The sequence below is a fragment of the Pseudomonas fluorescens genome (genome assembly GCF_002837185.1).
Lineage (GTDB): Bacteria > Pseudomonadota > Gammaproteobacteria > Pseudomonadales > Pseudomonadaceae > Aquipseudomonas > Aquipseudomonas fluorescens_AM.
Window position 1 is genome coordinate 1 of sequence record NZ_KZ478020.1, and the last position, 57,013, is coordinate 57,013.

50 protein-coding genes and 2 pseudogenes are annotated in these 57,013 nt (G+C 61.4%); 23 read left to right on the forward strand and 29 right to left on the reverse strand.

What is annotated here, in order from left to right:
• The first annotated feature begins 439 nt into the window (after positions 1 to 439).
• From argS to CIB54_RS23370, 9 genes are all read left to right on the forward strand, one after another.
• Positions 440 to 2,176 (forward strand): arginine--tRNA ligase, encoded by a 1,737-nt coding sequence (gene argS, locus CIB54_RS23330; RefSeq protein ID WP_065950130.1) that lies wholly within the window; start codon positions 440 to 442, stop codon positions 2,174 to 2,176.
• Between the two features lies 1 nt (position 2,177).
• Positions 2,178 to 2,879: an SPOR domain-containing protein gene (locus CIB54_RS23335; protein WP_065885706.1), complete on the forward strand. Its 702-nt coding sequence runs from the start codon at positions 2,178 to 2,180 to the stop codon at positions 2,877 to 2,879.
• Positions 2,880 to 3,137: 258 nt separating this feature from the next.
• Positions 3,138 to 3,668 carry an ATP-dependent protease subunit HslV gene (gene hslV / locus CIB54_RS23340; protein WP_003171209.1) on the forward strand — a complete coding sequence of 177 codons (531 nt, stop codon included), beginning with the start codon at positions 3,138 to 3,140 and terminating at the stop codon, positions 3,666 to 3,668.
• A 37-nt stretch (positions 3,669 to 3,705) separates the two neighbouring features.
• Positions 3,706 to 5,043 carry an ATP-dependent protease ATPase subunit HslU gene (gene hslU, locus CIB54_RS23345; protein ID WP_065950129.1) on the forward strand — a complete coding sequence of 446 codons (1,338 nt, stop codon included), beginning with the start codon at positions 3,706 to 3,708 and terminating at the stop codon, positions 5,041 to 5,043.
• 79 nt (positions 5,044 to 5,122) lie between these two features.
• Positions 5,123 to 5,500 (forward strand): gamma-butyrobetaine hydroxylase family protein, encoded by a 378-nt coding sequence (locus CIB54_RS23350; RefSeq protein WP_065950128.1) that lies wholly within the window; start codon positions 5,123 to 5,125, stop codon positions 5,498 to 5,500.
• A 247-nt stretch (positions 5,501 to 5,747) separates the two neighbouring features.
• A complete protein-coding gene (gene phaC / locus CIB54_RS23355; RefSeq protein ID WP_101221095.1) occupies positions 5,748 to 7,427 on the forward strand; it encodes a class II poly(R)-hydroxyalkanoic acid synthase in 1,680 nt (559 codons plus the stop codon).
• 145 nt (positions 7,428 to 7,572) lie between these two features.
• Positions 7,573 to 8,418, forward strand: a complete 846-nt coding sequence (gene phaZ / locus CIB54_RS23360) for a poly(3-hydroxyalkanoate) depolymerase (RefSeq protein WP_065950126.1) — start codon at positions 7,573 to 7,575, stop codon at positions 8,416 to 8,418.
• An 89-nt stretch (positions 8,419 to 8,507) separates the two neighbouring features.
• Positions 8,508 to 10,190: a class II poly(R)-hydroxyalkanoic acid synthase gene (gene phaC, locus CIB54_RS23365; protein ID WP_065950125.1), complete on the forward strand. Its 1,683-nt coding sequence runs from the start codon at positions 8,508 to 8,510 to the stop codon at positions 10,188 to 10,190.
• 27 nt (positions 10,191 to 10,217) lie between these two features.
• On the forward strand, positions 10,218 to 10,838 hold the full coding sequence (locus CIB54_RS23370) for a TetR/AcrR family transcriptional regulator (protein WP_065950124.1): 621 nt from the start codon (positions 10,218 to 10,220) through the stop codon (positions 10,836 to 10,838).
• Positions 10,839 to 10,947: 109 nt separating this feature from the next.
• Here CIB54_RS23370 and CIB54_RS23375 read toward each other — a convergent pair whose 3' ends face one another.
• The 3 genes from CIB54_RS23375 to CIB54_RS23385 form a co-directional block, all read right to left on the reverse strand.
• Positions 10,948 to 11,856, reverse strand: coding sequence for a phasin family protein (locus CIB54_RS23375; protein ID WP_101221096.1), 909 nt, complete (start codon positions 11,854 to 11,856; stop codon positions 10,948 to 10,950).
• A 12-nt stretch (positions 11,857 to 11,868) separates the two neighbouring features.
• Complete coding sequence (locus CIB54_RS23380) at positions 11,869 to 12,291, reverse strand: phasin family protein (protein ID WP_101221097.1); 423 nt, start codon at positions 12,289 to 12,291, stop codon at positions 11,869 to 11,871.
• 104 nt (positions 12,292 to 12,395) lie between these two features.
• Complete coding sequence (locus CIB54_RS23385; RefSeq protein WP_065950121.1) at positions 12,396 to 12,671, reverse strand: polyhydroxyalkanoic acid system family protein; 276 nt, start codon at positions 12,669 to 12,671, stop codon at positions 12,396 to 12,398.
• A 144-nt stretch (positions 12,672 to 12,815) separates the two neighbouring features.
• Between CIB54_RS23385 and ubiE the strand changes: the two genes are divergently transcribed.
• The 12 genes and pseudogenes from ubiE to CIB54_RS23440 all read left to right on the forward strand — a co-directional run bounded on the left by ubiE (position 12,816) and on the right by CIB54_RS23440 (position 22,933).
• Positions 12,816 to 13,586: a bifunctional demethylmenaquinone methyltransferase/2-methoxy-6-polyprenyl-1,4-benzoquinol methylase UbiE gene (gene ubiE / locus CIB54_RS23390; protein ID WP_003171186.1), complete on the forward strand. Its 771-nt coding sequence runs from the start codon at positions 12,816 to 12,818 to the stop codon at positions 13,584 to 13,586.
• Positions 13,586 to 14,209: a ubiquinone biosynthesis accessory factor UbiJ gene (locus CIB54_RS23395; RefSeq protein ID WP_101221098.1), complete on the forward strand. Its 624-nt coding sequence runs from the start codon at positions 13,586 to 13,588 to the stop codon at positions 14,207 to 14,209. Before ubiE ends, CIB54_RS23395 begins: the two co-directional genes overlap by 1 nt.
• The gene (gene ubiB, locus CIB54_RS23400; RefSeq protein ID WP_065950119.1) at positions 14,206 to 15,810 is read left to right on the forward strand and encodes a ubiquinone biosynthesis regulatory protein kinase UbiB; all 1,605 of its coding nucleotides are present in this window, start codon (positions 14,206 to 14,208) and stop codon (positions 15,808 to 15,810) included. The genes CIB54_RS23395 and ubiB overlap by 4 nt, the downstream gene beginning before the upstream one ends.
• A 41-nt stretch (positions 15,811 to 15,851) precedes the next feature.
• The gene (gene hisI, locus CIB54_RS23405; RefSeq protein WP_057008528.1) at positions 15,852 to 16,244 is read left to right on the forward strand and encodes a phosphoribosyl-AMP cyclohydrolase; all 393 of its coding nucleotides are present in this window, start codon (positions 15,852 to 15,854) and stop codon (positions 16,242 to 16,244) included.
• A 2-nt stretch (positions 16,245 to 16,246) separates the two neighbouring features.
• Positions 16,247 to 16,579: a phosphoribosyl-ATP diphosphatase gene (locus CIB54_RS23410; protein WP_065950118.1), complete on the forward strand. Its 333-nt coding sequence runs from the start codon at positions 16,247 to 16,249 to the stop codon at positions 16,577 to 16,579.
• A gap of 25 nt (positions 16,580 to 16,604) precedes the next feature.
• Positions 16,605 to 16,883 carry a twin-arginine translocase TatA/TatE family subunit gene (locus CIB54_RS23415; protein ID WP_065885720.1) on the forward strand — a complete coding sequence of 93 codons (279 nt, stop codon included), beginning with the start codon at positions 16,605 to 16,607 and terminating at the stop codon, positions 16,881 to 16,883.
• Between the two features lie 10 nt (positions 16,884 to 16,893).
• Positions 16,894 to 17,298 carry a Sec-independent protein translocase protein TatB gene (tatB, locus tag CIB54_RS23420; protein WP_065950116.1) on the forward strand — a complete coding sequence of 135 codons (405 nt, stop codon included), beginning with the start codon at positions 16,894 to 16,896 and terminating at the stop codon, positions 17,296 to 17,298.
• Positions 17,295 to 18,086, forward strand: a complete 792-nt coding sequence (gene tatC / locus CIB54_RS23425; protein ID WP_065885722.1) for a twin-arginine translocase subunit TatC — start codon at positions 17,295 to 17,297, stop codon at positions 18,084 to 18,086. Before tatB ends, tatC begins: the two co-directional genes overlap by 4 nt.
• Entirely contained in the window at positions 18,083 to 18,790 is a 708-nt protein-coding gene (locus CIB54_RS23430) for a 16S rRNA (uracil(1498)-N(3))-methyltransferase (protein ID WP_065950115.1), read from the forward strand. Before tatC ends, CIB54_RS23430 begins: the two co-directional genes overlap by 4 nt.
• A gap of 184 nt (positions 18,791 to 18,974) precedes the next feature.
• Positions 18,975 to 20,033 (forward strand): annotated as a pseudogene (locus CIB54_RS28065) (methyl-accepting chemotaxis protein); the annotation flags it as partial.
• Between the two features lie 144 nt (positions 20,034 to 20,177).
• Entirely contained in the window at positions 20,178 to 20,891 is a 714-nt protein-coding gene (locus tag CIB54_RS28070) for a methyl-accepting chemotaxis protein (protein WP_420094171.1), read from the forward strand.
• Positions 20,892 to 21,025: 134 nt separating this feature from the next.
• The gene (locus CIB54_RS23440; RefSeq protein ID WP_101221100.1) at positions 21,026 to 22,933 is read left to right on the forward strand and encodes a methyl-accepting chemotaxis protein; all 1,908 of its coding nucleotides are present in this window, start codon (positions 21,026 to 21,028) and stop codon (positions 22,931 to 22,933) included.
• Between the two features lie 126 nt (positions 22,934 to 23,059).
• Here the strand turns inward: CIB54_RS23440 and CIB54_RS23445 are convergent, their stop codons facing one another.
• The 22 genes and pseudogenes from CIB54_RS23445 to hutC form a co-directional block, all read right to left on the reverse strand.
• On the reverse strand, positions 23,060 to 23,794 hold the full coding sequence (locus CIB54_RS23445) for an amino acid ABC transporter ATP-binding protein (protein ID WP_065950112.1): 735 nt from the start codon (positions 23,792 to 23,794) through the stop codon (positions 23,060 to 23,062).
• Complete coding sequence (locus CIB54_RS23450; protein WP_065950111.1) at positions 23,787 to 24,746, reverse strand: amino acid ABC transporter permease; 960 nt, start codon at positions 24,744 to 24,746, stop codon at positions 23,787 to 23,789. The genes CIB54_RS23445 and CIB54_RS23450 overlap by 8 nt, the downstream gene beginning before the upstream one ends.
• A 123-nt stretch (positions 24,747 to 24,869) precedes the next feature.
• Positions 24,870 to 25,667: a transporter substrate-binding domain-containing protein gene (locus CIB54_RS23455; RefSeq protein WP_065885769.1), complete on the reverse strand. Its 798-nt coding sequence runs from the start codon at positions 25,665 to 25,667 to the stop codon at positions 24,870 to 24,872.
• 218 nt (positions 25,668 to 25,885) lie between these two features.
• Positions 25,886 to 26,686 carry a transporter substrate-binding domain-containing protein gene (locus CIB54_RS23460; protein WP_065950110.1) on the reverse strand — a complete coding sequence of 267 codons (801 nt, stop codon included), beginning with the start codon at positions 26,684 to 26,686 and terminating at the stop codon, positions 25,886 to 25,888.
• A 184-nt stretch (positions 26,687 to 26,870) separates the two neighbouring features.
• Positions 26,871 to 29,443, reverse strand: a pseudogene (gene mdoH / locus CIB54_RS23465) (glucans biosynthesis glucosyltransferase MdoH); the annotation flags it as partial.
• Entirely contained in the window at positions 29,436 to 31,187 is a 1,752-nt protein-coding gene (locus tag CIB54_RS23470) for a glucan biosynthesis protein G (protein ID WP_065950185.1), read from the reverse strand. The gene CIB54_RS23470 and the pseudogene mdoH, both read right to left, overlap by 8 nt.
• A gap of 267 nt (positions 31,188 to 31,454) precedes the next feature.
• Positions 31,455 to 31,892, reverse strand: coding sequence for a D-aminoacyl-tRNA deacylase (gene dtd / locus CIB54_RS23475; RefSeq protein WP_065950108.1), 438 nt, complete (start codon positions 31,890 to 31,892; stop codon positions 31,455 to 31,457).
• Positions 31,889 to 32,860 (reverse strand): prolyl aminopeptidase, encoded by a 972-nt coding sequence (gene pip, locus CIB54_RS23480; protein WP_065950107.1) that lies wholly within the window; start codon positions 32,858 to 32,860, stop codon positions 31,889 to 31,891. Before pip ends, dtd begins: the two co-directional genes overlap by 4 nt.
• A 103-nt stretch (positions 32,861 to 32,963) precedes the next feature.
• Positions 32,964 to 33,893, reverse strand: a complete 930-nt coding sequence (locus CIB54_RS23485) for an alpha/beta hydrolase (protein WP_065950106.1) — start codon at positions 33,891 to 33,893, stop codon at positions 32,964 to 32,966.
• A gap of 146 nt (positions 33,894 to 34,039) precedes the next feature.
• Entirely contained in the window at positions 34,040 to 34,987 is a 948-nt protein-coding gene (locus CIB54_RS23490) for a choline ABC transporter substrate-binding protein (protein WP_101221102.1), read from the reverse strand.
• 231 nt (positions 34,988 to 35,218) lie between these two features.
• Positions 35,219 to 36,019, reverse strand: coding sequence for an N-formylglutamate deformylase (hutG, locus tag CIB54_RS23495; RefSeq protein ID WP_101221103.1), 801 nt, complete (start codon positions 36,017 to 36,019; stop codon positions 35,219 to 35,221).
• A gap of 27 nt (positions 36,020 to 36,046) precedes the next feature.
• Positions 36,047 to 37,252 (reverse strand): imidazolonepropionase, encoded by a 1,206-nt coding sequence (hutI, locus tag CIB54_RS23500; RefSeq protein WP_065950103.1) that lies wholly within the window; start codon positions 37,250 to 37,252, stop codon positions 36,047 to 36,049.
• Between the two features lie 15 nt (positions 37,253 to 37,267).
• Positions 37,268 to 38,677, reverse strand: coding sequence for an amino acid permease (locus CIB54_RS23505; RefSeq protein WP_101221104.1), 1,410 nt, complete (start codon positions 38,675 to 38,677; stop codon positions 37,268 to 37,270).
• Between the two features lie 161 nt (positions 38,678 to 38,838).
• A complete protein-coding gene (hutH, locus tag CIB54_RS23510; RefSeq protein ID WP_065950101.1) occupies positions 38,839 to 40,371 on the reverse strand; it encodes a histidine ammonia-lyase in 1,533 nt (510 codons plus the stop codon).
• A gap of 44 nt (positions 40,372 to 40,415) precedes the next feature.
• The gene (hutH, locus tag CIB54_RS23515; protein ID WP_101221105.1) at positions 40,416 to 41,924 is read right to left on the reverse strand and encodes a histidine ammonia-lyase; all 1,509 of its coding nucleotides are present in this window, start codon (positions 41,922 to 41,924) and stop codon (positions 40,416 to 40,418) included.
• A gap of 143 nt (positions 41,925 to 42,067) precedes the next feature.
• Entirely contained in the window at positions 42,068 to 42,892 is an 825-nt protein-coding gene (locus tag CIB54_RS23520) for a quaternary amine ABC transporter ATP-binding protein (RefSeq protein WP_057724461.1), read from the reverse strand.
• Positions 42,889 to 43,740, reverse strand: coding sequence for an ABC transporter permease (locus CIB54_RS23525; RefSeq protein ID WP_065885736.1), 852 nt, complete (start codon positions 43,738 to 43,740; stop codon positions 42,889 to 42,891). The genes CIB54_RS23520 and CIB54_RS23525 overlap by 4 nt, the downstream gene beginning before the upstream one ends.
• A gap of 71 nt (positions 43,741 to 43,811) precedes the next feature.
• On the reverse strand, positions 43,812 to 44,777 hold the full coding sequence (locus tag CIB54_RS23530) for an ABC transporter substrate-binding protein (RefSeq protein ID WP_065885737.1): 966 nt from the start codon (positions 44,775 to 44,777) through the stop codon (positions 43,812 to 43,814).
• Positions 44,778 to 44,845: 68 nt separating this feature from the next.
• Positions 44,846 to 46,291, reverse strand: coding sequence for a purine-cytosine permease family protein (locus CIB54_RS23535; RefSeq protein ID WP_065950099.1), 1,446 nt, complete (start codon positions 46,289 to 46,291; stop codon positions 44,846 to 44,848).
• Between the two features lie 155 nt (positions 46,292 to 46,446).
• Positions 46,447 to 48,132: a urocanate hydratase gene (gene hutU / locus CIB54_RS23540; protein WP_101221106.1), complete on the reverse strand. Its 1,686-nt coding sequence runs from the start codon at positions 48,130 to 48,132 to the stop codon at positions 46,447 to 46,449.
• 404 nt (positions 48,133 to 48,536) lie between these two features.
• Entirely contained in the window at positions 48,537 to 49,097 is a 561-nt protein-coding gene (locus tag CIB54_RS23545; protein WP_065950096.1) for a HutD/Ves family protein, read from the reverse strand.
• On the reverse strand, positions 49,094 to 49,804 hold the full coding sequence (gene hutC / locus CIB54_RS23550; protein ID WP_232790604.1) for a histidine utilization repressor: 711 nt from the start codon (positions 49,802 to 49,804) through the stop codon (positions 49,094 to 49,096). The genes CIB54_RS23545 and hutC overlap by 4 nt, the downstream gene beginning before the upstream one ends.
• A gap of 147 nt (positions 49,805 to 49,951) precedes the next feature.
• Between hutC and CIB54_RS23555 the strand changes: the two genes are divergently transcribed.
• Complete coding sequence (locus tag CIB54_RS23555) at positions 49,952 to 51,316, forward strand: formimidoylglutamate deiminase (protein WP_101221108.1); 1,365 nt, start codon at positions 49,952 to 49,954, stop codon at positions 51,314 to 51,316.
• Positions 51,317 to 51,445: 129 nt separating this feature from the next.
• Here the strand turns inward: CIB54_RS23555 and CIB54_RS23560 are convergent, their stop codons facing one another.
• From CIB54_RS23560 to CIB54_RS23575, 4 genes are all read right to left on the reverse strand, one after another.
• Complete coding sequence (locus CIB54_RS23560) at positions 51,446 to 52,015, reverse strand: lipocalin family protein (protein WP_065950093.1); 570 nt, start codon at positions 52,013 to 52,015, stop codon at positions 51,446 to 51,448.
• Between the two features lie 30 nt (positions 52,016 to 52,045).
• Positions 52,046 to 52,300 carry a lipoprotein gene (locus CIB54_RS23565; protein ID WP_033897714.1) on the reverse strand — a complete coding sequence of 85 codons (255 nt, stop codon included), beginning with the start codon at positions 52,298 to 52,300 and terminating at the stop codon, positions 52,046 to 52,048.
• 223 nt (positions 52,301 to 52,523) lie between these two features.
• Positions 52,524 to 53,531, reverse strand: coding sequence for a class 1 fructose-bisphosphatase (locus CIB54_RS23570; protein WP_065885744.1), 1,008 nt, complete (start codon positions 53,529 to 53,531; stop codon positions 52,524 to 52,526).
• A gap of 270 nt (positions 53,532 to 53,801) precedes the next feature.
• Positions 53,802 to 56,252: a glycogen/starch/alpha-glucan phosphorylase gene (locus tag CIB54_RS23575; protein ID WP_065950092.1), complete on the reverse strand. Its 2,451-nt coding sequence runs from the start codon at positions 56,250 to 56,252 to the stop codon at positions 53,802 to 53,804.
• Positions 56,253 to 56,480: 228 nt separating this feature from the next.
• Here CIB54_RS23575 and CIB54_RS23580 point away from each other — a divergent pair, with 228 nt between their 5' ends.
• Entirely contained in the window at positions 56,481 to 56,915 is a 435-nt protein-coding gene (locus CIB54_RS23580; RefSeq protein WP_065950091.1) for a YkgJ family cysteine cluster protein, read from the forward strand.
• Positions 56,916 to 57,013: the final 98 nt, after the last annotated feature.

The window sequence follows — 57,013 nt, forward strand, 5'->3', positions numbered from 1 at the left end:
GCCGGAGAGAGGGCACACCGAGCCTAGGCGAGGTGCCGAGTGGTGGGGCAAGAGCGTTTTGCTTACTTTTGCGCTTTCAAAAGTGAGCCGCCGTAAGGGCGGAAACCGATGGCGGCCGTTACCGCAGAAACGGATATGTACTCGTTCCAATCCAGCATTCTGGTCGGCCCAGAGGCCGCCATCGGGGGCAAGCCCCCTCCCACATCTGGACCTCGGAGCATCAGATAGATAAGCGTTGGCCGTGCGGCCGTCACAAGAGCAAGCGCCCTCGCCACAGCTGCGGTGTCGCACCAAAATTGTGTAGATACCTATGCCGCGATGAGGCCCGCAGGTCTACCAACCCTCTTGAACGGTTGGCAAGCCCGCCCTCGCCACGGATAATGCCCAGTTTTTCCACCTGCGCATCGCGCGCCGCCGCTTGCGGTCGAAAGAGAACACCATGAAAGACACCATTCGCCAGCTGATCCAACAAGCCCTCACCCAACTCGTCAACGAAGGCGTGTTGCCTGAAGGCCTGTCGCCGGCGATCCAGGTGGAGAACACCCGCGACAAGACCCACGGCGACTTCGCCAGCAACATCGCGATGATGCTGTCCAAGCCTGCGGGCATGAAGCCACGCGACCTGGCGGAAAAAATCATCGCCGCGCTGCCGGCCGACGCCAGTGTCACCAAAGCCGAAATCGCCGGCCCCGGCTTTATCAACTTCTTCCAGAACACCCAGGCCCTGGCCGCGCGCCTGGATGCCGCCCTGGCCGACGCGCACATCGGTGCACGCAAGGCTGGTGACAGCCAGCGCGTGGTCATCGACCTGTCGGCGCCAAACCTCGCCAAGGAGATGCACGTCGGCCACCTGCGCTCGACCATCATCGGCGACGGCGTGGCGCGGGTCCTGGAATTTCTCGGCGACACCGTCATCCGTCAGAACCACGTGGGCGACTGGGGCACCCAGTTCGGCATGCTGATGGCCTACCTGCAGGAAAACCCGATCACCAGCAACGAGCTGGCCGACCTGGAAAACTTCTACCGCGCGGCCAAGAAGCGCTTTGACGAATCCGAAGAATTTGCCGACCGTGCGCGCAGCCTGGTGGTCAAGCTGCAAGCGGGCGATAAGGAATGCCTGGAGCTGTGGGGGCGTTTCCGCGATATTTCCCTGTCCCACTGCCAGGAAATCTACGAGCTGCTCAACGTCAAGCTGACCATGGCCGACGTGATGGGCGAAAGTGCCTACAACGACGACCTGATCAATGTGGTCAACGACCTCAAGGCCGCGGGCCTGCTGGTCGAGAGCAACGGTGCGCAGTGCGTGTTCCTTGAGGAATTCAAGACCGCCGATGGCGAGCCGCTGCCGGTGATCATCGTCAAGGCCGATGGCGGTTACCTCTACGCCACCACCGACCTGGCCGCCGTGCGCTACCGCAGCGGCGTGCTCAAGGCCGATCGCGCGCTGTATTTCGTCGATCAGCGCCAGGCCCTGCACTTCCAGCAAGTGTTCGAAGTGGCGCGCCGTGCCGGCTTCGTCACCCATCCGATGCATATGGAGCACATGGGCTTCGGCACCATGAACGGCGCCGATGGCCGTCCGTTCAAGACCCGCGATGGCGGCACGGTGAAGCTGGTCGACTTGCTGACCGAAGCCCAGGAGCGCGCCTACAGCCTGGTCAAGGAAAAGAACCCGGAACTGGCCGAGGCCGACCTGCGCAATATCGCCCGCGTGGTAGGCATTGGCGCGGTGAAATACGCCGACCTGTCCAAGCATCGCACCAGCGACTACAGCTTCAACTTCGACCTGATGCTCAACTTCGAAGGCAACACCGCCCCATACCTGCTGTACGCCTACACCCGTGTGGCCGGCGTGTTCCGCAAACTGGGCAAGGACTTCAGCGAAGTCGAAGGCCGGATCGTGCTGGACGCACCCCACGAACAGGACCTGGCCGCCAAGCTCGCGCAGTTCGGCGAGGTGCTCAACAGCGTCGGCGAGAAAGGCACGCCGCATATCCTCTGCACCTACCTGTACGAAGTGGCCGGCCTGTTCTCCAGCTTCTACGAGAACTGCCCGATCCTCAGCGCCGACGATGAAGCCCAGAAGCAAAGTCGCCTGCGCCTTGCCGCACTGGCTGGACGGACCCTAAAGCAAGGCCTGGAGCTGTTGGGCCTGGAAACTCTGGAGCGCATGTAAGTTGGCAGCCAAGAAAAAACCTGCACCCAAGCGCGGCGCCAGCCGCTACCAGGCACCGGCCAAGCAGCCGATTCCAGGGTGGCTGTGGATGGCGATCGGCCTCACGGTCGGCGCATTCGTTGTATTCCTGATGAAGCTGGAGCCCGGCCAGGGCGATGACGTCAAGCGCGTCAAACAGGAGCAGCAGAAAGCCACGAAAATCGCCGAGGCCAACAAGACTGCGCCGAGCCCGACGGTTCCGGTGAAACCGAAGTACGATTTCTACACGCTGCTGCCGGAATCGGAAGTGATCGTGCCGCCCGACGCCGTGCCGGAGAAAACCCTGCCGACGCCGCAAGTGCCGACCACACCTGTAACGCCAGCGGAAGCGGCGAAGATCGACACCGCGCGCGCCCAGGCAGCATTGGCCGGCATTACCCCACCGCCAGCGCCTCCAGTGGCAGAGACCAAAGCGGCGCCGGTGACCAAGTTCTTCCTGCAGGCGGGCTCGTTCCCCAAACAGGCGGACGCGGACCGTGTACGCGCGCAGATCATTCTGCTGGGCCAGTCGGTGACGGTGGAATCCGGCACCGTGAAGGAAGCGACCTGGTATCGCGTGCTGGTAGGCCCGTTCAGCAACCGCGAACAGCTGACCGTGGCGCAGAAACAGTTGGCCGGGGCAGGCTTTAGCAACCTGCTGTTACAACAGCGCCAGAGCCGCTGATCTCGGCTCAACCGCAATTAAAATGTGGGAGGGGGCTTGCCCCCGATGACGGTAGACCAGTCCATATATTCAGCGACTGATACACCGCTATCGGGGGCAAGCCCCCTCCCACATTTGGTTTTGCGGTGTTCTTGAATAGGTGTCGGAGCCATAAACACCACTCGTCCGCGCTGCCGTCCTACGGTTGAAATCCCCTCCACCACCCCCATATCAGTTTCCATCAGGGCATTTTCGCCCCGCTGCGTGGAGACTCTCCCCTTGACCACCATCGTTTCAGTACGTCGCCACGGCAAAGTCGTCATGGGCGGCGACGGCCAGGTTTCCCTGGGCAATACCGTGATGAAAGGCAACGCCAAGAAAGTGCGTCGCCTGTACCACGGCCAGGTGCTTGCCGGGTTCGCCGGCGCTACCGCCGACGCCTTCACCCTCTTCGAACGTTTCGAAGGCCAGCTTGAGAAACACCAGGGCCACCTGGTACGCGCCGCCGTAGAGCTTGCCAAGGAATGGCGCACCGACCGCTCCCTCAGCCGCCTGGAAGCGATGCTCGCCGTCGCGAACAAAGACGCGTCCCTGATCATCACCGGCAACGGCGACGTGGTTGAGCCCGAACATGGCCTGATCGCCATGGGTTCCGGCGGTGGCTACGCCCAAGCGGCGGCCAGTGCGCTGCTGAAGAAAACCGACCTGTCGGCGCGTGAAATCGTCGAGACCGCCCTGGGTATCGCCGGCGATATCTGCGTGTTCACCAACCACAACCAGACCATTGAGGAGCAGGACCTCGCCGAATAAGCCCCAGGCTTATTCCCGCTTGAGGCCGCCAGACACTATGTCCATGACCCCCCGCGAAATCGTCCATGAACTCAATCGCCATATCATCGGCCAGGACGATGCAAAGCGCGCCGTCGCCATTGCGCTGCGTAACCGCTGGCGCCGGATGCAACTGCCCGAAGAACTGCGCGTTGAAGTCACGCCCAAGAACATCCTGATGATCGGCCCGACCGGCGTCGGTAAAACCGAAATCGCCCGGCGCCTGGCCAAGTTGGCCAATGCTCCATTCATCAAGGTGGAAGCGACCAAATTCACCGAAGTCGGCTATGTGGGCCGCGACGTCGAGTCGATCATCCGCGACCTGGCTGACGCCGCCTTGAAGATGCTGCGCGAACAGGAAGTGACCAAGGTCAGCCACCGCGCCGAAGATGCCGCTGAAGAGCGCATCCTCGATGCGCTGTTGCCTCCGGCGCGCATGGGCTTCAACGAAGACGCCGCACCGGCCTCGGATTCCAACACCCGCCAGCTGTTCCGCAAGCGCCTGCGTGAAGGCCAGTTGGACGACAAGGAAATCGAGATCGAAGTGGCCGAAGTGTCGGGCGTGGATATTTCCGCGCCGCCTGGCATGGAAGAAATGACCAGCCAGTTGCAGAACCTGTTCGCCAACATGGGCAAGGGCAAGAAGAAAAGCCGCAAGCTCAAGGTGAAGGAAGCCCTGAAGCTGGTGCGCGACGAAGAAGCCGGACGCCTGGTCAATGAGGAAGAACTCAAGGCCAAGGCCCTGGAAGCGGTCGAGCAGCACGGCATCGTGTTTATCGATGAGATCGACAAAGTGGCCAAGCGCGGCAACTCCGGCGGCGTCGATGTGTCCCGCGAGGGCGTCCAGCGTGACCTGCTGCCGCTGATCGAAGGCTGCACGGTCAACACCAAGCTGGGCATGGTCAAGACCGACCACATCCTGTTTATCGCTTCCGGTGCCTTCCATCTGAGCAAGCCAAGCGACCTGGTACCTGAGTTGCAAGGCCGCCTGCCGATCCGCGTGGAACTCAAGGCGCTGACCCCGGGCGACTTCGAGCGCATTCTCAGCGAGCCGCATGCCTCACTGACCGAACAGTACCGTGAATTGCTGAAAACCGAAGGCCTGGGCATCGAGTTCCAGCCGGACGGGATCAAGCGCCTGGCGGAGATTGCCTGGCAGGTCAACGAGAAGACCGAGAACATCGGTGCGCGTCGTCTGCACACCTTGCTTGAGCGCCTGCTCGAAGAGGTGTCCTTCAGTGCCGGCGACATGGCCGGTGCGCAGAATGGCGAAGCGATCAAGATCGACGCGAATTACGTCAACAGCCACCTGGGCGAATTGGCGCAGAACGAAGACTTGTCGCGGTACATTCTGTAAGCCGCAAGCTGTAAGCTACAAGCCGCAAGCTGAATACACTCAACTTGCAGCCTGTAGCTTGCAGCCCAAGGTGTCCCCCATGTCAAAATCCCCCACCGCTGTTAATTTGCACAAAATCTCCAACACCCTGGGCCTCACCTACGGCCCGGACGAAGCCTACCAACTGCCCGCCGAATTCCTGCGCGTGCACTCGCCTTCCGCCGAGGTCCAGGGTCACGGCAAACCTATCCTGCAATTCGGCAAGCTCAACGTCAGGTTGATCAAGCTGGAACCGGCCGGCCAGTACGCACTGAAACTGACCTTCGACGACGGCCATGACAGCGGATTGTTCACCTGGGATTACCTTTATCAACTGGCCGTGCGTCAGGACGCGCTGTGGGCCGATTACCTGGCCGAGCTGAAAGCTGCCGGAAAAACCCGCGATCCGAGTCAGTCGGTCGTGCGGCTGATGCTCTAGTCCAGGCTTCTTGCTCTTTAGAGGGCATTTTCTAATTCCATCTGCTTGAATGCCTTGTCTCGTGGTCAACGATTGGCCCGCTTGCGAAAAAAATTAAACTCGGGTAACCAATGGAGCTGGCAAGTTCCCTGCATTTGACGATGCGGTATCAACGGTCACCCGAGCGCAGTACCAGGCTGGTGTCGTGTATCGAAATGGGTGCGCAGCAATCGCCGGTACTCGTCTTTCGGACAATGGAGCGTCGTAGATGAGTAACAAGAATAACGATGACTTGAAACGGCAGGCCTCGGAAAACACCCTGGGGTTGAACCCGATCATCGCGTTACGCAAAAAGGACTTATTGGCCTCGGCGAAGATGGTGCTGACCCAAGCCATCAAGCAACCGTTACACAGCGTCAAACACGTGGCCCATTTCGGGGTGGAGCTCAAGAACGTCATGTTCGGCAAATCGGCGCTGGTGCCGGAAAGCGATGACCGTCGCTTCCATGACCCGGCCTGGAGCCAGAACCCACTCTACAAACGTTATCTGCAGACTTATCTGGCGTGGCGCAAGGAACTGCACGACTGGATCGGCGACAGCAATCTCTCGGAACAGGACATCAGTCGCGGCCACTTCGTGATCAACCTGATGACTGAAGCCATGGCGCCCACCAATAGCGCAGCCAACCCGGCGGCCGTCAAACGCTTCTTTGAAACCGGCGGCAAAAGCCTGCTCGATGGCCTGTCCCACCTGGCCAAGGACATGGTGCACAACGGCGGCATGCCCAGCCAGGTCAACATGGGCGCCTTTGAAGTGGGCAAGAGCCTGGGCACCACCGAAGGCGCCGTGGTATTTCGCAATGATGTGCTGGAGCTGATCCAGTACAAGCCCATCACCGAGCAGGTGCACGAGCGACCGCTGCTGGTGGTGCCGCCGCAGATCAATAAATTCTATGTATTTGACCTGAGCCCGGACAAGAGCCTGGCGCGCTTCTGCCTGCGCAATGGGCAGCAGACCTTTATCGTCAGCTGGCGCAACCCGACCAAGGCCCAGCGCGAGTGGGGCCTGTCGACCTATATCGAAGCGCTCAAGGAAGCCGTCGATGTGATCACGGCCATTACCGGCAGCAAGGACGTGAACATGCTGGGCGCCTGCTCCGGCGGCATCACCTGCACCGCGCTGCTGGGCCACTACGCGGCGCTGGGGGAGAAAAAAGTCAACGCCCTGACCCTGCTGGTGAGCGTGCTGGACACCACGCTGGACACCCAGGTGGCGCTGTTCGTCGATGAACAGACGCTCGAAGCGGCGAAGCGCCATTCCTATCAGGCCGGTGTACTGGAAGGCCGTGACATGGCCAAGGTGTTTGCGTGGATGCGGCCCAACGACCTGATCTGGAATTACTGGGTCAACAACTACCTGCTGGGCAACGAGCCGCCGGTGTTCGATATCCTGTTCTGGAACAACGACACCACGCGCCTGCCGGCCGCCTTCCATGGCGACCTGATCGAGCTGTTCAAGAACAACCCGCTGGTGCGCGCCAATGCCCTGGAAGTGTGCGGCACGCCCATTGATCTCAAACAGGTCACGGCCGATATCTATTCACTGGCCGGCACCAACGACCACATCACGCCCTGGCAGTCCTGTTACAAGTCCGCACAATTGTTTGGCGGCAAGGTGGAGTTCGTGCTGTCCAGCAGCGGGCATATCCAGAGCATCCTCAACCCGCCGGGCAACCCCAAGTCGCGTTACCAGACCAGTGAGGGCCTGGCGGGCACAGCACTGCAATGGCAGGAAAACGCAACCAAGCACACCGACTCGTGGTGGCTGCACTGGCAGGCATGGCAGAAGGAGCGGGCAGGCAAGTTGAAAAAAGCCCCGACAACATTAGGTAATAAAACCTACGCTGCGGCCGAAGCGGCACCGGGCACCTATGTACACGAACGCTAAATTGAAATGCGGTCAATGTGGGAGGGGGCTTGCCCCCGATAGCTGTGGATCAGCCAAAGATGTACCTCCTGATAAACCGCCATCGGGGGCAAGCCCCCTCCCACACTGACCTCACTCCGGCTGTAGTACTTCACAGGGCTTGAGCATGCCGCAACCGTTCATCTTCCGCACCATCGACCTGGATGGCCAAGCCATCCGCACGGCGGTACGACCGGGCAAGCCGCACTTGACGCCGCTGCTGATCTTCAACGGCATCGGCGCCAACCTGGAGCTGGTGTTTCCGTTCGTCCAGGCCCTGGACCCGGACCTGGAAGTGATCGCCTTCGATGTTCCAGGGGTGGGCGGCTCCTCCACGCCCAACCGGCCCTATCGCTTCCCCGGCCTGGCCAAGCTGACGGCGCGCATGCTCGATTACCTGGATTACGGCCAGGTGAATGCGGTGGGGGTGTCCTGGGGCGGCGCGCTGGCGCAGCAGTTTGCCTATGACTACCCCGAACGCTGCAAAAAATTGATCCTGGCGGCCACGGCGGCGGGCGCGGTGATGGTGCCGGGCAAGCCAAAAGTGTTGTGGCTGATGGCCAGCCCCAGACGCTATATCCAACCGTCCCACGTGGTGCGCATTGCGCCGATGATTTACGGCGGTTCGTTCCGCCGCGACGCCAAGCTGGCCGCCGAACATGCCAGCAAAGTGCGCTCGGCCGGCAAGCTGGGCTATTACTGGCAACTGTTCGCAGGGCTGGGCTGGACCAGCATCCACTGGCTGCACAAGATCCGCCAGCCGACCCTGGTCCTGGCCGGGGACGACGACCCGCTGATTCCGCTGATCAACATGCGCATGCTCGCCTGGCGCATCCCCAATGCGCAGCTGCATATCATCGATGATGGCCATTTATTCCTGATCACCCGGGCCGAAGCCGTGGCGCCGATCATCATGAAGTTTCTCGAAGAGGAGCGCCTGCGCGCCGTGATACATCCGCGACCGGCGGTGTGAAGGACCACACCGCCGCGCAACTTGCCAGGAACCGACTATGGTTCTGAATTGGCGTGCCTCTTGATGGCTTGACGAAGGAGTGTTGGCTCATGCGAGACAGACCCGTGACAAACCCGGCGCCCACCCCCGCTGCGTTCATCAACGCGCAAAACGCGATCACCGGCCTGCGCGGCCGAGACCTGCTGTCGACCCTGCGTACCGTGGCAGCCCACGGCCTGCGCAACCCGGTGCACACCGCACGCCACGCCCTGGCCCTGGGCGGCCAATTGGGCCGCGTGTTGCTGGGGGACACGGTGCACGAGCCCAACCCCAACGACAACCGCTTCACCGACCCCACCTGGACACTCAACCCGCTGTACCGGCGCAGCCTGCAAGCGTACTTGAGCTGGCAAAAACAGACGCGCAACTGGATTGATGACAGCACCCTCAGCGCGGACGACCGGGCACGCGCACAGTTCGCGTTCGCCCTGTTCAACGACGCCGTATCTCCATCCAACACGCTGCTCAACCCGCTGGCAATCAAGGAGTTGCTCAACTCCGGCGGCAACAGCGTGGTGCGCGGCGCGAGCCATTTGTTCGAAGACCTGCTGCACAACAATGGCCTGCCGCGCCAGGTCAGCAAGCATGCCTTCGAAGTGGGCAAGACCGTTGCCACCACTGCGGGCTCAGTGGTGTTTCGCAATGAGCTGCTGGAGCTGATCCAATACAAGCCCATGAGCGAAAAACAATACGCCAAGCCCTTGCTGGTGGTGCCGCCGCAAATCAACAAGTACTACATTTTCGACCTCAGCCCGGCTAACAGCTTTGTGCAATACGCGCTCAAGAACGGCCTGCAAACCTTCATGGTCAGTTGGCGCAACCCGGATGTGCGACATCGCGAATGGGGCCTGTCCACTTACGTTGCAGCCCTGGAGGAAGCCCTCAATGCCTGCCGGGCGATCACTGGCGCGCGCGAGGTCAACCTGATGGGCGCCTGCGCCGGCGGCCTGACCATCGCCGCGCTGCAAGGCCATCTGCAAGCCAAGCGCCAGTTACGGCGCATCGCCAGCGCCAGTTACCTGGTGAGCTTGCTCGACAGCCAGATCGACGGCCCGGCCACGTTGTTCGCCGATGAACAGACCCTTGAAGCCGCCAAGCGCCGCTCTTACCAACAAGGTGTGCTGGACGGTCGCGACATGGCCAGGGTGTTCGCCTGGATGCGCCCCAATGATCTGATCTGGAACTACTGGGTCAACAACTACCTGCTGGGCAAGGAACCGCCCGCCTTCGACATCCTGTACTGGAATAACGACAACACGCGCCTGCCCGCCGCGCTGCACGGCGACCTGTTGGATTTCTTCAAGCACAACCCGCTGAGCCATCCCGGAGGCCTGGAGGTGTGCGGCACCCCCATCGACTTGCAGAAGGTCACGGTCGACAGCTTCAGCGTGGCCGGCATCAACGACCACATCACGCCGTGGGACGCGGTGTATCGATCCACCCAGTTGCTGGGCGGCGAGCGGCGCTTCGTACTGTCCAACAGCGGGCATATCCAGAGCATCCTCAACCCGCCCGGCAACCCGAAGGCCAATTACGTCGAGAACCCCAAGCTGAGCGGCGACCCGCGTGCCTGGTACTACGACGCCAGCCACGTCGAAGGCAGTTGGTGGCCGCAGTGGCTGGAGTGGGTCCAGCAACGCTCGGGCGTGCAACGCGAAACCCTCACCGCCCTGGGCAACCAGAATTACCCACCGATGGAAGCGGCGCCAGGCACCTACGTGCGCGTGCGCTGAGCTCAAGAACCACACTAAGAAGGCTGGATGAAGACCCGCGACCGTATCCTTGAATGTGCCCTGCAGTTGTTCAACCACAAGGGCGAGCCGAATGTGTCGACCATGGAGGTGGCCAATGAAATGGGAATCAGCCCCGGCAACCTCTACTATCACTTTCATGGCAAAGAGCCGTTGGTGCTGGGGCTGTTCGAACGCTTTCAATGCGAATTGGCACCGCTGCTCGATCCGCCTGCCGATGCACAACTGGAAGCCGAGGATTATTGGCTGTTCCTGCACCTGATCGTCGAGCGCATGGCCCACTACCGGTTTCTGTTCCAGGACCTGTCCAACCTGGCCGGACGTCTGCCGAAGCTGGCCAAGGGGATTCGCAACCTGCTCACCGCGCTCAAGCGTACCCTGGCTTCATTGTTGGCACGGTTGAAGGCGGCGGGGCAACTGGTCAGTGATACCCAGGCGCTGGGGCAACTGGTGGAGCAGATCACCATGACGCTGCTGTTTTCCCTGGATTACCAGCGAATCCTGGATCGCAAGGGTGAGGTGCGGGTGGTGGTGTACCAGGTCATGATGCTGGTGGCGCCGCATCTACTGATGCCGGCACGGCAGGCAACCGAGAGGTTTGCACTGAAATATCTGGATGACCTGGATTGAAGTGTGGGAGCGGACAAGCCCGCTCCCACACTGGAAATGCAGCGTTTTCAGGATTTCCATAAAAAACGCCCGACCTTCGCAGGCCGGGCGCTTTTGTGTCCTGTAAAAATCAGGACTGACTGGATGGCGTCGGAGTGACCGGCGTTGCAGTCGAGGTCGCGGCCGTGTGCGACGGTGCGGACACCGAATTGGCTGTCGAAGCGGCCGGTGCTGCCGCCGTGGCTGGCTTGGCCGACGCAGCAGGCTTTGGCGCTGCTGGCTTTTTCGCTACCGCGGGCTTTTTGGCCGCTGCAGGTTTAGCCGCAGGCTTGGCTGCTGATTTCGCAGCGGCGGGTTTGGCAGCCGGTTTAGCCGCAGGTTTTGCGGCGGCTTTAGCGGCCACTGGCTTGGTGGCAGGCTTGGTGGCCGGTTTGGCGGCAGCGGTGTTGGCTGCTGGCTTGGCGGCGGATTTTGCAGCAGCTTTGGCGGGCGCCTTGGCCGCAGGTTTTGCCGCCGGTTTGGCGGCCGCTTTAACCACAGGCTTGGCCGCCGTTTTCGCGGCGGGTTTTGCTGCTGCGGTTTTAGCCGCAGGTTTGGCGGCCGGTTTTGCCGCAGGCTTGGCTGCAGCAGTCTTGGCCGGCGCCACTTTGGCGCCTGTGAGTTTTTCGATTTGCCTGGTCAGGGTATCGACCTTGCTGTGCAGCGTTTTCAGTTCCGCCTTGCTCGGCACGCCCAGTCGCGAAATGGCACTGTTGAGGCGTTTGTCGAAGGTTTCTTCCAACTTGTTCCAGGTGTCGGAAATGCTCGACTTGGCCGAGCCTGCGCTCGCCTTGGCCGCATCCACTTTTTTACCCACAGTGCTCTTGGTCAGCTTCTCGGCCTTCTCGCCGTCCTTGACCAGCGTCTCGAAGTACTTGCCGCCGTCACTGCTCACCTTCGAGTACACGCCTAAACCAGCAAGCCAGATCTTTCGGGAATATTTTTCAACTTCCCCGACCCACGAGCTGCCTTCTTTCTGAGTAGTTTTTTTAACAGCCATCCCGATGTCTCCTTAGTGTTTACGCGCGACACGTTCGAGCAATGCCGTCAGCTCTTCGAGCTTAGCAGAGAGTGTCTCCACGTCATGTTTAGACGCAATGCCGATTCGATTCAAGGCACTTGCAACACGCGAGTCAAACGCTTTTTCAACTTTATCCAGTTGAACTTCAACCCGGCGGCTGACACTCGAGACGTTACTCTTTACTTGATCAATCTGACTGTTAGCGGCATCAAGTTGTTCAATGGCAACTTTTTTGCTTTTACTTTCAATATGTTGACCGCTCTTAACCAGCTCATTGAAGTATTCTCCACCCTCGCTGCCGACCTTGGCGTAGGCACCAAGACCCGCCAGCCAGATCCTGCGGGCATAGCGTTTGACCTCACTCAGGGCAGTGGTCTGACTGTCGATTTTTTTCTGCAAAATAACGTTGGCCATGGTGCACCTCACATAGAACCGGGTGGAGGAACCGCCCGCCGGAGTTGGGGGCTTAGGCACAACGTAGGGGGAAAAATTAGAATCGGCACCCTAAGAGCGTCGAATCAGGCCAGCGCTTTATCCAGGGCTTTTTCGATTTCGGACTTGAGGGTACCGCTCATGGCCGACATCAACAGGCCCAGTTCCACATCGATACGCAATGCATCATCAAAGACCTGAACGGTGCCTTTAACGCCCGACCGCTTGAGGTTCAGCGTATCGCCGGACCACGACGACTCCACGCCATATTTATCCTTGAGTTTCTGCGCCAGCGTCTCGGCCTTTGCCCGTGCGGCTGCTTTACCCAGGGAATGCTCACGCTCAACGGTGATACGCGCCATTGCAATGACTCCTTTCTATAAGGGCTTGGAAACCTTCCATGCGGCAAAAGGTCTCGATAAGCACCTATCTTACCTTCAGCCTTGCCAAGACAAAGCAGGCCCCGGGGATTATCATGTCCCGCATTCTCTTTTGGTGACAGCGATATGACTGATCAGCGCAAAGGCAGCGATGCCGAACCCACCACTCACTTCGGCTTCAAGAACGTCCCGGAAAGCCAGAAAGCGGAAAAAGTCGCTGAGGTGTTCCACTCCGTAGCCGCCAAGTACGACTTGATGAACGACGTGCTCTCCGGTGGCATGCACCGCCTGTGGAAGCGTTTCACCATCGAACTGTCGGGCGTACGCACCGGCAATCGCGTGCTGGACATCGCTGGCGGCACGGGCGACCTGGCGGCCAAGTTTTCCAAGTTGGTAGGGCCTACCGGCCAAGTGGTACTGGCCGATATCAACGGCTCGATGCTCAAGGTCGGTCGCGACCGCCTGCTCGACAAGGGCGTGGCCGGCAACATCGAATTCGTCCAGGCCGACGCGGAAAAACTGCCGTTCCCGGACAACCACTTCGATTGCGTGACCATCGCCTTCGGCCTGCGCAATGTCACCCACAAGGAAGACGCAATCCGCTCGATGCTGCGCGTGCTCAAGCCGGGTGGCCGCCTGCTGGTGCTGGAATTCTCAAAGCCCACCAACGCACTGATGTCCAAGGTATACGACACCTATTCGTTCGCCTTCATGCCGTTGATGGGCAAGCTGATCACCAACGATGCCGAGAGCTACCGCTACCTGGCCGAATCGATCCGCATGCACCCCGACCAGGAAACCCTGAAGTCCATGATGGTGGAAGCCGGTTTCGACCGCGTGACCTACCACAACATGACCTCGGGCATCGTTGCCCTGCACCGCGGCATCAAGCCCTGATGTTGCTCGCAGGCCTTATCGCAAGCGTCGAGCACGGCCTCAACCGTGTCTTGCGCCTGGACAGCACCGCCCTGGCGCGGCTTGCGCACCTGACCGGCAAAGTCATCGCCGTCGATTGCCGCAGCCCCGCCTTGCAGCTGTTTATCCTGCCCAGCGATGAAGGCCTGCTGCTCGCGACGCAATGGGCCGCCGAGGCCGACTGCACCCTGCGTGCACCCGCCGCAAGCCTGTTGCACCTGGCGCTGAGCCGCAACAAGACCGCTATCCTGCACAGCCCCGAAGTGGCGCTGGAAGGCGACAGCGCGGTGCTGATGGACCTGGCCGCCGTGCTGCAGGACCTGGAGCTGGACTGGGAATACGAACTCTCGCGCTGGATCGGCCCCGTCGCCACTCAGCTGCTCAGCGGGCACCTGCGCAGCCGTTCGCGCTGGTATCAGCAAGGGTTCGCCAGCCTCAACCAGAACCTCGCCGAATACCTGAGCGAAGAATCGCGCACCCTGGTCGGGCAACGGGAAGCGCAAGCGCGCTTTCGTGAGCTCGACAAGGCCAAAATCGACCTGGAACGCCTCGAGGCCCGCTTCGAGCGCTTGAGCCGTTCCCTTGATCCAAGCGATAACGCATGAAGCTGCTCGCCGTCCGCCGTTTGTTTCGTATCCAGCGCGTCGTAATCCGCTACCGCCTCGATGACCTGCTGTTTGCCCTGCCCCTGCCATGGTTCCTGCTTGCGGTGCGCTATGTGCTGCCGTGGCGCTGGTTGCCGCGCAGAAAACTGGAACTGAGCCGAGGTGCCTGCCTGCGCCTGGCGTTGCAGGACCTGGGGCCGATCTTCATCAAGTTCGGGCAGATCTTATCGACGCGCCGCGACCTGCTGCCCGAAGACATCGCCGATGAGCTGATGCTGCTGCAGGACCGCGTGCCGCCGTTCGATTCGCAGTTGTCGATGAAGCTGATCGAAGAGCAATTGGGCAGGAAGATCAGCGAGGTGTTCAGCCGCTTCGATGTCGAGCCGCTGGCGTCGGCCTCGGTCGCGCAGGTGCATGCTGCGCAGCTCAAGAGCGGTGAAGAAGTGGTGGTGAAAGTCATCCGCCCGGGCCTCAAGCCGATCATCGGCCAGGACCTGGCGTGGCTGTTCATCCTGGCCCGCGCCGCCGAGCGTTTCTCTGCCGATGCGCGCCTGCTGCATCCGGTGGATGTGGTGGCCGACTACGAAAAAACCATCTACGACGAACTCGATCTGCTGCGCGAAGCCGCCAACGCCAGCCAGCTGCGCCGCAACTTCGAAGGCTCGCAGCTGCTGTACGTGCCGCAAGTGTACTGGGACTGGTGCCGCCCCAAAGTGCTGGTGATGGAGCGCATCTACGGTGTGCAAGTCACCGACCTCGCGACCCTGGCCGACCAGCGCACCGACATGAAGATGCTCGCCGAGCGCGGCGTGGAGATTTTCTTCACCCAGGTGTTCCGCGACAGTTTCTTCCACGCCGACATGCACCCGGGCAACATCTTCGTCAGCACCGTCAACCCGTGGAGCCCGCAGTACATTGCCATCGACTGCGGCATCGTCGGCAGCCTCACGCCGGAAGACCAGGACTACCTGGCGCGTAACCTGTTCGCCTTTTTCAAGCGTGATTATCGCCGCGTGGCGCAGTTGCACATTGATTCGGGCTGGGTGCCGGCGGAAACCAAGCTGAATGAATTCGAAGCGGCGATCCGCACCGTGTGCGAGCCGATCTTTGAAAAACCATTAAAAGATATTTCCTTCGGTCAGGTGCTGATGCGCCTGTTCCAGACCGCGCGGCGCTTCAATATGGAAGTGCAGCCGCAGTTGGTGCTGCTGCAAAAAACCCTGCTCAACATCGAAGGCCTGGGCCGCCAGCTGTACCCGGACCTCGATCTGTGGAACACCGCGCAGCCGTTCCTGGAGCGTTGGATGCGTGAGCGGATGAGCCCGAAGACCATGCTGGGCAACCTGCACAGCCAGATGGAACAGCTGCCGCACCTGGCCAATATGACCCGCGACTTGCTCGAGCGCATGTCCCAGCCTCATGCCAGGGACCCCGAGCCGCCATGGCGCAAGCGCAAGGACGACTGGTTCCTGCGCCTGCTCGGCGCCGCACACCTGGTGGGTGGGGTCATGCTGGCGATAGGCGGACCCTTGAATCAACTGGGCCACTGGCCGGCCGGAATCATGGTCGCCGTGGGCGTTTATCTGATCGTGCGTCGATAACCCATCCGGTTATACACTGTCGCAAATTGCCGGAGCCGAACATGAAAGACTGGCTGGACGAGATCAAGTGGGACAGTGACGGCCTGGTGCCGGCCATTGCCCAGGACTACAAGACCGGGCGCGTGCTGATGATGGCCTGGATGAACCGCGAGGCCCTGAGCCTGACCGCCGCTGAGCAGCGCGCCATCTACTGGTCACGTTCGCGTGGCAAACTGTGGCGCAAGGGCGAAGAGTCCGGGCATGTGCAGACGCTGCATGAGCTGCGCCTGGATTGTGATGGCGACGTGGTGATCCTCAAGGTCGAACAGATCGGCGGCATCGCCTGCCACACCGGCCGTCACAGTTGCTTCTATCGCGTGTTCGAGAACGGCGAATGGAAGGTGGTGGAACCGGTGCTCAAAGACCCGCACGCCATTTATTCGGCAGGACACTGAACATGAGCGATACCCTCAACCGCGTGGCCCAGGTGCTGGAAGAGCGCAAGAGCGCGGATGCCGACAGCTCCTATGTCGCCAGCCTGTATCACAAGGGTTTGAACAAGATCCTGGAAAAACTCGGCGAAGAATCCATCGAGACGATCATTGCCGCCAAGGATGCGCAGATCAGCGGCGATTGCAGCGATGTCATCTATGAGACCGCCGACTTGTGGTTCCATAGCCTGATCATGCTCGCCCAACTGGGGCAGCATCCACAGGCCGTGCTGGATGAACTGGACCGTCGCTTCGGTCTGTCGGGGCACGCCGAGAAGGCCGCACGCCCGTCCACCTGAATAACTTTTATCGAGGATTTGCAGCATGGGTATTTTTGACTGGAAACACTGGATCGTCATTCTGGTGGTCGTGGTACTGGTGTTCGGCACCAAGAAACTCAAGAACCTGGGTACCGATGTCGGCGAGTCGATCAAGGGCTTTCGTAAAGCCATGAACGACGACGAAAAGCCGGCCGAACCGACTGCAAACCCGGTTCCACCGGCCCAGCCTGTGCACCCGCAGGCCGCCCAGCCGATCACCGAGCGTCGTACCTTCGACGTGCAGGCTGAAAAAGTCGAAGAGCCGACCCGCAAAGACTCGTGAGCACTGACTAATGTTTGGTATCAGCTTCTCTGAACTGCTGCTCGTCGGCCTCGTGGCCCTGCTGGTATTGGGGCCCGAACGCCTGCCCGGCGCGGCACGCACGGCCGGCCTGTGGATCGGGCGCCTGAAACGCAGCTTCAACGCGATCAAACAGGAAGTTGAGCGGGAAATCGGTGCCGACGAGATCCGCCGGCAACTGCACAACGAACACATCCTGTCGTTGGAGCAGGAAACGCGCAAGATTCTGTCGCCCGTGCAGGAGCCCGCCAAACCGGTGGAACCTGTGGCCCAGAACAGTATCGCGCCTGCGCCTGAAGCTGCCCCCCCGGCACCGACCGCGCCAACCGAGCCTGCGCCGACGCCCGTTGCGTCGCCCGCGCCCCATGACCCTACATTGCCGCCGCGAGCCCCATGAGCGCTGATAAACCGGAAAACGACCAGCACATGCCGCTGGTCTCGCACCTCACCGAGCTGCGTACCCGCCTGCTGCGTTGCGTAGCGGCCATCTTCATCATCTTTGCCGGGCTGTTTGCCTTCACCCAGCAGATCTATACCTTCGTCTCCACGCCGCTGCGCCAGTACTTGCCGGCCGGCGCGACGATGATCGCCACCGACGTGTCGTCGCCGTTCCTGACGCCGTTGAAGCTGACCATGATGGTCTCGCTGTTCCTGGCGATCCCGGTCATCCTGCATCAGATCTGGGGCTTCATCGCGCCGGGGCTGTACAAGCATGAGAAGCGCATCGCCGTGCCGTTGCTGGTGTCGAGCATTCTGCTTTTCTATACCGGCATGGCCTTCGCCTACTTCCTGGTGTTTCCGCTGATCTTCAAATTCTTCGCCGCCGCCACCCCGGCCGGCGTGGAAATGATGACCGACATCACCAGCTACCTCGACTTCGTGATGACGCTGTTCTTCGCCTTTGGCGTAGCCTTCGAAATTCCGGTGGCGGTGGTGTTGCTGGTGTGGATCGGTGTGGTCAACGTGGCTTACCTGAAGAAGATCCGCCCCTATGTGATCATCGGCTGCTTCGTGGTCGGCATGATCCTTACCCCGCCGGATATCTTCTCCCAGACGTTGCTGGCTGTGCCGATGTGGATGCTGTTCGAGATCGGCATCCTGTTCAGCGGCTTGATCAGCAAGCGTGGCGAACACCCGGACGACCAGACTGCCGACGACGACCAGCCGCCAGCGACCCAGCCGTGAACCTGCTGCTGCTGGAAGACGCCGACTTTATCGCGGCCGACCGGGTGGTGCTGCGTGACCGGCGCCTGGTGCATATGCAGGAGGTCCACCGCGCCGTGGTGGGCGACAACCTGCGTGTGGGCCGCATTGGCGGGCTGATGGGTAATGCCCAACTGCTGCGCCTGGAAGCTGGGGAAGCCGAGCTGCACGTCAGCTTCGACCAGGCGCCGCCGAGCAAACTGCCGCTGACCCTGCTGCTGGCCCTGCCCCGCCCGAAGATGCTGCGTCGGGTGCTGCAAACGGTGGCCGCCATGGGCGTGCCGAAGGTCGTACTGATCAACAGCTACCGCGTGGAAAAAAGCTTCTGGCAAACCCCATTCCTGGAGCCTGAAGCGATTCGCGAGCAGCTCATCCTCGGCCTGGAACAGGCGCGGGACACGGTATTGCCCGAGATCATTATCGAGAAGCGCTTCAAGCCGTTCGTTGAAGATCGTCTGCCGGCCATGGTCGCGGGCACGCTTGGCCTGGTCGGCCACCCCGGCGATTACCCGCCCTGCCCCCGCGGCCTGGATGAACCGGTGACCCTGGCGATCGGGCCGGAAGGTGGCTGGATTCCCTATGAAGTCGAAATGCTGGCCAAGGCCGGCCTGCAGCCGGTGCAACTCGGCGCGCGCATCCTGCGCGTAGAGACCGCCGTGACCGCTCTGCTCGCCCGCTTGTTCTGACACCGATCCAGTGTGGGAGGGGGCTTGCCCCCGATGACAGAGTATCAGTCGGCACATTCAGTGGCTGATACACCGCTATCGGGGGCAAGCCCCTCCCACAGGTGTACTGCGTCGCTTCAGAATCTCATACACATGCCGATAAACCCGGAATAAGTCCAAGCCTTGTTCCAGGGGAGTTTGCAGCATGTATCGTTGGTTAGCCGAAAAGCTGGGGAATGTCAGCGTCAAAACCAAGCTGGGCGTCGGCTTCGGCCTGGTGTTGCTGCTTACCTTAATCATCACACTCACCGGCTGGGCCGGGCTTTCGGGCGTGATCAGCCGTGGCGACAAACTGGGCTACATCGCCAGTCTCAACGACTTGAGCAAGGACTTGCGCATAGCGCGCCTGGACTTTGAAATGCGCCGTGGCGAACAGGGCCCGGCGGCAGTCAATGGTTTTCTGGGCCAACTGGAAAGCGGCCTGAAAACTGCGCGGGCTCTGATTGAACAACCCGCCGACATCGCGTTGATCGATGACCAGCTCGCCGCCGTCGACCAGTACAAGCGCGCCTTCGACGCCATGGTCCAGGCGGGCGCCAATCGCGAAAACGCGCGCAGCAAGCTCGGCGATACAGCTGACAACGCGGTACTCAAAGTCCGTGAAGTGGAAACGAGCCTGCTCCAGGGCGACAGCGTCAGCCAGTTCAACAGCATCGTCGACCTGAGCAAGCTGATCCAGCAGGCGCGTTTCCAGGTTCGCGGCTACACCTATAGCGGCAAAGTCGAGGCCGAGCAGCCCGCGCTGGATGCCATCGATAATGCCCTGAAGAAAATCGCCGCGCTCAGCGGCCAGCTACCTGATCAATTTTCGACCAACCTGCAACAGGCCGGTGTTTCACTGCAAGCCTACCGCGCCGCCGTCAGTCAGTACCGCGACTCACAGGTGGCCAGCGCCGCTGCGCTGAAAATCATGAGCGACCAAGGCGACATTCTGCTGGACCGCAGCAACAAGCTCACCGCCTCGCAAACCGTGGTCCGCGACAGCGACGCTGCGCAAGCCAAACAGCTGTTGCTGCTGGCTACCCTGCTGGCCCTGTTGTTTGGCCTCGTCGCCGCCTGGGCCATCACCCGCCAGATCATCATTCCGCTCAATCAAACCCTCAAGGTCGCCGAGCGCGTGGCCTCGGGCGACCTGAGCCACAACCTGGAGTCCGCCCGCCAGGACGAATTGGGCCAACTGCAACGCGCCATGCAAAGCATGACCGTGGGCCTGCGCGAGTTGATTGGTGGCATCAGCGATGGCGTCACCCAGATCGCCAGCGCCGCCGAGCAACTGTCGGCGGTGACCGAACAGACCAGCGCCGGGGTCAACAGCCAGAAGATCGAGACCGACCAGCTGGCCACGGCCATGAACGAAATGGCCGCCACCGTGCAGGAAGTGGCGCGCAATGCCGAAGAAGCGTCGGAAGCCGCCGTGGCCGCCGATTTGCAGGCCCGCGAAGGCGACAAGGTGGTCGGTGAAGCCATCGCCCAGATCGAGCGCCTGGCCACCGAAGTCGGCAATTCGACGATCGCCATGGGCGATCTGAAGCGTGAAAGCGACAAGATCGGCAGCGTGCTTGACGTCATCAAGTCCGTGGCCCAGCAAACCAACCTGCTGGCGCTCAACGCAGCCATTGAAGCGGCGCGTGCCGGTGAAGCCGGGCGCGGCTTCGCCGTGGTGGCCGACGAAGTGCGCAGCCTGGCCCAGCGCACACAGAAGTCCACCGAAGAGATCGAGGAGCTGATCGTGGGCCTGCAAAACGGTACTCAGCAGGTGGCGACCATCATGGACAACAGTCGCGGCCTGACCGACAGCAGTGTCGAACTGACGCGCCGAGCCGGCAGCGCGTTGGAGAGCATCACGCGCACCGTTTCGACCATCCAGGCGATGAATTCGCAGATTGCCACGGCCGCCGAGCAGCAGAGCGCTGTCGCCGAAGAGATCAACCGTAGCGTGTTGAATGTGCGCGATGTCTCCGAGCAAACTTCTTCGGCCAGCGAAGAAACGGCGGCGTCCAGTGCTGAGCTCGCACGCCTGGGCATCTATTTGCAAACCCTGGTCGGACGCTTCCGCATCTGACCGGTCTGCGCGGCGGCCGATTGCGGCTGCCGCATCTTGTGAAATTTCCTACACAGTTATCAGCCCGCCCTCACTCCAATTCGAATTAGCGTTCATCTGTCGCGAAACGCTTTTTCTGAAATCGGAGGTGCGCCATGTTTTCTCGGCTGACCCGCATGCTGGTGAACGCCAGCGTACGCCTCAAGCTCGCGCTGAGTTTTGGCCAAGTGCTGATGCTCAGCTTCATCATTGCTGCAACGGGCTGGCAGGCCTTGAACGCCGTCCTCTATCGCTCCGACAGCCTGACGAGCCTGGGCGAGCTGGCCGTCTATGCGGAGGCCATGCGCGCCGATCGCATCGTGTACCGCACCCTGGCGGACAAAGCCAGCCTGGACCAGATGGCGCAGAAGATCGAAAAAATCGACCAGCATCTGGCAGACCTTTCACACCGCCTGATAGACCCGGTCGATGTGCAACGCAATAGCGAGGCGGTACGCCTGGTAGCCGACTTCAAGACGGCGCTGGCGCAGCTACCCGCCTTGATCGAGCAGCGCGAGAATATACGCCCGGCGCTGAAGACATCCGCCCTGCAAGCCAGTGACACCCTGGCCCAATTCGCCAGCGACTTGCCCGACCAGAATGACGAAAAGGCGCTCGATGCGATCGAGCAATTGCGCCAAGCCATGGAGCAGGCTGAGGATCGCGCCCAGAACCCCGCCTGGGCGGCCGACTCGTTGCAGGCCTATGCCGAGGCTGCCAGCCAGACGCTGGACGCATTGGATGGCGCACAGGCCGCCGTGACCACACTGCCGGTGGACTCAGCGCTGCTCAAAACCGACCTGGCCAATTATCGCGCACAACTGGTCAAGCTCAAGCAAGCCCAGCTCAACGTCGAGACCGTGCAAAACCGCTTCGAGCAGCAGCTCAACGAGTTGCGCGAGAAGAGCAACCTGTTGAGCCAGAGCCAGAACACCAAGCGCAATCACGAGGCCGACCAGACTCGCACACTGCTGATCGGCGTTACGGTGGCTGCACTGGTACTGGGAGCGCTGGCCGCGTGGTGGATTGCCCGGCAGATCGCCTCGCCGTTGCGTGACATCCTTATCGCTGCCAACCGTGTGGCCCAGGGCGACTTGAGCCACGACACCCAAGTGGAGCGCCGCGACGAACTGGGCCAATTGCAACACAGCATCGGGCAAATGACCCGCAGCCTGCGCAGCCTGATCAGCAGCATCGGTGAAAGCGCCCGCCAGATCGCCGGTGCCGCGACGCAGTTGTCCACCGTCACTGAACAGACCCGTAACGGGCTCAATAACCAGAAAGATGAAACCGACCAGGTGGCAACAGCGATGAATGAAATGCTCGCCACCGCCCAGGAAGTTGCGCGCCATGCCGAACGCGCGTCCGTTGCCGCCAACGAAGCAGATCAGCAGGCCGGCGCCGGCGAGCAGGTGGTCGCTCAGGCCGTTGAGCAGATCGGCAACCTGGCCAGTGAAATGGCATTGTCCGGTCGCGCGATGCTGACCCTGCAGCAGGAAAGCCAGAAGATCGCCAGCGTGCTCGACGTTATCAAGTCCGTGTCCCAGCAGACCAACCTGCTGGCCCTGAACGCCGCGATCGAAGCGGCGCGCGCGGGCAGCGCCGGGCGAGGGTTCGCCGTGGTCGCCGACGAAGTACGCAGCCTGGCCCAGCGCACGCAGGAATCGGCTGAAGAAATCGAAGGGCTGATCCTCGGCCTGCATAACGGCACCCAGCAGGTAGCCGACATCATGGACAGCAGCCGCAACCTGACCGACAACAGCGTTGCCCTGACCCGCGACGCCGGCGACGCCCTGGCGGCGATTGCCCGCACGGTGTCGGTGATCCAGGAAATGAACCCGCAGATTGCCGCCGCCGCCGAGCAGCAAAGCGCGGTGGCCGAGGAAATCAATCGCAGCGTATTGAAGGTACGGGATGTGTCGGAACAGACCGCCGCCGCCAGCGAGGAAACAGCGGCGGCGAGTGTTCAATTGACGAGGTTGAGCGTGGATTTGCAGACGCTGGTCGGCAAATTCAAACTCTGAAATGTGGGAGGGGGCTTGCCCCCGATAACGGTGTAACAGTCAATACACAAGGGGACTGACACCCCGCCATCGGGGGCAAGCCCCCTCCCACATTATCAATGCGCTTCGTCCCGCAGGCGCCTGAACCTATAAGACCTGGCGCAGGAAAGCCTGGGCCCGCGGGTCTTTGGGCGCATCGAAGAACTCGGCCGGCGCCGCGTCCTCGAGCAATTTGCCGTGATCGAAAAACAACACCCGATCCGCCACCTCGCGGGCAAAGCCCATCTCGTGGGTGACGCAGACCATGGTCATGCCTTCCAGGGCCAGGGTCTTCATGACGTCGAGCACTTCGCCGACCATTTCCGGGTCCAGCGCCGAGGTAGGTTCATCAAACAGCATCACCTTGGGCTCCATTGCCAGGGCGCGGGCAATCGCTACACGCTGCTGCTGGCCACCGGAGAGGCGCGACGGAAACTCATTGGCTTTCTGGGCGATACCGACCTTTTCCAGCAACGCCAGCGCCTTGGCCTCACGTTCTCGCTTGCCGCGCTTGCGCACGACCTTTTGCGCCAGGCACAGGTTTTCCAGCACGGTCATGTGGGGGAACAGGTTGAAATGCTGAAACACCATGCCGACTTCACGGCGGTAGGCATTCACATCGGTCTTCGGGTCGGCCAGTTGCAGGCCGTCGATGCTGACCGAACCTGAATCGAATTCCTCCAGCCCATTAAGACAGCGCAGAAAGGTGGACTTGCCGGAACCGGACGGGCCGATCACCACCAGCACTTCGCCCTTGGCGACCTGGGTGGTGACATGGTCCACGGCGCGCACGACATGGCCACGGGTATCGAAGACTTTTACCAGATCGCGGACTTCAATCACTTTGCGCGAGCCTCCGCTCAAGCCGGCTGGCCATCTTCGACAGCGGCAGGTTGATCAGCAGGTACAGGCCTGCCACACAGAACAGAATTTCAAAGGGCGAAAACGAGGTGGTGATCACTTCGCGCCCGCTCTTGAGCAGCTCGGTGATCGCGATCACCGAGACCAGCGAGGTGTCTTTCACCAGGCTGATGAATTGACCGGCCAGCGGCGGCAGGACGCGCTTGAACGCCTGCGGCAGCACCACATGCCGCATCGACTGGCTGGCGCTCAAGCCCAGGGAGCGCGCGGCCTCGTTCTGGCCACGGGTGATCGATTGCACACCGGCACGCACGATTTCCGCCACGTAGGCACCGGTGAACAGCGACAGTGCCGCGATCCCGGCAAACTCGCGGGACAGGTTGAGCACCGTGCCGATAAAGAAATAGAAAATGAAGATCTGTACCAGCAGCGGCGTACCGCGCACCAGCTCGACGTAGATCGTCGACAGGTCGCGCAAGGTCGGGTTGCTGGACAGCCGGCACAAGCCGGTGGCCAGGCCAATCGCCAGGCCCAGGATGCCGGACACCACCGACAACCACAGCGTGGTCCACAGGCCCCACATCAGCGGGCCCAGTGCCCAATGACGGTTGACACCGATGACGTCACCTTCAGCCACATCATCGCCGCGCGCCACTTGCAGGCTGTTGTCGGCGACCGTCACCTTTTGCTCGGCACCGGCATCAGTGCGCAGCGTTACCTCGGCCACATCGCCTTTGCGTACCAGCTCAATGACGGTGGAAATATCGGCTGCACGCTGCGCTTCTTCGGCCTGATAGGCGAAGTACTGCGGCACGCGGTTCCAGCGCCATTCGTAGGACATCAACGAGGTGGCGTAGTACAAGGCGCCGGCCAGGCCGACCAGCACGACCACGGTCAGCAGGTGCCAGGGCCATTGGGCTTTTTTCTGTTTCATTTCACTGTCCGCATAGGTGCTGCCTGGTAGGCCGCCATCGGGGGCAAGCCCCCTCCCACAGGCAAGCGCATTCCAAATGTGGGAGGGGGCTTGCCCCCGATACAGGCAACTCGGTCTTAAGCCTTATTCCATGTCCTTGAGCCACTCGGAGCTCTTGAACCACTTGTCATGGATGCGATCGTAGGTGCCGTCGTTCCTGATCTGGTGCAGGAAGTTATTGATGAAGTTGACGCTGTCGTAGTCGCCTTTCTTCAAGCCGAACGCCAGGGGCTCAAAGGTGAAGGGTTCTTCCAGGAATACCAGCTTGCCATTGCCGACTTTCTTCTCGGCCACCACGTTGTAAGGCGCGTCGTAGACAAAGGCGTCGGCCTTGCCGTTGACCACGTCCAGCACGCCTTCCTGCTCGTTGTCGTAGCCGTGGTACTTGGCTTTGGCGATCAGCTTTTTGGCAACCATCTCACCGGTGGTGCCCAGCTTGGAGGTCAGGCGGTATTTTTCGTCGTTCAGGTCTTTGTAGGACTTGATGGTGCCTTCCAGCTCCTTGCGAATCAGCAGGGTCTGGCCGACCACGATGAAGGGTTCGCTGAAGTTCAGGCGCAGGTTGCGCTCCTGGGTCAGGGTCATGCCGCTGCCGATCATGTCGAACTTGCCGGTCAGGAAGGCCGGGATGATACCGTCGTAGCCGGTGGACACCAGCTCCAGCTTGACGCCCATGGACTTGGCCATGGCCTTGAGGATGTCGACTTCGAAACCGATGATTTCACCGCGTTTGTCGGTCATTTCGAACGGCATGTAGGTCGGGTCCATGCCGACTTTCAGCGTGCCGCGCTTGACCGCATCATCGATGGCGCCAGCCTGTGCCGCAGTCGCCGCCACCAGTGCGGTGACGCCGAGCATCAGCATCGAAAGATACTTTTTCATCATCAAGACCCCTGAACGTTTTTTGTAAGGTCGGCGCAGTATGGGCTGCGCCATTTCGGGGTGCGATCCTAACCCACTCGTTGCCCGTCACAAAGGCTTCACGGCTAAATGTTATCGGCCTCTGCAACAGAACCCTTTCGGCACCGCGCCTGACCAAAGGCCTAGACATGTCAGCGTATGGGCTCATTGATGAGTTGATGTGTAAGTAGTTATGACGATCACTCAATTTCCGCGATCCAGGCAGTGTCCCTGAACCACTTGTCATGCAGTTGATCGTAAGTGCCGTCCTGGGCCACTTGGTTGAGGAAATGATTGATCCAGTTGACGCTGTCGTAGTCACCCTTCTTCAGGCCGAACGCCAGGGGCTCAAAGGTGAAGGGTTGCTCCAGCGTCAGTAGTGCGCTGTTCTCGGGCCGGGCCATCGCGATCAGGTTGTAGGGCGCATCGTAAATAAACGCGTCGGCCTTGCCTTCCACCACTTGGCGCACGCCCTCCTCCGGCGTGGTGAAACGCTTGAGCCGGGCCGCCCCCAGGAAACGCTGCGCCGCTGCCTCGCCGGTGGTGCCTTCGGTGACTGCGATCAGATAGCCTGACTCGTCCAGGTCTTCGATACTCGATGCTTTGCCGGCCAGGCGCGGATGCAGCAGGACCGACTGGCCCACCACGATAAAAGAGTCACTGAAGTTGAGGTACAGGTTGCGCTCCTGGGTGACCGTCATGCCGCTGCCGATCAGGTCGAACTTCTGCGCCATCAGCCCCGACAGCAACTCCGTGTAGGGCACCGCGACCAGTTCGAGTTCAACCCCCAGCGCGCGGCTCATCGCCTGGAGCAGGTCGATCTCGAAGCCGACGATGCGTCCCTGCTTGTCCGTCATTTCGAACGGTACGTAGGTCGGCGTAGTGCCTACTTTCAGCACGCCACGGCGCACAGCGTCGTCAATCGCCCCGGCAGAGAGCAAGCCGGTGTAAATCAATGCGACAACACCCATCAACAGTGCCGAACAATACCTTTTGAACATGTGTGCCCCCGTGGCGCGTCAAATTTGGGGGGCGATGCTACCCCAGCCACAGGCACGGCAATACGCCTCGCACGAAGGTCTTTTGTTTCGAAATAACAAGGAGTTAGCGAGGAAAGGAAGAGGCGCTAAACGCTGTAGGACCAGCGCTTGAAACACCCCCGAGATGGGCCCTCGGGGGCGTCTGAATCAGGCCGGTTGAGCCTGGGACGACAGCGGTTGCAGCGGTAGCAATGGCGCGTGCGGATCAGCCTTGATCGACGCACGCCAAGCGTCCAGCCACTCGGCATGGCCTTCGCTCCACACCTGTTCATGCAAGCGAGCCAGTGCCACCGGGTCGCTGAGCAGGGCCAGGCGTTCGCTGTTGTTGAGGCCGGCCGGGCCGACTTTCAACGCGTGGCGAACACGCTCCACGCGCAGGTACTCGATCGGCTCCGCCTCGCGGTGGCGCGAGGTCGCCAGGGCACAGGCCAGGGCGTTCTGCTGCGGGTCGACCACCGAACGCACAAAGCCGTCATTGAGCGCGTGCCAACGGTTTTCATGGGTGTACTTCTCGGTCGACAGCAGTGCCTGCGGCGGATTGTATTCCTCGGGGATCAGGAACAGGCTCTCATCGCGGGACTTGAGGCCCAGCTTGACCCGACTGGAGATCACCGACACCGGGATCGACAGCATCAGCGAACCGACGATCGGGATCAGCCACCACAAGAAGCTCGGGTTCAGCCACACCACCAGCAACGCCCACAAAAAGCCCAGCAAGGTCTGCGGACCGTGACGCTTGACCGCTTCGCTCCAGGGCGTTGAGTCGTCGTCGCGCTGCGGCGAGTTCCAGGTCGCGGCCCAGCCGAGGAACGCGGCCAGTACGAAGCGGGTGTGGAAGATCATGCGCACCGGCGCCAGCAGCATGGAGAACAGCATCTCCAGCAGCATCGACAAGGTCACTTTGAACTTGCCGCCGAACTCTTTCGCGCCCTTGGCCCAGATCAGGATGATGCTCAGCAGTTTAGGCAGGAACAGCAGCACGATCGTGGTGGAGAACAGTGCCACCGCCTTGTCCGGATGCCATTGCGGCCACAGCGGGTACAACTGGCGTGGCGCCATGAAGTACTGCGGCTCCATCAGGGTGTTCACCGCCAGCAACGCCGTCGACAACACCAGGAAGAAGAACCACAACGGCGCCGACAGGTAGGACATCACGCCGGTCAGGAACACCGCACGGTGCACCGGGTGCATGCCCTTGACCAGGAACAGGCGGAAGTTCATCAGGTTGCCGTGGCACCAGCGACGGTCACGCTTGAGTTCGTCCAGCAAGTTGGGCGGCAGCTCTTCGTAGCTGCCCGGCAGGTCGTAGGCAATCCACACGCCCCAGCCGGCGCGGCGCATCAGCGCTGCTTCAACGAAGTCGTGAGAGAGGATCGCACCGGCAAACGCGCCTTTACCCGGCAACGGCGCCAGGGCGCAGTGCTCGATAAACGGCTTCATGCGGATGATCGCGTTATGGCCCCAGTAATGGGATTCACCCAATTGCCAGAAGTGCAGACCGGCGGTAAACAGCGGACCATAAACGCGGGTGGCGAACTGCTGCATGCGCGCATACAGGGTGTCCATGCCCGACGCACGCGGCGCGGTCTGGATAATCCCGGCATCCGGCGTGGCTTCCATCAGGCGTACCAGGCTGGTCAGGCATTCGCCGCTCATCACGCTGTCGGCGTCGAGCACCACCATGTACTTGTAGTCACCGCCCCAGCGACGGCAGAAATCGTCGAGGTTGCCGCTCTTGCGCTTGACGCGACGACGACGGCGGCGATAGAAAATCTTGCCGAAACCACCGGCTTCGCGGCACACGTCGAGCCAGGCTTGCTGTTCGGCAATGCAGATATCCGCTTCATTACTGTCGCTGAGCACGAAGAAGTCGAAACGGTCCAGGTCGCCGGTCGCGGCCACCGATTCGAACGTGGCGCGCAAACCGGCGAATACCCGCGGCACGTCTTCGTTACAGATCGGCATCACCAGCGCGGTACGCGCATCCTTGGGAATCGGCTCATCGCCGGCACTTTTACCGGAGATACGGTATTTGTCGTGACCGGTCAGCAGCTCGAGGAAGCCCATCAGCGCGGTCCAGAAACCGGCCGACACCCAGCAGAACAGAATCCCGAACATGATCAGGATGCTGGTCTGCAGTGCGTAAGGCAGTACCTGGGTAGCGGTTTGCAGCAGGGTCTGGTTGCGGATCTCGTCGAAGTCGACCAGCGACCAGCCCTGGTACGGCATGATGCCTTTCATGTACCAGCCGGCCACGATGGTCTGGCCCAGCATCAGCACCAACAGGATATAGCGGCGGATCGAGCCCACGGTACGCCAGCGCGCGGCGGGCAGTACCCGTTCGTCCTTCGGCGGCTTCGGCGGGTTGGTGCGCCCGGTCATCCGGCGCCAGCCGCGTACCAGGATGTTGGTGCGCCAAGGCTCGGGCACCACTTTGGTCCGACGGATCGGCGGCGTGGCCTTCAGGCAGACGCGGCCGCTGGCGTCGAGCGCCAGCATCTCCGCGTCCTGCAGCTCTTCGGCCGTGCTGAGGGTCAGCCGGCGGCCCACCGACGCCTGGGCAGCGTCGGTGGGTGCGTCGAAGGTGGCGGACGACAGGCGTTCGTGCAGCTCGCTGAAAGAGCTGCAGCCCGCCAGCTCGGCGCGCTGCTCAGCCGTCATGGGGAGATGCGCCAGGTACTCGGTCAGAGTTTCCGGCTTGACTTGTGAATTACTCATCGGCAGGCAACTGGTAGCTCCAGGTTTCGGTCAGGACTTGCTCGGTCTTGGCCGGCTCGGGCGTGACAGGGGCCGGTGCAGCTTCTGGCTGCTTGGCGTCCTTGTCCTTCGCCTCTTTGGCGTCTTTCTTGGCCTGTTTTTCGTGTTGCTTGGCCAGGACCTTGTCGGCCTTGAGCACGTGGGTCGAGACCTGTTCAGGCTCGGCCTGTGCAATTTCCTGCACCAGCGCCGCACGCATTTCAGTCGGCTTGCTCGCGTCCTTGATCTTCATGCGCAGGGTCAGGCGCCAGCCTTTGGTGTGCTCGTTGTAGCGCACGCTGTTTTCAACCAGTTCGGCGTTGTCGCCAACGCTCACCTGGCTGCGCACCGGTGCGTCCGGCAGCAGTTTCTTCAGGGCCGGGCCCTCGAAGTCCACCAGGTAAGCCACGCTGCCGTCCGGCTGACGGATCAGGTTGGATTGCTTCACGTCACCGGTGGAACGCAGGGTCTGCTTGACCCAGGCGCTGTCCGGCGAATGGAAGGCGGCATCGTCCAGCGTCCAGTGCAGGCGGTAGGACACGTCCAGCGGCTTGCCGACTTCCGGCAGTTCGGCCGGGCTCCAGAAAGCAACGATGTTGTCGTTGGTTTCGTCAGCGGTCGGAATCTCTACCAGGTCGACGCTGCCTTTGCCCCAGTCGCCCTCAGGTTCGATCCAGGCGCTTGGGCGCTTGTCGTAGTTGTCGTCCAGGTCTTCGTAGTGGCTGAAGTTGCGACCGCGTTGCAGCAGGCCGAACCCACGCGGGTTTTCCACGCTGAAGTTGCTGACCGACAGGTGTTTAGGGTTGTTCAGCGGGCGCCAGATCCACTCGCCATTGCCGGCATGGATCGACAGGCCGCTGGAATCGTGCAGCTCACGACGGTAGTTGAGGACCTTGGACGGCTGGTTGGCGCCGAACAGGAACATCGAGGTCAGCGGGGCCACGCCCAGCTTGCTCACTTTGTCGCGCAGGTACATCTGGGACTTGACGTCGACCACGGTGTCGGTGCCCGGACGCAGGATCAGGCGGTAGGCACCCGTCGCACGCGGCGAATCCAGCAGGGCGAAGATCACCAGGTGCTTGTCGCCCGGCTTCGGACGCTCGATCCAGAACTCGGTGAAACGCGGAAATTCTTCACCGGACGGCAACGCCGTGTCGATCGCCATGCCACGGGCAGACAGGCCATACACCTGGTCCTTGCCAACGACGCGGAAATAGCTGGCGCCGAGCATGGTCATGATTTCGTCTTGCTTGTCGGCCTTGTTGATCGGGAACAGCACCCGGAAGCCGGCATAACCCAGCTGTTCGGTGGCTTTCGGATCAAACTTTACGTCGCCAAAATCGAAACGATTCGGGTCGTACTTGATTTCCTGGACGCTGTCGGCGGTGACTTCATTGATTTTCACCGGCGTATCGAAGTGCATACCCTGGTGATAGAAGGACAGCTTGAACGGGGTGTTCTGATCGGCCCACTCGGCTTTTTCATTGCGGAAACGAATCTTCTGGTAATCAGCGAATTTCATTTCGCGGAATTCGTTCGGCAGATTGCTGCGCGGAGCTTCGTATTTCTGCCCAGCCAGCTCTTTTGCCTTGGCCGATACATCGTCCAGACTGAATGCCCACAGTTGACCCGCGCCGAACAGGCAAAACAGGGCAGAGCCCGTCACCAGTGCGTTTCGTAACCGTTTGGCAGACAATTTTGGTGCATTACAGGGACTAACAATCACGAGCAACCCTCGCCGAAAACAGATCAAAAAACCAACGGCCAGCTATCTATATGCCAGGTTGGCGAGCATTGTTCCGACTCCGCAGGGGCAAAATGATTCCCCACTGGTTTGTCGGACAAGTCTCTACCTAAGTCAAAAATGGACCAAACAACGCTGATCCCCGTAGCGCGCGATTATCTAGCAGCCCGCGAGACAACGCATCAGGGACAACGAAGTATTTGTAGCGAAACCCTGCGTTTTTAGGCATTAAAGTCGTTTTTCATGCATTCAGGTCTGTAACAGAAAGGTCACAGGGCCATCATTGACCAAATGCACCTGCATATCTGCGCCAAAACGCCCTGATGCCACCTTGCCATGCAATTGTTGCGCTTGTAACAACACATGATCAAAAAGCGTCGCTCCGAGGGCCGGCGGGGCCGCCGTGGAGAAGCTCGGCCGCAGCCCGCTTTTGGTGTCCGCCGCCAGGGTGAACTGCGACACCAGCAGCAAACCGCCGTCGATGTCTTTCAACGACAGGTTCATCTTGCCCTCATCGTCGCTGAACACCCGATAGTTAAGCAGCTTATGCAGCAGTTTGTCGGCGCTTTCAGGCGTATCTGAAGGTTCGACGGCCACCAGCACCAGCAAACCCTGATCAATTGCCCCGACTATTTCGCCGGCCACCTCGACACGGGCGCCGCGCACCCGTTGCAACAAGCCCTTCATGCTTCCTCAGGCGGCAAATCAAGCAGGCGTCGTGCCATTTCGCCGGTTGCGCGGACCAGCGCATCGGTAATGCCAGGCTCGGACGCGGCATGCCCCGCCTCGCGGATCACCTGCAGCTCACTGTTCGGCCAGGCCTGATGCAGCTCCCAGGCGTTATCCAACGGGCAAATCATGTCGTAGCGGCCGTGGATGATGACCCCGGGCAGATGGGCGATCTTGTGCATATCGCGAATCAGCTGGTCAGGCTCCAGGAACGAGTTATTGGTGAAGTAATGGCATTCGATGCGGGCGATGGACAAGGCACGCTGCGGCTCGGAGAAGCGCTCGACATGCTGCGGGCTTGGGCACAGGCCCAGCATGCGCCCTTCCCAGCCGGACCAGGCCTTGGCCGCATGCATCTGGGCGATCTGGTCGTTGCCGGTCAGACGCTTGTGATACGCCGCGATCATGTCGTGACGCTCTTCCACCGGGATCGGTGCCAGGTAGTCCTGCCAGTAATCCGGGAACAGCCGGCTCGCGCCCTCCTGGTAGAACCAGCGAATGTCCTGAGGGCGCGCCAGGAAAATGCCGCGCACGATCAAGCCATGCACACGCTCGGGGTGGGTTTGCGCGTAAGCCAGGGACAGCGTCGACCCCCAGGAGCCACCGAACAGCACCCATTTGTCGATACCCAGGTGCTCGCGGATGCGCTCAAGGTCGGCGACCAGGTCCCAGGTGGTGTTGTTTTCAAGGCTGGCGCGGGGAGTGGAGCGTCCGCAACCGCGCTGGTCGAAGGTGACGATGCGGTACAGGTTCGGATCGAAGTAGCAACGGCTCTGCGCGTCGCAACCGGAGCCGGGGCCGCCATGGATGAACACCACAGGCAGGCCCTCGGGGGAGCCGCTTTCATCGACGTACAGGGTGTGAACATCATCGACTGCCAGATCGTGCCGGGCATAGGGTTTGATCTGCGGGTACCAAGTCTGCATTGCGCGCTCCGTGGGGTGTCGGGTTCATCCCTGGGGGGACGTCTATTATTCTGCCGTCAGGCATCATAAACCCGAATTGTGCAATGAGCATGTCCTTGAACGCTTAGACCTGTGTCAGCAGCTCGCCATCCAGGTAATCCAGCAGATAACGGTACAGGTGGTCGACTTCTTCCACTTGGCCGCGTGCACGCAGGCAGCCATGGACCAGCCCCTTGCCGGGGTACAGAACGGTGTCCACGCCCGCCGCTTGCAGACGCTCGGCGTAAAGCCTGCCATCGTCGCGCAGCGGGTCGAACTGGGCCACGGCGATCAGGGCCTTGGGTAATCCACTGAACACCTCGGCCAGCAGAGGCATGGCGTATGGCGAGGGTTTGCCCGTGCCACACAGGTACAACGCCAGGTAGTCATCGGTGTCGGCACTGCTGAGCAAGGGTGCATCCATGCAGTCACGGCGCGAAGGCAAGTCGGCGGGGCCACCCAGGCCTGGATAAACCAGCACTTGGGCGCGGGGCATTGGTTGTCGGTCGTCTCGTAGCCCCAGGCACAACGCCGCCGCCAGGTTACCGCCGGCGCTGTCGCCCATCACCACCAGCCTTTTCAGATTGATGACATGCGGCCCCTCGCCGGCCTGGATCGCCTTCCATACCGCCCGGCAGTCCTCGTAGGCCGCCGGAAACGGATGCTCTGGGGCCAGCCGGTAGTCGATGGCGATCACCAGCACGTGGAGCTTTTCAGCCAATTCACAGCAGATGAAGTCATGGGAGTCCAAGCCACCGACGACCCAACCGCCACCGTGCATATAAAGGAGACATGGCCAGCCGCCGGTTGGCGTGGGGTTGCTCGATTGATAGCTGCGCACCCACACCCCACCAAGATTGAAGTCCGACAGCTGCTGCCCGCGCGGGCGGGGCGGCGTGAAGGCCTGGCACATGCGCTCATAAGCCTGGCGCAGACTGGCCAAGGAAGAGTCGTCGCTGGTGAACGACTCGGTTTTCTCGACGAAGGCCGCCAGCTGCGGAGAAATCGGGTACATGCGCTGCCTCTCTCACAGTGAAGATCAAGTGTGGGAGGGGGCTTGCTCCCCGATAGCGGGATAACGGTATATCAGCCAGCACCTGTGTCGACTGGCCCGACGTCATCGGGGGCAAGCCCCCTCCCACATTTTGATTTTCATTTGACTTAGGGTTTCAGGTACGCCTGGACGGCCGCTACTCCATCGCGGCCATCGAACGCCGTGACTCCAGCCAGCCAACGCTGCAGATCCTCGGGATGGTCGCGCAGCCATTTCCTGGCGACGTCCTGCGGCGACTGACGCGCCATGATCGGCACCATCAACTGGCTTTCCTGAGCGGCGGTGAAGCTCAGATTGGTGAGCAACCGGTTGGCATTCGGGCAACGCTCGGCAAAATCCGGAGCGGTCACGGTAGACACCGTGGCGCGACCTTCATCAGGGCCGAACACATCTTCACTGCCGGTGAGGTAGGCCATGTTCATGTTGATGTTCATCGGGTGAGGCGTCCACCCCACAAACACCACGAACTCCTTGCGATTCACCGCCCGCTGCACGGCGGCGAGCATGCCCGCCTCGCCAGAGGCCACCAGCTTGAAGCCGCCCAGGCCAAAGCGATTGGTGTCGATCATCTTCTGGATATCGGTATTGGCGCCGCTGCCGGGCTCGATGCCATAGATCTTGCCACCCAGCTTGTCCTTGAAACGGGCGATATCGGCAAACGTCGTCAACCCGGCATCGGCCACATACTGCGGCACCGCCAGGGTAGCCTGGGCATCGGCCAGGCTCGGTGTGCCGAACACCTTGACCTGCTTGGCCGCCAGGAACGGCGAAATATTGTTGTCCATCGCCGGTTTCCAGTAGCCGAGGAAGATATCCAGGCGCTTGTCGCGGATACCGGCAAAGATGATCTGCTGCACGGCGCTGGTCTGTTTGCTGTCGTAGCCCAGGCCGCTGAGCAACACGTCGGCCATGCCGGAGGTGGCGACCACGTCGGTCCAGCTGACCACGCCCATGCGCACGGTTTTGCAGGAGGCCGGTTCAGCGGCCGTGGCATAGCTGCTCACATAGCCACTGAGCAAGGCGGCACCGCAGAGGATCAACGAAAGTCGTTTCATGAAAGAGGTCTCACGCGGCAGCTTATTGTGGGGAGTGGCGTCTGGTGCGCCCTACTCACCACCTTACCCAGCCGGCCCGCGATCAAAGCGACCTGTGGCGACCGGCAATTGCACTGAGACGACTGTCAGCGCGTCATCGGGGTAGAGACGCTCCCACATTTGGAAGGCTGAACGCGGTCAACAATGTGGGAGCGGGCTTGCTCGCGAAAGCTATTGCAGAAGCCCCAAAGATTACGGGTAGTGCTTCTGCCCCCAAGCCACGAACTCTTCCAGCAACTGCCTCAACACCACCCGCGTCGGCGCGGCCAAGTCCTCGCGATAGCGAAACGGCTCGAACTCCTCCATATACGTGCTCTGGCACAACTCCAACTGCACCGCATGGATATCCTGCGCCGGGTCGCCGTAATGCCGGGTAATGTGGCCGCCCTTGAAGCGCCCATTCAGCACATGGCTGTATTGGGGATGCTGGGCGCAGATGGCTTCCAGCTGGCCGGCCAATTCTGGATCGCATGCAGCGCCATTGAAGGTGCCGAGGTTGAAGTCCGGCAATTTGCCGTCGAACAGGTGCGGGATCACCGAGCGGATCGAATGCGCGTCGAACAGCAACGCGTAGCCGAATTCGGCCTTGAGGCGCGCCAGTTCTTCCTGCAGCGTGCGGTGATACGGGCCCCAGATTTTTTGCAGATAAGTGGCGCGCTCGGCCTCGGACGGTGTCTGCCCTTCGCGGAACAACGGCACGCCATCGAACAGCGTCTCCGGGTACAGGCCGGTGGTGGCGCCCGCATAGAGCGGCGTGTTATCGGATGGCCGGTTCAGGTCGATGACGAACCGCGAGTACTCGGCCGACAACGTGCTGGCGCCCAATGCTTCGGCAAAGTCATACAGCAAGGGGATATGCCAATCGGTGTCGGGCAGGCTTTGCGCCTCGGGGATCAACCCGGCTTCGACCGCAGGCGTCAGAAGCAGGCCGGCGTGGGGCATGCTGATCAGCAGCGGTACGCGGCCTTGTTTGAATGTCAGAACCTTCTCCACAACAATGCTCCCTATTCACAAAGGCAGTTAAACAGTGACATCGACGCCATGGCGTACGACGCGTTTATCCAGCTCGCCGCCCAGCCAATAGGCCAGGTCGGCGGGGCGATCGATCTGCCAGGCGACAAAATCGGCGACCTTGCCCACTTCCAGCGAACCATGGGTGTCGCCCATGCCCAGCGCGGTGGCCGCGTGTTGCGTGGCGCCGGCCAGGGCTTCTTCCGGGGTCATGCGGAAGAGGGTGCAGGCCATGTTCAGCATCAGGCGCACCGACAGGGCCGGCGAGGTGCCGGGGTTGAGGTCGCTGGCGATGGCAATCTTCACACCGTGCTTGCGCAGGGCGTCCATCGGCGGCAATTGGGTTTCGCGCAGGAAGTAGAAAGCGCCTGGCAGCAACACGGCAACGGTGCCGGCAGCGGCCATGGCGATGGCATCTTCCTCGGTCATGAACTCCAGGTGGTCCGCCGACAACGCCTGATAACGCGCGGCCAGGCTGGAACCGTGCAGCGACGAGAGTTGCTCGGCGTGCAGCTTCACCGGCAAGCCCAGTTGCCGGGCAACTTTAAACACGCGCTCGACCTGCTCGGTGGAGAACGCCAGGTATTCACAGAACGCATCCACCGCATCCACCAGCCCTTCCGCCGCCAGGGCCGGCAGCATTTCATTGCAGATGTGCTCGATGTAGTCATCGGCGCGGTCCTTGTACTCCGGCGGCAGCGCATGAGCCGCCAGGCAGGTGGCGCGCACACTCACCGGCAGCGCTTCACCCAGGCGCCGCGCCACGCGCAGCATCTTGCGTTCGTTGGCCAGGTCCAGGCCGTAGCCGGACTTGATCTCTACCGTGGTCACGCCGTCGCGCAAAAGACTGCGCAGGCGCTTTTCGGCACTGGCAAACAATTCATCTTCCGTCGCGGCACGCGTGGCCCGCACGGTGCTGGCAATACCACCGCCCTGGGCCGCGATGTCGGCGTAGCTGACGCCTTCAAGGCGCTGCTCGAATTCGCCGCTGCGGTTGCCGCCGAACACGGTGTGGGTGTGGCAGTCGATCAGTCCAGGCGTGACCCACGCGCCTTGCAGGTCATGCACCTGGGCGTAATCGGCTGTCGGCGCTTGGCTGCGCGGGCCGATCCACTCGATGAGCGAACCCGCAGTCACCATGGCAGCATCCTCGATGATCGAGTATTTGCCCTGGGCCATGGTTGCGACGTGACAGTGTTGCCAAAGGGTTTTCATCAACGCCTCCCTAAGTTATCGATGAGACAAGGCCGGTTCGTAATGAACCTTGGCCGCTTGCCCGGCAGCGGGCTTGACCCACAGCAGGTAGGCAACGATCAGCAGCACGATCCATACCGCACCGACCATCAAGGCCGCCTGGGTGTCGGGGAAGTAACCGAGCACGCCAAACACAAACAGCATGAACACAATGGCCGCTGCCGGCGCATAGGGCCAGAACGGCACCGGGAATTTCAGTTCGGCGACCTGCTCCTTGCTCATCGAGCGGCGCATGGCGACCTGAGTGAACAGGATCATCAGCCACACCCACACAGTGGCGAAGGTGGCAATCGAGGCGATCAGCAGGAACACGTTTTCCGGGATCAGGTAGTTGAGCACCACGCCGCCAAGCAGCGCAGCCCCCATCACCAGCACAGTCATCCACGGCACGCCATGCCTGGACAATTGCGCGAACCCTTTGGGCGCCTGCCCTTGCTGGGCCAGGCCGTACATCATGCGGCCGGCGCCGAAGATGTCACTGTTGATGGCCGATACCGCCGCCGAGATCACCACGATATTGAGGATGGTCGCCGCCGAGCCGATCCCCAGGTTACTGAAAATCTGCACAAACGGGCTGCCCTGGCTGCCAATCTGCGGCCATGGGTAGATCGCCATCAGCACCAACAGGGTCAGCACGTAGAACAGCAGAATGCGCAGCGGTACGGCGTTGATTGCCTTGGGGATCACGCGCTGCGGGTCCTTGGCTTCCCCGGCGGTGATGCCGATGATTTCGATACCGCCGAAGGCAAACATCACCACGGCGAAGGACGCGATCAAGCCGCCGATGCCGTTGGGCATGAAACCGCCATGCGCCCACAAATTGCTCAGGCCGGCAGCCTGGGTTTCACCGGCCGAATGAATACCGAACAGCATGATGCCGAAGCCGCCGAGGATCATCGCCACGATGGCGCCGACTTTAAGCAGCGACAGCCAGAACTCCATTTCGCCAAACACTTTGACGTTGCACAGGTTCAGGCCACCGATCAGAAACACGATGCCCAGCACCCAGACCCAACGGGCGACCTCGGGAAACCAGAAGCCCATGTAGATACCGAAGGCGGTGACGTCGGCCAGGCAGACGATGATCATTTCAAAGGCGTAGGTCCAGCCGAGGATAAACCCGGCCATGGGCCCCAGGTAGGTGCTGGCGTAGTGGCCGAAGGAGCCGGATACGGGGTTGTGCACGGCCATTTCGCCGAGGGCGCGCATCACCATGAAGACTGCGGCGCCGCCGATCAGGTAGGCCAGCAGCACGGAGGGGCCGGCCATCTGGATGGCGGAGGCGGAGCCGTAGAACAGCCCGGTACCGATCGCGGAACCGAGTGCCATGAAGCGAATATGTCGGGCGTTGAGCCCGCGTTTCAAACCTTTTTCTGGCTGGTGCATTTCTCTTCCCTAGTTATTTTTATCCCGAGAAAAAACGACCTCTCCCGTAGGAGCGAGCTTGCTCGCGAAAAACCTGAGAACGCCCAGGGGTGTCAGGTTTCCCGCGTCATCGTTGGTGATTTTCGCGAGCAAGCTTGCTCCTACAGCGGGGCGGCGGTGGGTTACAGGCTTGGCAGCAACCTGGCCGGCACCAGCTCGTTCAGGCAGCGGCTGGCGAGCAGTTCGCTGGCGGCGATGATGTCCGGGGCGAAGAAGCGGTCCTTGTCGTAGAACGCCACTTTGTCGCGCAGCAGGCCACGGGCTTTTTCAAGCGCTGGCGAGGTTTTCAAGCCGTCGCGCAGGTCCAGGCCCTGGCAGGCGGCGAGCCACTCCACGGCAAGAATGCCACGAGTGTTCTCGGCCATTTCCCACAGGCGCTTGCCCGCAGCCGGGGCCATGGACACGTGGTCTTCCTGGTTGGCCGACGTCGGCAGGCTGTCGACGCTATGGGGATGGGCCAGTGCCTTGTTCTCACTGGCAAGCGCCGCAGCGGTGACCTGGGCGATCATGAAGCCGGAGTTGACCCCGCCGTTACCCACCAGGAACGGCGGCAGTTGCGACATGTGCTTGTCCATCATCAACGAGATACGGCGCTCACTGAGCGAGCCGATTTCGGCAATCGCCAACGCCATGTTGTCGGCCGCCATGGCCACCGGCTCGGCGTGGAAGTTACCGCCGGAAATCACATCGCCTTCAGCGGCAAACACCAGCGGGTTGTCCGACACGGCATTGGCCTCGACCACCAGCACCTCGGCGGCCTGGCGGAACTGGGTCAGGCAGGCGCCCATCACTTGCGGCTGGCAGCGCAGGGAGTAAGGGTCTTGCACCTTGTCGCAGTTCTGGTGCGACTGGGACACCTGGCTGCTTTCTCCGAGCAGATCGCGATAGGCCGCAGCGGCATCGATCTGCCCACGTTGGCCGCGTGCGGCATGAATCCGCGCGTCGAACGGCGAGCGCGAGCCGAGCACCGCTTCCACGGTAAGGCCACCGCACGCGAGGGCGCCGGCGAACAGGTCTTCGCCTTCAAACAGGCCGCGCAAGGCATAGGCGGTGGACACCTGGGTGCCGTTGAGCAGGGCCAGGCCTTCTTTGGCGGCGAGGGTCAGCGGCGTGAGGCCGGCGACTTTCAGCGCGTCGCTCGCCTCCAGCCATTCGCCCTTGTAGCGCGCCTTGCCTTCGCCGAGCAGCACCAGGGACATATGGGCCAACGGCGCCAGGTCACCGGATGCACCGACCGACCCTTTAAGCGGAATGTGCGGGTACACCTCGGCGTTGATCAGCGCGATCAGCGCGTCGATCACCTGCCGACGAATCCCGGAGAACCCACGGCTCAGGCTGTTGACCTTGAGCACCATGACCAGCCTGACCAGCGCATCGCTGATGGGCTCACCCACGCCGGCAGCGTGGGACAGCACCAGGGAACGCTGGAGGTTTTCCAGGTCTTCACTGGCGATGCGGGTCGAGGCCAGCAGGCCGAAACCGGTGTTGATGCCATACGCGGTGCGGTTCTCGGCGAGAATCTGCTCCACGCAGGCAACACTGGCTTCGATCTGCGCCGTGGCGCTGTCATCCAGGCTGAGGGTTACCGGCTGCTGGTAGATGGCCCGCAGTTGGGCAAGGCTCAGTTGGCCTGGAATCAGGTTTAGCGCAGTCACATTCGTTCTCCTTGTGAATTGTTCTACTTCTTTTGAGTAAGTGCTCAGTGCAAATTCGGTAGTGCAGTGTCTTTGAGCAGCGTGGCAGCCGCTGCAATATCCGGCGCCAGCCAGCGGTCCTGCTCATACGCGGGGACCACTTCGCGCAGCAGGCGCCAGGCGCGGTCGGTGCCGGCGCCGAAGCGCTGGCCCTTGAGGAACTCGAACGCCTGGGCCGCCAGCAGGTATTCGATGGCGAGAATCTGGGTAACGTTGAGCAACACCTGATGCAGCTTGAGCGCGGCATTGGTGCCCATGCTCAAGTGGTCTTCCTGCAGGCCCGACGTGACGAAATTGTCGAGCACCGCCGGTTGCGCCAACTGGCGGTTCTGCCCACACAAGGACGCGGCGACGTACTGCACGATCATCATTCCGGAGTTGACCCCGGGGTTGCTCACCAGGAACGCCGGCAGGCCGCTGACGTGCGGGTTGATCAGGCGGTCCAGGCGGCGTTCGGCCACTGAGCCGATCTCGGCCATGGCGATGGCCAGCATGTCGGCCGCAAGCGCCACGGACTGGCCGTGGGGGTTGGCCTGGGACACCACGCGGTAATTGTCCGGAGTGCCGAGCACCAGCGGGTTATCCGTGGCGCTGTTGAGTTCGGTCTCGATCTGACGGGTGGCGTGCGCCACCTGGTCGCGCGCCGCGCCATGGATCTGCGGGATCGAGCGGATGCTCAGGGCGTCCTGGGTACGGATGCCTTTGCTGCCAGCGATCACCTCGCTGCCGTCGAGCAACGCACGCAGATTGTTGCCCACTTGCTGCATACCTGGGTGCGGCTTGAGGGCAATGATCTCTGCGTCGAACGCATCGATCTGGCCGCGCTGGGCTTCGAAGCTCATGGCGCCGATCACGTCGGCCCATTGCAGCAAGTGATGCGCATCGGCCAGGGCCAGGCAGCTCAGGCCGGTCATGCACGGCGTACCGTTGACCAGGCACAGGCCATCCTTGGCGCCGAGTACCACCGGCTGCAAACCTTCAGCGGCCAAGGCTTCTTGCGCGGTCACAACCTGGCCGCGATAGCTGACGTTGCCGACACCGAGCAGCGCCACGCCGATATGGGCCATGTGGGTCAGATAGCCCACCGAGCCCTGGGACGGTACCTGTGGCGTGATGCCGTGATTGAGCAGTGCCAGCAGCGCCCGCACCACTTGCCGATGCAGGCCGGATTTGCCGTGGCTGTAGTTGATGATGGCGGCGCAGATGATCGCGCGGGTCTGCTCGTCGCTCAATACCGGGCCGACGCCGCAGGCGTGGCTGAGCAAGGTATTGCGCGACAACTGGCTCAGTTGCGCGCCCTCAAGCGACACGTTGCACAGCGCGCCCAGGCCGGTGTTCACGCCATACGCGCGTTCGCCGCTGGCGACGATGCACTGCACGACGGCCTGGGCATTGTCGATCCGTGCCCAGGCGTGGCTCGAGAGCTCGAGCACTGCGCCGTGGCGGGCGACGGCGGCGACGTCCTGCCAGCGCAGTGGGGCGTCGGCGATGATGATTGTTGTTGCCTGGGGCATCTTTGTACCTTCTTCAATTCTTTTGCAGCCTTACCGGCCCTATCGGGGGCAAGCCCCCTCCCACATTTTGATCTGTGAATACGTTCAAGTGTGGGAGGGGGCTTGCCCCCGATGAGGCCAGCAGCCTCAGCACCAAACCCGGATCAGACCACCGCCGCCCGCCGCTGAACAAACCGGTCCACATACTCATCCGCCGGCGAGTGCAAAATCTCCCGCGGCGTGCCGACCTGAATCAACTTGCCGTCCTTGAGGATCGCAATGCGGTTACCGATACGCACGGCCTCGTCGAGGTCATGGGTAATAAACACGATGGTCTTGTGCAGGGTCTTTTGCAGCTCGAGCAACTGGTCCTGCATCTCGGCGCGGATCAGCGGGTCGAGGGCGCTGAAGGCTTCGTCCATCAGGATGATGTCGGTGTCGGCGGCCAAGGCGCGGGCCAGGCCCACACGTTGACGCATTCCGCCGGAGAGCTGGTGCGGGTATTTGTTTTCATAGCCTTTGAGGCCCACGGTTTCGATCCAGTGCAGCGCGCGTTCGGCGCAGACCTGCTTGGTCTCGCCACGCACTTTCAGGCCATAGGCGACGTTGTCGAGCACGCTCTTGTGGGGCAACAGGCCGAAGCTCTGGAACACCATGCTGATCTTGTGGCGACGGAATTGACGCAGGGCTTCCATGTCCAGCTGCAGGATGTCTTCGCCATCCACCAGGATCGCGCCGCTGGTGGGGTCGATCAGGCGGTTGAAGTGACGCACCAGCGTGGATTTGCCGGAGCCCGACAGCCCCATGATCACGAAGATTTCACCGGTAGCGATGCTCAGGGACAGGTCGTTCACGCCGACCACGCAGCCGGTCTCGGCCAATACCTGGTCCTTGGTCTTGCCCTGGCCGATCAGCGCCAGCGCTTCCCTGGAGCGGTTGCCGAAGATCTTGAAGACGTTTTTGACTTCGATTTTGCTGACGCTAGTCATTTGCTCGCCTCATGCCGTGGACGACCATAGGCCTGGGTAATGCGGTCGATGACCACTGCAAGAATCACGATCGCCAGACCGGCTTCCAGGCCTCGCCCGACGTTGAGGGTCTGGATGCCGACGAGTACGTCCTCACCCAAGCCACGGGCGCCGATCATCGAGGCGATCACCACCATCGACAACGCCATCATGGTGGTCTGGTTGATACCCGCCATGATGCTCGGCAGCGCCAACGGCAGTTGCACGCCGAACAGTTGCTGCCAGCGGTTGGCGCCGAAAGCGTTGATGGCTTCCATGACTTCGCCGTCGACCTGGCGAATGCCCAAGTCGGTCAGGCGGATCAGCGGCGGCGCAGCGTAAATGACCGTGGCGAAAATCGCCGGCACCTTGCCCAGGCCAAACAACATCAGCACCGGGATCAGGTACACGAAGCTGGGCATGGTTTGCATGATGTCGAGCAACGGCATCAGCACCGAGCGCAAGCGATTGCTGCGCGCGGAAAGGATGCCCAGGGGAATGCCGATCAGCACCGAGATCACCGTGGCGACCATCATCAGCGCCAGGGTCTGCATCAGTTTGTCCCACAGGCCGACCGCGCCGACGAGGAACAACAAACCGACGATCACGGCCGTGGTCACCACCTTGCGGGTGGCATGCCAGGCGATGACGCCGACGATGGCCAGCATCAGCCACCAGGGCGCCGCGCGCAGCAGCCCTTCCAGATTGACGATGGCCCACAGCAGGGTGTCGGAGATGTGCCGGAACACATCGCCGTAGTTGGTGACCAGCGAGTCCACCCAACCGTTGACCCAGTCGGCGATGGAAAACGTAAAACTCTCGGGAAACATAGCGTGCTCTCGATCCAGTGGGTTGAGGCCAGGCGTCCGGCTGCCTCTCAGGGTAGCCGGACACGCTTTACCTACAAGGCCGCGTCGATTTTCCTGGCGGCGTCTTCGCTCACCCAGGCGTGCCAGACTTCAGGATGTTCCTTGAGGAAAATTTTCGCCAGCTTCGGCGACTCGATCCGTTCCTTGGCCATGCGGCCCAGGTTCTGGTTCAGCAGGTCGATGGGCAGGTTGACCTTTTCCAGCACGGCCACCAGTTCCGGCGCTTGCTCGTGGAAGGTCTTGGACAGGCCGACCTTGATGCTCACGCTTTTATCCACACCGGGCTTTTCTTCCAGCTTGACCAGGTCCACCTGGCCCATCAGCGGCGTCGGCGACCAGTAGTAGAACAGGATCGGCTCGCCGCGCTTGTAGCTCGAGAGTACCGCCGCATCCAGCGCCGGGCCGGTGCCTGGGCGGAAGTTGGTGTAGGTGCTTTCCAGGCCATAGCTCTTGAGCATTTCGCTGTTGTCCAGTTCGCAGGTCCAGCCGGCCGGGCAGTTGTAGAAGCGCCCCTTGGACGGTTCTTCCTGGTCCTTGAACACGGCGGCGTATTTGGCCAGGTCAGCGATGTTCTTCAGGTCCGGGGCCTTCGCTTCCAGCTTGCGCTTGGCGTCGCCTTCGATCACATAACGCGGCACGTACCAGCCTTCAACCGCGCCAACCACCGGCGCGCCGACGCCGACGACCTTGCCGGCCTTCTCGGCCTTGTTCCAGACTTCGCTGCGGCCCACCCACTCCTCGGCAAACACCTGGATGTCGTTACTGCTCAGGGCGTTTTCCATGGTGATGGAGTTGCCCGGCAGGCTGTCGGTTTTGCAGTCGTAGCCTTTCTCCAGCACGGTTTGCAGGATGTCGGTGAGCAACATGCCGCTTTCCCAGTTCAGCCCGGCGAATTTCACCGGCTTGCCGGATTCGCACCAGCCGGCCGCCTGGGCACCGGCGCTTGCCAGCAAGCCCGCAGACAGCAACGTGGTCAGCAGGGTCTTATGCATTTTCATTATGTGACGCTCCCAATCATGAAATGGATTACGGCAGTCAAAAGGCATCCTGCCTTGTCCACGTCCCGTCAGGCCTGCGCAGCCAGCCCGTCTGTTGTGAGTAAAGCGCCCTGCTCTTTCGGCAGGATCAGATGATCGGGCACCGTGCCGTGCCATTTTTTCGCACACACGTAATACACGGCTGCAGGCAGCACCAGGCCGATGATCCAGGAAACATCCACGCCCCCCAGCGCAGCCACCAGGGGCCCCGTGTAGAACTTGGTTGAGATGAACGGCAACTGCACCAGCACGCCGAACACATAGACGCTGATCCCCAACAGGTTCCAGCGACCGTAGCGACCGTTCGGGTCGGCCAGTGCCGGCACGTCGTAGCGTTCGCGGGTGATGCAGTAGTAATCCACCAGGTTGATCGCGCTCCACGGCGTGAAGAACGCCAACAGGAACAGGATGAACGACTTGAACGCACCGAGGAACGAGTGCTGGCCGAGCAATGCGATCAGGGTTGCCGTACCGACGATGACGAGCACGAACACCAGGCGCTGCAGACGCGTGACCTCCAGGCGGCCACGGAAACCGCTGATGATGGTCGCAATGCACATGAAGCTGCCGTAGGAGTTGAGCGTGGAGATGGTGACCTTGCCGAACGCGATGCTGAAGTACAGCAACGCCGCGGTGGCCCCCGTACCGCTCAAGCCAACGATGTAGGCCACTTCATGCCCGGCGAATTGGCCGTTGGACATGGCGGCCGCAAACACACCGAGCACCATCGCCACCTGTGCACCCATCACCGAGCCCGCGCCCGCGGCGAAGAAGGTTTTCACCGATGACGTCTGGCTCGGCAGGTAACGCGAATAGTCCGCCACGTAGGGGCCGAAGGCGATCTGCCAGGAAGCCGCGAGCGACACGGCCAGCAGAAAACTGCTCCAGCTGAAGTGACGGATCTGCAGGAGCGCGCCAACATCGGTCTGGCTCATCAGGCGGCTGAACAGGTAGACAAAGGCAATCACGCCGATGACGCTGGCGACACGCCCGATGAAATGGATCACCCGGTAACCGAGCACCGTGACCAGCACGATGACACTGGCGAAAATCAGGATGCCGACGCTGTCGCTGACCCCGAACAACTGGCCCAGCGCCTGCCCCGACAGCACGGTGCCGGTGGCGGTGAAACCCAGGTACATCAGGCACACCAGCACGATCGGGATGGCCGCGCCATACACGCCGAACTGCACCCGGCTGGAGATCATCTGCGGCAAACCAAGCTTGGGCCCTTGCGCCGCATGCAACGCCATGACGCCGCCGCCGATCAGTTGACCGACCAGCAGGCCGATCAACGACCAGAACACATCACCGCCCAGCACCACGGCCAGGGCCCCGGTGACAATCGCGGTGATTTGCAGATTGGCGCCCATCCACAGGGTGAACTGGCTCAATAGACGACCATGTCTTTCCGCTTCCGGGATGTAGTCGATCGAACGCCTTTCGATCAACGGGGTGGTGTCGTTCGCAGCCATGTTGTTCAACCTCTGATGGATTGTCTTGGGTTTGCCGCCGATCCAATGTGGGAGGGGGCTTGCCCCCGATAGCAGTGGTTCAGTCACCTGACCTGCTGGCTGATACATTGCCATCGGGGGCAAGTCGAATCGTCGCACCGCCCCTCCCACATGGGTTACTTGATCATCGGCAGATTCAGGCCCTGTTCCTTGGCGCAATCGATAGCGATCTGGTAACCCGCATCCGCGTGACGCATCACCCCGGTCGCCGGGTCGTTATGCAGCACGCGCGCAATGCGTTCGGCCGCTTCGTCGGTACCGTCACACACGATCACCATGCCAGAGTGCTGCGAGAAGCCCATGCCGACGCCGCCGCCGTGATGCAACGAAACCCAGGTCGCGCCACTGGCGGTGTTGAGCAAGGCGTTGAGCAGCGGCCAGTCGGACACGGCGTCGGAACCGTCCTGCATGGATTCGGTTTCGCGGTTCGGGCTGGCGACCGAGCCGGAGTCGAGGTGGTCGCGGCCGATCACGACCGGTGCCGACAATTCGCCGCTGCGCACCATTTCGTTGAAGGCCAGGCCCAGCTTGGCGCGCTGGCCCAGGCCCACCCAGCAGATACGCGCCGGCAGGCCCTGGAAGCTGATGCGCTCGCGCGCCATGTCCAGCCAGTTGTGCAGGTGGGCGTCGTCGGGGATCAGCTCTTTGACTTTGGCGTCGGTCTTGTAGATGTCCTGCGGGTCACCGGACAGCGCCGCCCAGCGGAACGGGCCGATGCCACGGCAGAACAGCGGGCGGATGTAGGCCGGTACGAAACCCGGGAAGTCGAAGGCGTTTTCCACGCCCTCTTCCTGGGCCATCTGGCGGATGTTATTGCCGTAGTCGAACGTCGGGATGCCCTGCTTCTGGAACTCAAGCATGGCTTTGACGTGCACGGCCATCGACTGCTTGGCGGCCTTGATCACGGCGGCGGGCTCGGTCTTGGCGCGGGCGCGGTATTCGTCCCAGGTCCAGCCGGCCGGCAGGTAGCCGTTGAGCGGGTCGTGGGCGCTGGTCTGGTCGGTGACCATGTCCGGGCGCACGCCACGCTTGACCAGTTCCGGCAGGATTTCGGCGGCGTTGCCCAGCAGGGCGATGGAGATGGCTTTGCCTTCCTGGGTGTACTTGGCGATGCGCGCCAGGGCGTCGTCGAGGTCGGTGGCTTGCTCGTCGACATAGCGGCTGTTCAAGCGGAAATCGATGCTGACCTGCTGGCACTCGATGTTCAGCGAGCAGGCGCCGGCCAGGGTCGCGGCCAGCGGTTGTGCGCCACCCATGCCGCCCAGACCGGCGGTAAGCACCCAACGGCCCTTGAGATTCGAGTCGTAATGCTGGCGACCGGCTTCGACGAAGGTTTCGTAGGTGCCCTGGACGATGCCCTGGCTGCCGATATAGATCCAGCTGCCGGCGGTCATCTGGCCGTACATGGCCAGGCCCTTGGCATCCAGTTCGTTGAAGTGTTCCCAACTGGCCCAGTGCGGCACCAGGTTGGAGTTGGCGATCAACACGCGTGGGGCGTTGCTGTGGGTCTTGAACACGCCGACCGGCTTACCGGATTGCACCAGCAGGGTTTCGTCATCGTTCAGATGGGTGAGGCTCTCGACGATCTGGTCGTAGCACTCCCAGTTGCGCGCCGCGCGACCGATACCGCCGTATACCACCAGTTCCTTGGGGTTCTCGGCCACTTGCGGGTCGAGGTTGTTCATCAACATGCGCAGCGGCGCTTCGGTCAGCCAGCTTTTGGCGGTGAGCGTGTTACCGCGGGCGGCGCGGATTTCGACGTCACGGTATTTTGTAGGCCTTGCTTTCGAAAAATCGGTCACAACTGGACTCCTCGGCGATCGATGCGCGGACTTGGACGGTGCGAAGAAGAGTCTTACGCACACACCTTTACTTGTATGTACAAGCATATGCAATCGAGCGGCCAACTTTCCGGGAGAGGGGCTTGGATTTTTTTGCACAGCGCGTGGGAGCCTTGGAAATTAAGGCTTCCAGGCTTGATGAAATTTCTTACAGAGGAATTTACGACGGGGGAAAGGTAGTCACGACAGCATGACTTTGCGTCACGCTGGGGCATTCGGTAACAAATTGGTGCACGAGCTGGAAACAGATCTTTTAAACAACACCGAACCAAATGTGGGAGGGGGCTTGCCCCCGATTGCAGAGTGTCAGCCACCAGATCTTTGGCTGATACACCGCTATCGGGGGCAAGCCCCCTCCCACATTTTTAACCGCGCTGTGTCAGTTCGATCAGGCAGCAGCGACCACTGACCGAGATATCCAGCAAGCCGGTGTTACCGTCTACTTGCAGGCAATCGTGATGGCCGAGCTTCTCGCCCAGCACGGTCACTTCATCCGCCACGCTGAACACCAGCACCGTCCGGGCCGTGCTGAAAAAGCGCTGCACGCCATCCACCCACTGCAAGCGCGCATGGTAACGCTCGGGCGAGTAGATCAGGTTGAAATCGCGAATCGGCCCGGTGATCAGGCGGCACGACACCTGGCTGTCACCGGCAAAGGCGAACGGCTGCAGCGGTAACAGACCACGCTGTTCCTCACCGTCGACGGTCAACACCATGCCCGCGCCCTTGATCACCGTAATCACGCGCTGGTAGCCGGCGAAGGTGGAGAAACCGCCTGACTCGGCAATATCGGCAATCGACAGGCGCCAGCCGAAACCATCCAGGCCGGTGCCCGCGTCGCGGGTGATTTCTTCGGTACTGCCGCCGCCGTTCTTCCACGGCATGCGCACGTAGTCGGCGGCGCGCCAGACGTTGACTGAACTCATTTGCTGAAGCGTCCTTCGAGGCTGTGGCGGGAACCGGGGTGAATCAAGCGCGCAGCCGTGACCGGCTGGCGGCCGGACCAGGTGCGCCGGCGAATCAACAGGCAGGGCTCGCTCGGCTCGATCTGCAGCAGCTTGCATTCGGCAGCATCGGCGAGGATCGCTTCAACCACGTGCTCGCCCTCGGTCAGCGGTGCGACCTGGTTGAGGTAGGCGTAGGGCGTTTGCTGGGTGAAATCCTGCTGCAAGTATTCCGGGGCGACCAGGGCGTTGACGAAACGGTCTTCGATTTGCACCGGGATGTCATTTTCGAAATGCACGATCAACGAATGAAACACCCGCCCGCCTTCGCGCATTTCCAGAGCGACGGCACGTTCGGAACCTGCCGCTTCCTCGCCCAGGGTGATGACTTGGCACGCATGGCGATGGCCCCTGGAGGCGATCTCATCGGCAATGTTGTGCACTTCAAACAGCGCCGACTGACTCTTGGGCTCGGCGACGAACGTACCCACACCCTGCATGCGCACCAGCAACCCTTCGGCCGTCAGCTCGCGCAACGCGCGGTTGATGGTCATGCGGCTGAAGCCCAGTTGGCTGACCAGCTCGCTCTCCGACGGCACGCGATAATGGGGCGGCCAGTTGCCGCTGAGGATCTGCTGGCTGATCATCTGTTTGACGCGGGCATACAAGGGCGCCGGACTTTCGTCCATGTGGGCAGCCAGCGAGGAGTTGGCGGGCGGAGTCGGCACAGGGAATCCTTGCAGGAGGAAAAGATGCATAGATTGCCGGAGTTTACCGAGCAGGCAAACGTCTGTATATGTATATACAAATAAACACACGACCGGGGTGACTTGATCATGTCCGCATTTTTTGCCGAACGCGCGCTGCTGCCTGATGGATGGGCCAATGATGTACGTCTTGAAATCAGCGCCGATGGCCGGCTGACGAAGGTAGAGGCCAATGCCACGGCAGACGGCGCCGAGCGGCTGAGGGGCCCGGTACTGGCCGGCATGCCGAACCTGCATTCCCACGCCTTCCAGCGCGCCATGGCGGGCCTGGCCGAAGTGGCAGGCAATCCGAACGACAGTTTCTGGACCTGGCGCGACCTGATGTACCGCATGGTCGGCAAAATCAGCCCGGACCAGTTGCAGGTCATCGCCCGCCAGCTGTACATCGAAATGCTCAAGGCCGGCTACACCTCGGTGGCCGAGTTTCACTATGTACACCACGACGCCAGCGGCCAGCCCTATGCCGACCGCACAGAGCTGTCGCGCCAGATCAGCCAGGCAGCCGCCAGCAGCGGGATCGGCTTGACGCTGCTGCCGGTGCTTTATACGCATTCGGGGTTCGGTGGCCAGGCCCCCAGTGACGGGCAGCGCCGGTTTATCAACAGCACCGAACACTACCTGGATTTGCAGGCGCGCTTGCAGCCGATACTCGCTGCACAACCAGCGCAGCAGCTGGGCCTGTGTTTCCACTCCCTGCGGGCAGTCACGCCCGAGCAGATCAAGCAAGTGCTGGCCGCCAGCGACAAGGCTTGTCCAGTGCACATCCACATTGCCGAACAGCAGAAGGAAGTCGACGACTGCCTGGCCTGGAGCGGCAAACGCCCGCTGCAGTGGCTGTATGACCATGTCGACGTGAATGAACGCTGGTGCCTGGTGCATGCCACGCACGCCGACCCCGACGAAGTGACGCGTATGGCCAGGAGTCGGGCGATTGCCGGTTTGTGCCTGACCACCGAAGCCAACCTGGGCGATGGCATTTTCCCGGCCGTGGATTTCCTCGCCCAGGGTGGGCGCATGGGTATCGGCTCCGACAGCCATGTGTCACTGAGCGTGGTGGAAGAATTGCGTTGGCTGGAATACGGCCAGCGTTTGCGCGATCAGCGGCGCAACCGTCTGTATCGCGACAACCAGCCGATGGTGGGCCGCACGCTGTTCGATGCGGCACTGGACGGTGGTGCACAAGCGCTGGGGCAGCCGATTGGCCGCCTGGAAGTGGGCAAGCGTGCGGACTGGATCGTGCTGGACGGTAACGATCCGTACATGGCCACGGCCAGTGAGGACGGGATTCTCAATCGCTGGCTGTTTGCCGGTGGTGATCGGCAAGTGCGCGATGTACTGGTCAACGGCCAGTGGGTGGTGCGTGATGGGCATCACGCTGGCGAAGAAGACAGCAGCCGGGCGTTCACTCAGGTCTTGAAGGATTTGTTGAGCTGACAAGCGACACATAACAAATGTGGGAGGGGGCTTGCCCCCGATTGCTGTGTGTCAGCCAGCTCATCTGATACTGACACACCGCTATCGGGGGCAAGCCCCCTCCCACATTTTGATTTGTGTGATCCCGGGTTACTGCGACGTCTTCGCCATCTGCTTGTCCGACGTACGCCAGATCAACCGCGTAGTGTCATACCCCTGCTGCCGCGCCCTGCTCAGCAGGTCTTCACGGGTTTCGGCGCTTACCGTCGGCGTACGCGACAGGATCCACATATAACGCCGGCTCGGGCTGCCGACGATGGCGGTCTTGTAGTCATCGCTGACATACAGCACCCAGTAATCGCCCTTGGCGACGCCGGGCAGTAACGAGGTAAACCAGTTGTCGAATTCCACCCAGAGCTTGTCGGTCTTGCCCGGCACCTGCGGCGTGGCCGTGCCTTTGGCTTCCTGCCATGTCCATTCAGGCGTCAGGCAGCGGTTGAACACCGACATGTCGCCATCGGGCAGCAAGGTGTAGCGCGCTTCGGACTGCGCACAGTTGCGCTGGAAGTACATCGGCAAGCGGGCCAGCTCATACCAGGTGCCCTGGTAACGCTTGAGGTTGACGTGACTCGCGGTCTTGGGTTGCAGATCATCGCCAGAATGGCTGGCACAGCCCGCCAAAAACAGGCTGGCGCAAAGGAACACAACAAAACGCATCATTCTTCTTCTCCCGCAGGCTCGCGCCCCGGTTTACTTCAGGCCTTGCCCGGAAAACATCAGAACCTTGTCACCGGCATACTGCACGCTGATAAAGCTGTTTTTATCGCCCCAGGTGCAACTGGACATGCCCAGTGCGCCGGAACAATCGGTCGGCTTGCCCAGCAACGACTCCACCTCGGCCTTGGCCATGCCAGCCGACAGCTTCTGGTAATTTTCCTGGTTGACCTTGCTGCAAGCGGCTAGCAGCACGCAAAAAGCCAGCAGGGCGAGACGGCGTAAAGACATGGAAAAGCTCCTGGAGAGACAAAGCAGCTGGGGTATCTGCCAGAAGCTTAGAAGGGAAAAGAGGTGTCTGGTTCCCGACGAGCGAAAACAAAAAAGCCCCGAAAACGCTGAAACGTTTCGGGGCTCAGGGTAGGAGTGATCTTGCTCGCGAAGAACGTTAATGATGACGCGGGCTGTCTGGATGTCCGCGTTGTCTGTCAGCTTTTCGCGAGCAAGCTCGCTCCTACTTGTGATAAGCCGTCACACGCTCGACTTCTTCCTTCGAACCCAGGAACACCGCCACCCGCTGGTGCAGCCCTTCGGGCTGGATATCGAGGATGCGCTGGTGGCCGTCAGTGGACGCACCGCCCGCCTGCTCAACCAGGAACGACATCGGGTTGGCTTCGTACATCAGGCGCAGCTTGCCCGGCTTGGACGGCTCGCGGCTGTCACGTGGGTACATGAACAGGCCGCCACGCGTCAGGATGCGGTGCACGTCGGCCACCATGGCCGCGACCCAGCGCATGTTGAAGTTTTTCTTCAACGGGCCTTCTTCGCCTTCCATCAATTCGTTGACATAGCGTTTCACCGGTTCTTCCCAGTGACGCTGGTTGGACATGTTGATCGCGAATTCCTGGGTGGAGGCAGGAATCGAGATGTCTTCGTGGGTGAGTACGAAGCTGCCCATTTCGCGGTCCAGGGTGAAGCCCTTGACGCCATCGCCCAGGGTCAGGACCAGCATGGTCTGTGGGCCGTAGATCGCATAACCGGCGGCGACCTGCTCGGTGCCGGGCTGCAGGAAGGCCTTTTCGTTCAGGGCTTCGTTCTGGCTCAGGTATTCGTTCGGGCAACGCAGTACCGAGAAGATGGTGCCGACCGGTGCGTTGATGTCGATGTTGGACGAGCCGTCCAGTGGGTCGAATACCAGCAGGTACGCGCCTTTCGGGTATTTACCCGGGATCTGATAGGCATTGTCCATTTCTTCGGACGCCATGCCGGCCAGGTGACCGCCCCATTCGTTGGCTTCGAGCAGGATTTCGTTGGAGATGACGTCGAGCTTCTTCTGCACTTCGCCCTGCACGTTTTCAGTGCCCATGCTGCCCAGGACACCACCCAGTGCGCCTTTGGACACGGCGTGGCTGATTTCCTTACAGGCACGCGCCACCACTTCGATAAGGAAGCGCAGATCGGCAGGCGTGTTGTTGCTGCGGGTCTGCTCGATCAAATAGCGACTCAAGGTAACGCGGGACATGGAAGGCTCCGGAGAATGGGGGGGGCTTAAAACCCGCGCAGTTTAACGCGAGTCGGGGCGTATTTCCTCTAATCAGAGGATTTAACGCCAATAGAGTTCACGGCTTGGCGCAACGGCTATCTCCAATCACGCGACGTGTCACGCTGTATATACGCAGAACCGAATGTGGGAGGGGGCTTGCCCCCGATAGCGGTGTGCCAGTCGACACCTCTGTAAACTGACACTGCGCAATCGGGCGCAAGCCCCCTCCCACATGTTGTACTGCGGTGGTTAGTCGAGGGCTTTCCAGATTTCGGTGGCGTATTCGCGGATGGTACGGTCCGAGCTGAACCAGCCCATCCGCGCCGTGTTCAACACCGCCGAGCGCCACCAGGCCTTGGAGTCGTGCCAATGCGCCTCGACCCGCGCCTGGGCGTCCCAGTAAGAGTCGAAGTCGGCACACACCAGGAAGCGGTCGTAGTCGATCAGCCCGTCGATCAAGCCCACATACCGACCCGGATCGTCTGGTGAGAACACCCCGCCACGGATTGCTTGCAGCACATCATTCAAGCGATGGGACGCCGCAATTTCCGGCCCGGCATTGAACTCACCGGCATGCTTGCGCGCTTCTACCTGCTGGGCACTGAGACCGAAGATAAACATGTGCTCGGCGCCCACGCGCTCGTGCATCTCCACGTTGGCGCCGTCCATGGTGCCGATGGTCAGCGCGCCGTTGAGGCCGAACTTCATGTTACTGGTACCCGACGCCTCGAAACCGGCGGTGGAAATCTGCTCCGACAAATCCGCCGCCGGAATGATGCTTTCTGCCAGGCTGACGTTGTAGTTGGGCAGAAACACCACCTTGAGCAAGCCGCGCACGGTTGGGTCGTTGTTGACGGTGCGGGCGATGTCGTTGGTCAGCTTGATGATCAGCTTGGCCTGGTGATAACTCGCCGCCGCCTTGCCGGCAAAGATTTTCACCCGCGGCACCCAATCGACTTCCGGCTCGGCGCGGATCGCCTGATACAGCGCCACGGTGTGTAGCAGATTGAGCAGCTGGCGCTTGTACTCGTGGATCCTTTTGACCTGCACGTCGAACATCGCCGCCGGGTTCACCGAAATGCCCAGGCGCTCATGGATGATGTCGGCCAGCGCCCGCTTGCTGTGCAGACGTTGGTCGGCAAAGGCTTTGCGGAAGGTCTGTTTCTCGGCGAAGGTTTCCAGCTCGCCCAGGCGCGTTTCCATGGTGTCGAGAATGTCCGGGCCCAGCGCGCCTACCAACATATTGGTGAGCTGGGGGTTGGCCTGGTACAGCCAGCGACGGAAGGTGATGCCGTTGGTTTTGTTGTTGATGCGCTCCGGGTAGAGCTTATGCAGTTCGGAAAACACCGTGCTGCGCATCAGCTGGGTGTGCAGTCCGGACACGCCGTTGACGCTGTGGGAACCGAGGAATGCCAGGTTGCCCATGCGCACGCGACGGCCGTTGTCTTCTTCGATCAATGACACCGCGCGCAGCACGTCGAAGTCATGAACCCCCTTGGCGCGCAGCGAGTCGATGTGCTGGGCGTTGATCAGGTAGATAATCTGCATGTGCCGGGGCAGCATGCGTTCCATCAAGCCGACAGGCCAGGTTTCCAACGCCTCGGGCAGCAAGGTGTGGTTGGTGTAGGAAAGCGTTTCGACGGTGACGTCCCACGCGGCCTCCCAGGGGATGTCGTGCAGGTCAACTAATTGGCGCATCAACTCGGCCACGGCGATGGACGGGTGGGTGTCGTTGAGCTGGATGGCGGCGTGTTCGCCCAGGCTCAGCACCGAGCCGTGCATGTTCTTGTGGCGGCGCAGCAAGTCTTGCAACGAGGCGGAAACGAAGAAGTATTCCTGGCGCAGGCGCAGTTCCTGCCCCGCTTCGGTGCTGTCGGCCGGGTAAAGCACGCGGGAGATGCTTTCGGCGCGGGCCACCTCGGCCACGGCGCCCAAGTGGTCACCGGCGTTGAAGCGCTCCAGGTGCAGGTCTTCCACCGCGCGGGCACGCCACAGGCGCAGCGTGTTGACGCTGGCGCCACGCCAGCCGACTACCGGGGTGTCATAGGCCACCGCGCGTACGGTTTCGCTGGGCGACCACACCTGAATCATCTTGCCGGACGCGTCCGCCAGGGTTTCCACGCTGCCGCCGAAACCGATCGGGTAGATCACTTCGGCGCGCTCGAACTCCCACGGGTTGCCAAAATCCAGCCAGCGTTCGGTCTGCTCCTGCTGCCAGCCATCGACAATCGCCTGGCGGAACAAGCCGTGCTCGTAACGAATGCCATAACCGTGACCGGCAATGCCCAGGGTCGACATACTTTCCATGAAGCACGCCGCCAGGCGGCCCAGGCCACCGTTGCCAAGCGCCGCATCGGGTTCGAGCAGGCGGATGCGCTCAAGGTCGACGCCGAGCTCGGACAGGGCTTCGCGAGCGATCTCCAACACGCCAAGGTTGCTCAGGCTGTCGTAGAGCAAGCGGCCGATAAGAAATTCCAGTGAGAGGTAATAGACCCGCTTCTGGCCTTTGCGGTAGATGCGCCGCGTATGGTCCATCCAGTGATCGACCATCTGGTCGCGCGCGGCCAGGGCAATGGCCTCGAACCAGTCATGGTCGAAGGCGTGGTCCGGGTCCTTACCCACCGCGTAGGTGAGTTTGGTCAAGACGGCATCGCGAAATGCGGCGACCTCTGCTTCTCGTGCAAGTGGTTCCTGAGACATCAATTGCGACCTCGGGCGAGATAGAAGGAGTTGCTAGAGCCTAGACGGTCTGACAGACGGTAGACGCTCTGGTTCGTCAGTTTTTTAACTCATTCACGGTTGCGTGAATTTGATGCAGAGGTCGTGCCCGATCGCCGTTCGCGCAGAAACCCTGAAAAGATTGTTCAAAAAACCACCAATCCCGGTATGATCGCGCGCCCGGATACAGCCCCACCTTTTGGAACCCCGATGAAGCCTCAACTGATCGCCGCCGCGGAACTCGACCGTCTCGAGACCTGGCAGAAATATTCCGCCCACATGTGCGGCGGCTGCGTGTCCAGCTGCTGCACGCTGCCGGTCGAAGTGAAGATCAAGGACCTGATCCGCATCGGCATCGTCGATGAGTTCGAGCGCGGCGACCCACCGAAGAACATCGCCAAGCGTTTGCAGAAGGAAGGCATCGTCGAGCGCTACAACAACAAATCCGAGATTTTTACCCTGCAGCGCATGAGCAACAATGATTGCCTGTACCTGGATCGTAAGACGCGCTTCTGCACTATTTATGACAAGCGCCCGGATACCTGCCGCAATCACCCCAAGATCGGGCCAAGGCCGGGGTATTGCGCGTACAAGCCCAAGGAAGTGGTGCGCGAGACCCATTTCAAGACCCTCGATAAGTTCTGAGCCGGGGTTTGTGGCGCTCTTGAGGGCCTCATCGGGGGCAAGCTGAACTGGCCTAATGATTTTGGACACTTCAATCGGGCGCTATGATAGCGCCCAAA

Excerpts from the sequence above, each read along its gene's own strand:
- phaC (WP_101221095.1), top strand. The coding sequence starts at position 5,748 with ATGAGTAACAAGAATAACGATGACTTGAAACGGCAGGCCTCGGAAAAC.
- dtd (WP_065950108.1), bottom strand. The coding sequence starts at position 31,892 with ATGAAGGGCTTGTTGCAACGGGTGCGCGGCGCCCGTGTCGAGGTGGCC.
- hutH (WP_101221105.1), bottom strand. The coding sequence starts at position 41,924 with ATGCCCCAGGCAACAACAATCATCATCGCCGACGCCCCACTGCGCTGG.
- CIB54_RS23455 (WP_065885769.1), bottom strand. The coding sequence starts at position 25,667 with ATGAAAAAGTATCTTTCGATGCTGATGCTCGGCGTCACCGCACTGGTG.
- hslU (WP_065950129.1), top strand. The coding sequence starts at position 3,706 with ATGTCCATGACCCCCCGCGAAATCGTCCATGAACTCAATCGCCATATC.
- CIB54_RS23570 (WP_065885744.1), bottom strand. The coding sequence starts at position 53,531 with ATGTCCCGCGTTACCTTGAGTCGCTATTTGATCGAGCAGACCCGCAGC.
- ubiB (WP_065950119.1), top strand. The coding sequence starts at position 14,206 with ATGAAGCTGCTCGCCGTCCGCCGTTTGTTTCGTATCCAGCGCGTCGTA.
- CIB54_RS23460 (WP_065950110.1), bottom strand. The coding sequence starts at position 26,686 with ATGTTCAAAAGGTATTGTTCGGCACTGTTGATGGGTGTTGTCGCATTG.
- hutI (WP_065950103.1), bottom strand. The coding sequence starts at position 37,252 with ATGAAAACCCTTTGGCAACACTGTCACGTCGCAACCATGGCCCAGGGC.
- hisI (WP_057008528.1), top strand. The coding sequence starts at position 15,852 with ATGAAAGACTGGCTGGACGAGATCAAGTGGGACAGTGACGGCCTGGTG.
- CIB54_RS23450 (WP_065950111.1), bottom strand. The coding sequence starts at position 24,746 with ATGAAACAGAAAAAAGCCCAATGGCCCTGGCACCTGCTGACCGTGGTC.
- CIB54_RS23350 (WP_065950128.1), top strand. The coding sequence starts at position 5,123 with ATGTCAAAATCCCCCACCGCTGTTAATTTGCACAAAATCTCCAACACC.
- argS (WP_065950130.1), top strand. The coding sequence starts at position 440 with ATGAAAGACACCATTCGCCAGCTGATCCAACAAGCCCTCACCCAACTC.
- CIB54_RS23575 (WP_065950092.1), bottom strand. The coding sequence starts at position 56,252 with ATGTCTCAGGAACCACTTGCACGAGAAGCAGAGGTCGCCGCATTTCGC.
- CIB54_RS23560 (WP_065950093.1), bottom strand. The coding sequence starts at position 52,015 with ATGATGCGTTTTGTTGTGTTCCTTTGCGCCAGCCTGTTTTTGGCGGGC.
- CIB54_RS23580 (WP_065950091.1), top strand. The coding sequence starts at position 56,481 with ATGAAGCCTCAACTGATCGCCGCCGCGGAACTCGACCGTCTCGAGACC.
- phaC (WP_065950125.1), top strand. The coding sequence starts at position 8,508 with ATGCGAGACAGACCCGTGACAAACCCGGCGCCCACCCCCGCTGCGTTC.
- phaZ (WP_065950126.1), top strand. The coding sequence starts at position 7,573 with ATGCCGCAACCGTTCATCTTCCGCACCATCGACCTGGATGGCCAAGCC.
- ubiE (WP_003171186.1), top strand. The coding sequence starts at position 12,816 with ATGACTGATCAGCGCAAAGGCAGCGATGCCGAACCCACCACTCACTTC.
- CIB54_RS23525 (WP_065885736.1), bottom strand. The coding sequence starts at position 43,740 with ATGTTTCCCGAGAGTTTTACGTTTTCCATCGCCGACTGGGTCAACGGT.
- CIB54_RS23485 (WP_065950106.1), bottom strand. The coding sequence starts at position 33,893 with ATGTACCCGATTTCTCCGCAGCTGGCGGCCTTCGTCGAGAAAACCGAG.
- CIB54_RS23530 (WP_065885737.1), bottom strand. The coding sequence starts at position 44,777 with ATGAAAATGCATAAGACCCTGCTGACCACGTTGCTGTCTGCGGGCTTG.
- CIB54_RS23440 (WP_101221100.1), top strand. The coding sequence starts at position 21,026 with ATGTTTTCTCGGCTGACCCGCATGCTGGTGAACGCCAGCGTACGCCTC.
- hutC (WP_232790604.1), bottom strand. The coding sequence starts at position 49,804 with ATGGACGAAAGTCCGGCGCCCTTGTATGCCCGCGTCAAACAGATGATC.
- CIB54_RS23565 (WP_033897714.1), bottom strand. The coding sequence starts at position 52,300 with ATGTCTTTACGCCGTCTCGCCCTGCTGGCTTTTTGCGTGCTGCTAGCC.
- pip (WP_065950107.1), bottom strand. The coding sequence starts at position 32,860 with ATGCAGACTTGGTACCCGCAGATCAAACCCTATGCCCGGCACGATCTG.
- tatB (WP_065950116.1), top strand. The coding sequence starts at position 16,894 with ATGTTTGGTATCAGCTTCTCTGAACTGCTGCTCGTCGGCCTCGTGGCC.
- CIB54_RS23370 (WP_065950124.1), top strand. The coding sequence starts at position 10,218 with ATGAAGACCCGCGACCGTATCCTTGAATGTGCCCTGCAGTTGTTCAAC.
- CIB54_RS23545 (WP_065950096.1), bottom strand. The coding sequence starts at position 49,097 with ATGAGTTCAGTCAACGTCTGGCGCGCCGCCGACTACGTGCGCATGCCG.
- CIB54_RS23520 (WP_057724461.1), bottom strand. The coding sequence starts at position 42,892 with ATGACTAGCGTCAGCAAAATCGAAGTCAAAAACGTCTTCAAGATCTTC.
- CIB54_RS23410 (WP_065950118.1), top strand. The coding sequence starts at position 16,247 with ATGAGCGATACCCTCAACCGCGTGGCCCAGGTGCTGGAAGAGCGCAAG.
- CIB54_RS28070 (WP_420094171.1), top strand. The coding sequence starts at position 20,178 with ATGAACGAAATGGCCGCCACCGTGCAGGAAGTGGCGCGCAATGCCGAA.
- CIB54_RS23395 (WP_101221098.1), top strand. The coding sequence starts at position 13,586 with ATGTTGCTCGCAGGCCTTATCGCAAGCGTCGAGCACGGCCTCAACCGT.
- CIB54_RS23535 (WP_065950099.1), bottom strand. The coding sequence starts at position 46,291 with ATGGCTGCGAACGACACCACCCCGTTGATCGAAAGGCGTTCGATCGAC.
- CIB54_RS23375 (WP_101221096.1), bottom strand. The coding sequence starts at position 11,856 with ATGGCTGTTAAAAAAACTACTCAGAAAGAAGGCAGCTCGTGGGTCGGG.
- CIB54_RS23415 (WP_065885720.1), top strand. The coding sequence starts at position 16,605 with ATGGGTATTTTTGACTGGAAACACTGGATCGTCATTCTGGTGGTCGTG.
- tatC (WP_065885722.1), top strand. The coding sequence starts at position 17,295 with ATGAGCGCTGATAAACCGGAAAACGACCAGCACATGCCGCTGGTCTCG.
- CIB54_RS23505 (WP_101221104.1), bottom strand. The coding sequence starts at position 38,677 with ATGCACCAGCCAGAAAAAGGTTTGAAACGCGGGCTCAACGCCCGACAT.
- CIB54_RS23385 (WP_065950121.1), bottom strand. The coding sequence starts at position 12,671 with ATGGCGCGTATCACCGTTGAGCGTGAGCATTCCCTGGGTAAAGCAGCC.
- CIB54_RS23555 (WP_101221108.1), top strand. The coding sequence starts at position 49,952 with ATGTCCGCATTTTTTGCCGAACGCGCGCTGCTGCCTGATGGATGGGCC.
- CIB54_RS23380 (WP_101221097.1), bottom strand. The coding sequence starts at position 12,291 with ATGGCCAACGTTATTTTGCAGAAAAAAATCGACAGTCAGACCACTGCC.
- CIB54_RS23490 (WP_101221102.1), bottom strand. The coding sequence starts at position 34,987 with ATGAAACGACTTTCGTTGATCCTCTGCGGTGCCGCCTTGCTCAGTGGC.